This is a genomic window from Fulverythrobacter fulvus (assembly GCF_037154085.1).
GTDB lineage: Bacteria > Pseudomonadota > Alphaproteobacteria > Sphingomonadales > Sphingomonadaceae > Andeanibacterium > Andeanibacterium fulvum.
On record NZ_JBANRM010000004.1, the window covers coordinates 1 to 57,671 of the forward strand.

The following is a 57,671-nucleotide window of genomic DNA, read 5'->3' on the forward strand; positions in this document are numbered from 1 at the left end:
GCCAATGTCCAGGAACAGGCCACCGGCGAACTCCAGCTCTCCGCTGGCTTCTCAAGCCTCGAAAGCTTCATCCTGCAAGCTTCGGTCAAGCAAAGGAATTTTCGCGGCAAGGGGCAGACGGTGGGGCTCAGCGCCAACCTTTCGTCCTATTCGCGCGGTGTGACGCTGAGCTTCAGCGAGCCCTATCTGTTCGACAACAATGTCTCGCTGGGCCTCGACATCTACCGGCGGGATTCCAACAATAATTACTACAACACCGATAATGGCACGACCTTCCGGCAGGTGACCACCGGCTTCCAGTTGCGCGCAGGCGTGCCGCTCTCCGAGAATGCCTCGCTCATCGGGCGCTACACACTGAATTTCGACGATGTGACGCTGGACGAGAGCACCTATTACAGCGACCGCGTCAATCCCGGCACGCTGGAATGCGACCCCCTGCTCGCCAGCCGTTATCTGTGCGAGGCGGTGGGCACCCGCTCCAGTTCGATCCTGGGCGCATCGCTGGTCTATGACACGCTCGACAACCGCATGCGCCCGACACGCGGCGACAGCATCACCGCAAGCCTGGATGTGGCCGGCCTTGGGGGAACGGAACGCTACGCCAAGTTCCGCCTCAATGCGGCCAAATACTGGCAGCTGTCGCCGGGCTGGGTCTTCTCGCTCTCGGGCGAAGGCGGATACATCAAGGGACTGGGACAGGAAGTCCGCCTGACGGACCGTTTCTTCCTGGGCGATCCCCAGATTCGCGGCTTTGACATTCGCGGCGTCGGCCCGCGCATCCTGCGCGAATATTACACGCTGGACGACGATGGTGTTCCGGTCTGCGGCGATGGCACTTCCGCCGAAACCTGCACGAACAATGGCGGCTATACCTATTACAGCGATCCGGACAATCCGGTGGACGATCCGCTGGGCGGCAATGCCTATTACCTCGGCCGTGCCGAACTGCAGATCCCGCTGGGCACCGGCGCGCGCGAAATGGGGCTGCGCCCCTCGGTGTTCCTCGATGTCGGCTCGGTCTTCGATCTCAAATCGCCCACCCTTTCCGACACCGGATCGAGCTATTTCATCGGCACCCGCGACGATGACGGGAACCAGCTCTACACCCAGATCGATTCCGCCTCGATCGTCGACGGCGTCTGCACGGCGGAGAGCACCTCCTATGTGACCAATGCGGTCAATCCCAACCCGCCGACCTGCCTCGACACCGCCAGCAATACGGCGCTGGGCACGACCTATCCCGGCTTCCGCGAGACCTATCTGGGCAATTCGCCCCTGCCGCGCATTTCCGTAGGGTTCGGGGTCAACTGGAACTCGCCTTTCGGCCCGTTCCGGATCGACGTGGCCAAGGTGCTGTGGAAGCAGCCGGGCGACGATACCAAGACCTTCAGCTTCAACGTGGGCACCCAGTTCTAGGCGGCGTGGACAAATTCCAGCGCGAGCTTTCGTAATCGCTTGTCAGAATTTCAACCGAGAAGCCGCCATTCCGGACACGATGACATTGCGGACATCCCCAATCTCCGCTCGTCCTGAGCCTGTCGGAAGCGAAGCTCAGGATGAGCGGTTGTGGCGAGTGGGATTAGGCTTTTAGTCGATTACCATCGTCATTCCCGCGAAGGCGGGAACCCAGCGGCAACCGTTGATCTGGGTTCCCGCCTTCGCGGGAATGACGAACTGGGGACTGGCAGTTCCCCCAACAGATATGCCGAGTGCCGCCAGTCCGGACACGATAACTTTGCGGTCGTTCAGTTGACTGGTAAAAGTGCGAGATGTGCCGCGCCCCCATAGCCTTACTTGCAATAACGTTGGCGAGCTGCGTTTCGACCTCCAGCCCAACCTCAATCTCAAGGTATGACATGCTCGAAGAGCGGGTGAATGAGGATGTCACCCTCTCCGGCTTCTGGTCCAAGCAGCACGAAGCAACCGGCATTTACTTCGGCAACAGGGTTTTTTCTGACGCGCCGGAAAGCTGTGTCGCTGTCGATGCGACTATCGACGCACCTCATGCGAGCAGGGTGAAGCTTACAGGGACCTTAGAGAAGACTGCTTGTGGCACCGAGCAAATCTGCATCACAGTCTGCCAACCTTACATCCTGAGGAACGCGCAGCAGAAAAAATGATCTTGAAAGGCATCTCCCCACAACAAACTTGCCAATTCTGCCCTTCCGGACACGACAACATTGCGGACGTTGAGAACCATCGTCATAGTCGACAAATGGGTTTCACTGAGCGCACTTTGTATGCATCCGCCGGGGCTTGGCTTGCCGCAGGGTATATTGGTCTACAAAACCTTGACTGGCGCATTGTTTACTACGGTGCTTTTGTTGTCGGCGCGGTTGCAGCGGTTACGCTTTCCCTTAAGCGGCTCAAAAATCGCCGCGTAAAACTGGACGACTGCTAACCACCCCATTCCTGTCATTCAGGCCGCAAGTCGTCCTCCCGGGTTTCAGACGCTCATTCAGGTCCGAATTTGTCCAGGCTGCCTGAGTCAGCTGGACGAACCCGACCTTCAGACAGCTTGCCCGCCTTCGCAATTTCCGCAAATGCGCATGGCGAAGGTGGGAGGAAATCACTTTCCTACATACCGGCAAATGACGTTTATCCTGTGTGATGAACTGCCTGGTCTCAGCCCCGCCATGCGCCCCCGCAATCCCGGCTCGCGACCGCCTCCTTTCGAGACGGCTCACAGCAAGCGCGACTGCCCAAAATGAAAAGTCACACCGAAGATCGCGTCCATCGCTGAAAAACGGCTCGAAACCAGGCCTTGCGGGAGAGTCTCGCCGCAAGTTTCGCTGGCTATTTCGTGTCAACATCGGCCCGGGATTCCCACAAGGAAAAGGGCCCTCCTCTCCACGAGAAGGGCCCTTTCCTTGTGCCTGTATCCGGGGCGTCAGAACTTGACGTTGGCCCCCAGGAAGAAGCGGCGGCCATTGGTGTCGTAATAGGTCGACGTATAGGAGCCGCCAGACAGCAGGCCGGTCGTCGCCGCGCTGTTGTTGGCCGGGTTGTAGTTGGTCAGCGGCGGGGCCCGGTTGAACAGGTTTTCCACGCCGAAGCGGATCGTGAAATTGTCCGCCACGGCATAGCTGCCGTTCAGATGGAAGATATCGTAGGCCGGCGCGCCGACGGTGGTCGTCGCGATTGTGGCTTCGGAGGAATCTTCCACGGCAGGCAGGTGCTGCCACTGCAGGCCAAGCTGAACCTTGCCGACGCTGTAGTTCAGGCTGGTCAGCACGCGATACTGATACGCACCGGAATTGAGCCCGTTCTCGGTCGTGCCGAAAGTGCCGACATAATCGACCATCGGCAGAGTGGGCAGCGCCGCGCTCTTGTACTTGAGCAGGTAGCTGAACACGACGTTCGCCGACAGCGTACCCGGCCCGACATCCATGCCCCAGTCGAGCTGGGTATCGATGCCCTGCACCCGGAAGCGGCCATTATTGGTGTAGGTGGTGTACACCGTGCCCTGCTGGCCGGTCTGGTTGCGTTCGATGTTCTGGCAGAAGGCCGTATCGGCCGCCGCAGAGGCATCGGTGAGCACCAGCGGATTGTAGTTCGGGTCAAGACACTGCTGGAGTGCGGCGGCCACGGTCAGCGGCGCGATCGCATCCTTCACATAGATGTCGTACCAGTCCACCGAAAGCCGCAGGCGCGAGAGCGCCGGGGTTTCGAACGGCGAGTTGAACACCACGCCGGCCGTCCAGGTGTCGGACTTTTCCGTCGTCAGATCGGCATTGCCCACCAGCGTCGGCCAGGCATAGCCGAAGGTGGAGTTCGACTGGGTGCCCGCATAATACAGCGTCTTCGCGTTGGTATCGCCGGAACGATCCATCAGCTGTTCGCAGACCGCGCGCACGGCATTGCCATTGGCATTGGCCGGGTTCGCGGACCAGGAGAGCGGGTTGGCGAGCGAGCAGGGATCGCCGGCGTAGTTCACGCCGAAGGTTTCCTGCGAAGCGAGGTAGAGTTCGCCGATATTGGGCGAACGCTCGGCCCGGTTATAGCCGCCGCGCAGACGCATCCAGTCGTTCACTTCCCAGTCGCCCAGCACCTTGTAGGTGTAGCTGGTGCCGGTGGTGCTGTAGTCCGAGATACGGCCGCCGATTTCGAGGCTGAAGGACTTGACGAAGGGCTTGTCGGCCAGGATCGGCACCAGCAATTCGCCGTAGACTTCCTTGGCATCGTAATAGCCGTAGGAATCCGCGCTCGGATAGATGCCCAGCGCCTGATCCTGGAACGAAGTGCCCTGGCTGGTCAGCGTATCGTTGATGAACTCATATTCCTGCTCGCGATAGCTCGCGCCCAGAGCCACCCGCAATTCGCCCGCCGGAAGGTCGATCAGCTTGCCCTGAAGGTTGGCCTCGACAATCGTCTGGCGCATCGAGGAGCGGTTCTTCAGATCGGCCTTGATCGCATCGAGGCAGTCCTGCGAGAAGCCGCCTTCGGGCTGGATGAAGAAGTTCAGGCCGCTGGTGCAGGTCGCGGTCGAAGCTCCGAAACCGCCATCCTTGGAATTGCCGGTGGCCGAGAAGCCCTCACCGAAATTGCCGGAATTGAGCAGGGTGCGCAGGCGCTCCAGCGAATAGATGCCGGTCTGGCGCGAGGAAGTGACCGATACGCCGTGATTGACGAAGGCTTCCCAGGTCCAGTCCGTGCCGGGGATCGAACCTTCAAGGCCCGCCAGCATGTTGTAGGTCATCACATCGGTGAAGCCCTCGCGATCTTCCGGCATCATGGTCCGCAGTTCGAACGGCGCATCCGGATCGGGACGGCTGTTGAGCAGTTCCCACATATCCGCCGGAAGCTGATCCTGGTCGAGCGTGGTCGGATCGATCGCAACGCTCCAGCCCGAGGTAACCGGTCCCGGTTCCTGGCGGGTATAGGTGCTCACATGGCTGAAGAGGCCCTGCGCGAACACGCCGATCCAGTCATTGATCTCGTAATTGCCGCGAGCGAAGAAATTGTAACGGGTCAACGGCAGGATCAGATAGGAACTGGTGTTGTTCTGCCCCATCGTACCGGCTTCGGTGACCTTGTATTCATAGCCATCGACGTCGCCGGTGAAGCCCTCGAAATAGGGCGTATAGACGCCGCCATTATACCAGGAACCGTTGACGAAGGCCGATCCGTCGGTGTTGGCATAGGCCGTGTAGCCCCCGGCCGGCAGCGAGGAATTGGGGAACATCGACGAGACGGCGGTCGGCAGATTGGCGTAGCCGAAATAGATGCCCGGAGATTCGATGAAGAACTGCGTGCCGCTGACGTTCGTATCGGCCCACAGGTCGCGATACCAGGAACGGTCGCGCTGATAGCTGGCTTCGCGCGTGTTCATCGACATGGCGATGCTGACATTGCCGCGCCCGTCATCGAAATCCGCCCCCATGATGCCGGAGAGCTGGTATTCCAGACCGTCGCCTTCCTGCGTCATGCCCACTTGCCCGTCGAGTTCCAGGCCCTGGACATCCTTCTTCAGGATGAAGTTCGTCACACCGGCGATGGCGTCTGCACCGTAAGTGGCGGATGCACCGCCGGAGATGATCTCCACGCGCTCGATTGCCGCGCTCGGGATCGTGGAGATGTCGACCACGCCCGAGGCGTTGCTCGGCGTGGAGCGCCGGCCGTCAAGCAGCACGAGATTGCGGTTCGAGCCGATGCCGCGCAGCGAGATGGTGGCCGCGCCAGGCGTGTTGGTCGCCGTCGGCTGAATGTCGCCGCCTGCGGTCGGCGTCTGGGCCGGCACGAATTGCGGCAGTTTGTTGAGGTTCACTTCAAGCGCCGCCGTGGCAGAATTCTGCAGCAGGCTCTCGTCAACCGTAACGGTCGGGCTGTTGGATTCGAAATCCTTGCGAAGAATGCGCGAACCGGTGACGATGATTGCCTCGCTCGGCGAAACCTCGTCCTGCCCTGCGGCGGCGGAACCCGCCTCCTGGGCCATCACCGGCTGCGCGACCGCGGCTATGAGCGCGCAAGACGCGCACGATGCAAGGAGCCTGCCGCTATTGGCGACAAGCATGCCTGGAGCAATTCGCATAATTTACCTCCCAGATTTGTATTCTTTTGAGAATCGGTCGTCCGGGACGAACCCTCACGCCCCGGAAGGTCCGCCTTTGTGCGGGCAATTTTTCTGGGATTTTTCGGTAGTTTGCGGGTTGTTGTCATTGCGGTCACGCAGAGGCCACACTCGGAAAGCTTCCGGCATGGATGCGCGAAGCCGCCTGTATGCCTCAAAGCGGCCGCCATGCGACATTCAGGCATTTTCTCGACACGTTTAGAACGTTTGTATTTTGCATTTTTGCGTGGATTGAGGGCATTCCCAAATCCCGCAGGATCGTGCATCTTGGTAATTGGGAGACGTAAAAGGGACGGGAAAAATAATGGCACTAAATGCCGAGGATTCATCATTTATTCGACGAGAAACTGCCGCAAACGATACACAAAGCCGCCTGATCCGCACACTCTGCAAGCTCTGGGGGGAGCATAGTCAGGCAGAGATTTCGGTACGGATGGTGGCGCGCGAGGCCGAGGCATCGGTTTCCGCGATCGATTATCATTTCGGCAGTCTGGAACATCTGTTCGCACATGCTCAGAATGTCGCGTTGCAGCGCGCCAGCGACTGGATGGAAGGCGTTTTCAACGAATTGCGGGACTATCCGCTGGCCGATCTGCCACTGACAGCCCGCGCTTCATTGCTGGCCGCGCTGATCGAGCAATGGACCGGCGAACGCAGGCCGCTGGCGCTGGCCTGGCGGGAAGCCCATGCCGCAGCGCTTGCCCAGCCGGATCACTTCGGGCCCCATCTCGAATGGACGGCCTTGTGGCGCCGCTTCTGGACGAGGATGTGCAGCGAGTTCCATTTCGCCAGCAATCCGGAATTTCTGTGGCTGTTCTTCGACGGCGAGGCCAGCCAGCACCTGATCCGCTGGCACAGCCTGCTGGACCGTGCATTGCTGGACGAAACGGCGCTGGCACTATTCCAGTTCGCCGATGCGCCTTGCAAACCATCCTCCACCGTCCGCATCGGCTATCAGGACCTGGCGGAACGCGAGTACCGGCTCGTCTTCGGCGCGAAGGAGGAATTTACCCCAATTGACGATGCCGCCGCTGCGCTACTTTCGGAAAGTGGCCTGGCGTCGCTGACATTTCGCTCGGTCGCTCACAGAGCCGGGACGACTCTGGGTGCGGTCTCCTATCATTTCGGCTCCAAGTCCAAGATGCTGCGCCTTGCCCTTCAGCGGATCTACGAAGGCAGTTCCGGCAAACCAACTCTGGAGCAAATAGAAGCCATGCCCTCAGATCCGAGAGAGGCAAAACTGGGCCTGATCCACGGTGTTATCGGCGGGACGGATCCCTTGCTGAGAGCGCTCGACGAGATCATTCTCAACCTCAGTCGGGGAGAGAGCGACAAGGCACTGGGCGGCGTGATCCGGGGTTTTCGCGACCCGGTCGGCGAAGGTATTCTCGGCAAATTGCTGGGTACGCCGGAACTCGTTTCCCCTGCCCTGGTCGCCGTGTTGTCGTCTGTGATCCGCGGGTTCGGTCATTGCAGCGCGGGAATGGTTCGAGAGGACGCCGTTGCACTTGGCGACAAGGCGCTCGGAATGTTCGCGATCAAGGAACGCAGCCCGGCCTGATCGGACCGCGAAACCCAAATCCCGGAAGGGGCCGAATCCAGCGTGCCACATGCTGGCAGGCGCGGGTCCTTCCGGGAAGGTAATTCACGCCTTTCTGTGCGGAGAAGCGGAATAATCGTTCCGTTTCAAGACTCAGGTTGTCCAAACCCCTTGCACCTTCAATCCAAGTATGAACATGCTTCTTTTCGAAACCGGATCCATCAAGTTCATAAATTTGGCAGAGACTTCGGCGTACGGATGCTTAATCAACCGGTCTATATCGGCGACGCCCAAGGCGAAGGTCATCACATAACGTTGACGCTCTTCGATACAGGGGCGCTCGTAATCGCATCCTTCAATCCGGATACCGGCAATCGCGGACAAATCGTGATGCAGCCCGACCAATGGCGGGCTGCCATGAAGATGCTTGTCGATTCCTACGGCATCGCTGCCTGCCCATATTATGACGGTCATCAGAGCTGTCAGGCATCCTGAAAAGGGCCCTGGGCACAGCCGTTTTGACGGAGCGCCAATTTACGAAAATCCGCGCAGGACTAGGCGGCGCCCGTAAGACCGGCAGCGCCGGGAAAAACACCTGAACTCTTTGACTGATGAAATTTCAGTCACGAACCAGCCGCCTAATCAATCGAACTTTTCGGAATTTGTATTAATCTATTCATACGAAGGATGGAGCAGGAAACCCATAAACTCCGTTTCGATTTGAATTATCCCATGTTTCACAGGGTGATACACGCCCGCAACACGTCTCGATGACCGAATTTGATTGATACGTTATCGTATATAAGAGGCGCTAACCACTTGTTATTCATACGTAGGATGAGTGTTCACTTGTAAATAGAGGGACGCACTCTTAGGCTGACGGGATGGTTGAGAACTGGATAATCCGGAATTTGGTCCCGAACTGCCGGGATTTTCTCGCTGACCGCACCATGGTGAAGCCGATTCACTCTGGCGAAGTGCTTTTTGAAGCCGGGGCCCCGATCCAGAGCGTCATCTTCCCGCTGGACGGGCTGGTTTCCTTGCGCAGTGTCCTCAAGGACGGCCGCATGATCGAAAACGTTGCCCTGGGTCGTGATTCCATGATCGGGGGCCTGTCCGTGCTCGGCCAAAGGCGGGCTGGGGGCACTGCGCTGGCGGCGATTTCGGGCCGGGCCGCATGGCTGTCGCTCGGCGATTTCCAGACCGCGATGGAGATGGATCCGGCATTCCGACCGGCGGTTTTCGGCTGCGTTTCCCAGCTCACACGGCGCCTGATGCAGAATGTGGTCTGCGCGGCGGCCCATTCGGCCACGCAGCGGATCGCCAGTTGGCTGCTCCACGCGGATGACCGGATGACGGAACGCAGCTTCGACATTACTCAGCGCATGCTGGCGGACATCTTCAGCCTGCGGCCCGCTACCGTGAGCGATTCCTGCAACAAACTGCTTTCCGTTGGTGCAATCCACTATTCGCGCGGCAAGCTGTCCGTCATGGACCGGCACCTGCTCGAATCCCTCGCCTGCGAATGCTATGAAGCGGTTCGCACTCAGGAACCGAAAGACTGCGTGCAGCACGCTCACGCGCATAGCGCCTGAACCGCACTCCTCGACTTCCGGCTTACACTGCAGTTGAGAGCAACTTGCGCTCTGCCTGCGTGACTGTCTCAAGGCTTCCTTCGCCTGCGACCGCCTTGCCCACAAGGATCAGCGCCGGGCCATCCCCCAGTCCCGCGCGCGCCGCGAGCGGCAGGAGATCCAGCCGGGTGGACAGGCTTCGTCCATGCGGCAGACTTGCATTTTCGACGAGCGTGACCGGGGTATCGCCGGGCATACCCGCCGCGATCAGCTTGGCAGAAACCTCGCGCGCGGCAGCTTTGCCCATATAGATTACCAGTGTCGCCTGCGGATCGGCAAGGCTGGCCCAATCAAGATCAAGCGCCTCGCCCGCGCGGGCATGGGCAGTCACGAACACCAGCTTGCGCGCCATGCCCCGCAACGTCAGGGAAATGCCCAGATCGGCCGCCGCCGCACTCGCCGCGGTAATGCCGGGACAGATGCGAACCGGAATCCCATGGGTGCGACAGGCGGCCATTTCCTCCGCCGCCCGAGCGAAGATCGCCGGATCGCCCCCTTTGAGCCGCACGACCTTCTCGCCTGCAAGGGCGGCTTCGACGATCAGTGCGTCGATCGTCTTCTGGTCTTTCGAATGGCGTCCAGAACGTTTGCCCACCGCCACGCGGCGGACATGACGCGGGATCAGGTCGAGCACTCCCTGCCCCACCAGGGCATCGTAGAAGACGATGCTCGCTTCGCCGAGCAGACGCTCGGCCTTTTTCGTCAGCAGTTCCGGATCGCCCGGCCCCGCACCGACAAGCCAGACACTGCCCTGTTCAAACCCGGTCATTGCGCAGCCTCCTTCAGCGCCGAGCGCGCTTCTTCCAACAGGCGGGCGATGGCCGGCCTGCATGATCCGCAATTTGTGCCCGCGCCGGTACAGCTTCCGACCTGCGCGACGCTTGCGGCACCGCCTGCAATCGCCGCAAGCACGGCCTGTTCGCCCACATCGTGACAGATGCAGACCAACGGCCCCTTGTCCGCCATCGGCGCGGCAGGTCGTCCGGCGAGGAGTTCAGCCACACTGGCGTCGGCCTGGCCCAGCTGCCGCTCCAGCCAGTCGCGTCGGGGCAGTTCGCCGCTGCGGGTGACGAACAGAGCGGCGATCAACGCGCCCTCCTCATCCAGGACCGCGATGCGCTGCATGCCGCGTGTCCGGTCTATGGCCTCGCAGCACTTTCCTGCGGGCAGGAGCGCCGCGAGATCGGCCTCGCCCTGCCCTGCCAGTTCGGTCAGCCAGCCATGCTTCACCCGCGCACGGACCCAATATGGCACCTGCGGCATCACCGGTTCCCGGGTGAACAGGAAGGCGCGCCAGTCCGGCTCGACGGCCGCTACCCGCGCAGGCGTATCCTTGAAGCCGGGCTGGCCCGAGACAGGGTCGACAAGGCTCTGCGCGAGCCTGCCAGTGCGTCCGGCACCGGCCATCGCATCCGTCCAGTGCATCGGTACGAAAATCTGCCCCCGCTCCTGCCCGTCGCTGATCGCGACCCGATAGGTCGCTTCTCCATAGGCGGTGTCGACGCACGCCAAGCCACCTTCTCTTAGGCCATGTTGCATCGCGTCAGTCGGATGGATTTCCAGCAGCGGTTCGCGCCGATGGAGCGATAGCTTCGCGCTCAGCCCCGTGCGGGTCATGGTGTGCCACTGATCGCGATAGCGCCCAGTGTTGAGGCGCAATGGCCAATCCGCGCTAACCACGCGCTGCCCCACAGGGGCAGTCTCGATCAGGCGTGCCTTGCCATCAGGCGTGGGAAACCGGTTCTCGAACGGATGGTGCCCACCCCATTGGAACGGCTCCATCGTGTCATACTGCAGGCGCGTCACGTCGGACCAACGGGTCAGGTCCAGCAGCTTGCCGTGTTTACGCGAAAGCGCCGTCATGGCGGCATATTCTCGGAAGATGGCCGCTGGATGTGGAAACGCGAAAGCATCGCCATGGCCGAGCCGAACCGCAACATCGCAAACGATCCGCCAGTCCGCCCGCGCTTCTCCGGGTGGAGCGAAAAGCGGGCGCTGACGGCTGATGCGCCGTTCCGAATTGGTGACGGTGCCGTCCTTCTCCCCCCAGGCCAGTGCGGGCAAACGGATATGGGCAAAGCGGCCTGTGTCAGTATCGGCAATCGCGTCGGATACGACGACAGTCGGACAGCGTGCCAGCGCTTCGCGCACGAAGCCGGCATCGGGCATAGAGACCGCCGGATTGGTGGCCATCACCCAGAGGAACTTGATCCGGCCCTCATGCACAGCGCGAAACAGATCGACTGCTTTCAGTCCCGGTTCCGAGCACAAGGCAGGCGCCTGCCAGAACCACTCGACATCGCGGCGCTCGGCTTCAGAAAAACCCAGATGGCAAGCCAACATATTGGCAAGCCCGCCAACCTCGCGCCCGCCCATTGCATTGGGCTGGCCGGTGATGCTGAATGGCCCAGCGCCCGAACGATTGATCCGCCCGGTGGCGAGGTGGAGATTGACGATCGCATTGCCCTTGTCCGTGCCGGCAACGGACTGGTTCACCCCCTGGCTGAACAAAGTGACCATGCGCGGATGCGCCGCAACGAGATCGGCCAGCGCCTCGAACTGCTCCGAGGCTATGCCGCCCGCAGGATCGCCTGACGCCAGCCTTTCCCAGAAACCCTCGGGCACTACGCAGCGATCAGTCAGGAAGCCACGATCGAGACTGCCTCTCTTGTCCATCTCGGCCAGCAGCGCGTTGAAAAGCGCTGTATCTCCGTCAGGCGTAACGGCGATGTGAAGGTCCGCCCGTTCTGCTGTCTCAGTGCGGCGGGGATCGATCACGACCAGCCGCGTCCCCCGCTGCTGACGGGCCTTCTCGATCCGCTGCCAGACCACCGGATGGCACCAAGCCGTATTCGATCCGACCAGCAGGATCAGATCGGCCTCATCCAGATCGGCATAGGAACAGGGCACCACATCCTCGCCAAAGGCGCGATTATGCGCGGCGACCGCGCTCGCCATGCAAAGGCGGGAATTGGTGTCGATATTGGCGCTGCCGATGAAGCCCTTCATCAGCTTGTTGGCGACGTAATAATCCTCGCTCAGCAACTGGCCCGAGACGTAGAACGCGACACTATCCGGCCCGTGCTCGTCAATCGTGGCCTTCAGCCGACCGGCGACCTCGTCCAGCGCCGTGTCCCAGGAGACCTGGCTGTCCCCGATCATCGGATGGAGCAGGCGCCCCTCCAGCCCAGTTGTTTCGGCCAGATGCGTCCCCTTGGAACAGAGCGCGCCGCGATTGGCGGGATGTTCGGCATCCCCCTTGATCTCGACGGTACGCCCCTCGCCGGGCCGGGCAGCTATGCCGCAACCCACGCCGCAATAGGGGCAGGTGGTGCGGATCGCGCCCATCCCGCTCAGGCCGCCTTTGTCTCGACAGCGCGCCCCATCACGGCCTCCCGCAACAGGAACATCCGCCCGGCATCCACCTTGAGCGGAATGGTGGGCACACAGCCCTTGTCATCGCCCAAGGCCTCCCCGGTCTTGAGCGAGATGTTCCAATTGTGGAGAGGGCAGGTCACTACCGCGCCGTGAACGATCCCCTGGCTGAGCGGGCCCTGCTTGTGCGGGCATTTGTTGACCAGCGCATAGCAATCGCCCGTCATGGTGCGGAACACGGCGATTTCTTCACCGCCTTCAACCGGCAAGGTACGGGCGGTGCCGGGTTCGATCTGCGTAACCGGGCCGATATCCAGCCATTTTCCGATCATTGGGCGGGCTCCATCTGCAAGGGGCGGACCTGGGCGATGTGGGCGTGGAGATCGGCGCGCTTGCCGCCTGCCCGCTCCGCCCAGGGATCGCGCTGGGAGTATTTCTGGGAAATGCGGAACCGCGCGGCGAGCTTGCGGACTTCCTCCGGATCGCCGAGCCGCTGGCGCACACTTTCAATGCCCACGCGCTCGATCCAGGGTGCGGTGCGTTCAAGGTAGTGCGCTTCTTCGCGGTAGAGCTGGATGAAGGCGCCGCACATCTCCATCGCCTGCTCCTCGGTCTCCACCTTGGTCAGCAGGTCAGTGCCGCGCAGGTGTATGCCCCCATTGCCGCCGACATGGAGTTCGTAACCGCTATCGACGCAGATCACGCCGAAGTCCTTGATCGTCGCCTCCGCGCAATTGCGCGGGCAGCCGCTCACGGCGATCTTGAACTTGTGCGGCATCCAGCTGCCCCAGGTCGCCTGCTCGATCCTGACGCCCAGCCCGGTGGAATCCTGCGTACCGAAGCGGCACCATTCACTGCCTACGCAGGTCTTCACCGTGCGCAAGGCCTTGCCATAGGCGTGGCCCGAAACCATCCCCGCCGCATTGAGATCGGCCCAGATCGCGGGCAGGTCTTCCTTGCGGATGCCGAACAGGTCGATCCGCTGTCCGCCCGTCACCTTCACCGTGCGTGCGCCGAATTTCTCGGCCGCATCGGCAATGGCGCGCAGCTCCTTCGGGTTGGTCAACCCGCCCCACATGCGCGGAACGACCGAATAGGTGCCGTCTTTCTGGATGTTCGCGTGGAGCCGTTCATTGACGAAGCGGCTCTTCTGATCGTCCTCATATTCACCGGGCCAGGCACAGAGGAGGTAGTAATTGAGTGCCGGGCGGCAGGAGGCGCAGCCATCGGGCGTGGTCCAGTGCAGTTCCTGCATCACTTGCGGGATCGCCCGCAGTTCCTTCTCCAGGATCAGGCGGCGCACATCGTCGTGAGTGAAGCTGGTGCATTTGCACATCGTCTTCGGGCCGGACTTCACATCATCCCCAAGCGTCAGTGCGAGCAGGCTCTCCACCAACCCCGTACAGCTGCCGCAGCTTGCCGACGCCTTGCAGGTGGAGCGGACCGCGTCGAGGCTGTGCGCCCCGCCCGCGATACAGGCGACGACCTGTCCCTTGGAAACGCCGTTGCAGCCGCAGATCTCTGCATCGTCCGAAAGGGCGGCAACGGCGGCATTAGGGTCCGCAAGGGCACCCCCCAATGCAAAGGCCTGGCCGAAGACCAGCGCCTCGCGGATGTCGGCAATGTCCTCGCCCTTCTTCAGCAGGTCGAAATACCAGCTGCCATCGGCCGTATCTCCGTAGAGCACGGCGCCGATTACACGGTTATCGCGCACCACCACCCGCTTGTAGACCCCGCGCGCGGCATCGCGCATGACGATGTCCTCGCTCCCGTCGCTGCCGGAGAAGTCTCCGGTCGAAAACAGGTCGATTCCGGATACCTTAAGTTTAGTTGAGGTTATCGATCCAGCATAGCCAGTCGGTTGATTTACAAGGAAATCTGCCAGAGAGCGGCACATCTCCCACAGGGGTGCGACGAGACCATAGCAGGTGCCGCGATGCTGCACGCATTCGCCCACCGCAAGGATCGCCGGGTCGGAAGTGACCATGTGATCGTCCACCACGATGCCGCGCTCGACCTCGATCCCCGACGATCTGGCGAGCATTGTGCTCGGCCGGATGCCTACTGCCATCACCACCAGATCGGCCGGGATTTCACGCCCGTCCTTCAAGCGGATACCGGCGACATGTCCGTCATTTTCGAGGATCGATTCCGTATCCGCGCCGGTCAGGATCACTTGCCCGCGCCGTTCCAACTCATCTTTCAGAAGCCACCCGGCCGCCTCATCGAGTTGGCGCTCCATCAGCGTGGGCATCAGGTGAACAACGGTGACCCTCATGCCCCGGAGCGAAAGGCCATGCGCAGCCTCCAGCCCCAGGAGGCCACCGCCAATCACAACGGCACGCCCTGCTTCTCCATCCGCCCCGCCGGCATCGGCAGCGGCCAGCATCTTCTCCACATCGTCGAGATCGCGGAAGGTGACGACACCCGGCAAATCCTTGCCCGGCACCGGAATGATGAAGGGATCGGAGCCGGTAGCGATTATCAGCCGGTCATAGGGCTCACTGCGCCCCGAAGCGGCAATCACCGTCTGCGTCTCGCGGTCGATCCGCTCCACCGGATCGCCGGACACCAGCATGATCCCGTTATCCGCGTACCATTCGGCGGGATTGATCACGATATCCTCAAACTGCTTTTCGCCCGCCAGAACCGGCGAAAGCATGATCCGGTTGTAATTGACCCGAGGCTCCGCGCCGAAGATCGTGATCTCGAAACGCGCGGGATCGCGGGCGAGCAGTTCCTCGACTGCCCGGCACCCGGCCATGCCGTTGCCGATGACGACCAGCCTCTCGCGCCCTCCCCTGTCGAAATTCTGCGGTGCGTTCACTCTTCCGATCCTCCAGCCCGCCCGGGGCCAAAAGCGCACGCAAAAAAGCCGCCAAGTCTCGCCCCGAGGGACATGACTGGCGGCACCGTTGCCACGCTATGTTGAGTTCAAAACGGCTACGTTGGTTCGCCCTTCCTTGGGCGGCGCGATTCCGTCTCAAACAATGTCTAACTCACAAAAACGGCACCCGGCAAGAGACTTTTTGCAGTGCAGCATCCCGCCGGGTGCATTTGCTCACATGGCAAACGAAGCCTGGAGCCACAGCTTGTCCGTATCGGCGCCGAAACCGTCGGCATGATAGCTGGCATATTTCGCCAGCAACCCGACCTTGCCGAGCTTGAAGCCCAGCGAAGCATCCCATTCGCTGCCATAGTCGGCACCGCCGAAATCGCTTTCGAAGCTGTGCCATGTCACGGCAGCATTGAGGCCGGGCAGCGCCTTCACCTTGGCGAATTTGTAACTCGCGCCGATGGAGTAATCCCGCAGGCCAGCCGCCGGAGTGGTCAGGAACAGGTCCGCCCAGCCATTGAAGGCGTGGAGCGTCGCCAAGGGCGTCTGGAACGATGCCACTCCGCCGTCGCTGCCCAGTTCCTCATATCCCGCCTTGAGCGCGAAGCCCTTCAAGCCCAGCCCGGCCTCGAAATTATAGTACTCGGCGCTGTAAGCTGTGGGATTGCCGCCAAGATCGGACTGAGTGGCGAAGCTGGCCGAAAGGTCCAGTGCCAGTCCGCCGCCCAGCTTGAAACTGCCCGCAGCGCGCAGACCATAGGTCTGGCTGCTGAAGGCCAGGCGGGTGTCGTAGTCGATCAGATAAGCAAAGGCGCCCAGTTTCACCGGCTTGATGTCCGCCGCCGCATTGAGCAACACCAGATCGCCGTCGAAATGCTCGTTCGGGCTGTCAGTGCCGAAAACGGTACGCTGCGAGATGGCATAGGCAGCATCGAGCTTCACCGGCCCTAACGCGGCCTGCGCACGTACGGCATCGAAAGTCTGCTCGTTCTGTCGCCAGCCGACATTGCCGACGAAACGGGCGTTGTCCTGCACGATGCGCTGGCGGCCCACGGTGATACCAAAACCTTTGCCGGCATAGGCAACCTGCAGGCGGTTAAGTTCGATGTTCTCCGGGTCCGCCACGGTTGGGTAAGGCTCAACCCCATTGCCCGGCAGAGTATCGTTATAGTGGTCGGCAATGGCACCCGTTCCTTCCCCCTCAGCGAGCAGGGAGAAGCCCGAAATCTTCAGTTCCGCACCCAGTCGAAGCCGGAGGGTTACCGCCTCGGCATCCTTGGCAATCCCGTCCTGGGCTACATGTTCGTAACGCAGATTGGCATCGAGGATCGGATCGAGCGTGACACCTTCATCCAGCGCGATCGGGTCACCCGGTGCGGCCCAGGCGGGCGTGGCGATCGCGGCAGTCGAAATGGCGGCGAGCGAAAGGAACTTGAAGCGCATCTATACCTCCCTGTGCGGCCCTTGAGGCCGGTTTGAGAGGCGAGCGCCATTGCCCGCCGGTATTCGGACGGCGCCTGCATGGCCGCCCCGATTTCTCTACGCCAGGGCACCGGCGCCCTTGCCGGTCCCTTCTCTCCCGATGGCGTGTCAGGCCGCCTTGGCGGCTGGCCCGTGATCGTATTCGGCGAGGAAATGCAGCACTTCCTGCCGGTATTGATAGAACTTCGGATCTTCCAGCAGCGCCTTGCGGTCGCGCGGGCGCGGCAGATCGACCTTCAGCACCTTACCGATCGTGGCGTTCGGGCCATTGGTCATCATCACCACCCGGTCGGCCAGCAGGATCGCCTCGTCCACATCGTGCGTCACCATGATCGCCGTCACCTTGGTGCGGTTCCACACTTCCACCAGCACGTCCTGCAAATCCCATCGGGTGAGGCTGTCGAGCATGCCGAAAGGCTCGTCGAGCAACAGCAGACGCGGGCTGAGCGCAAAGGCGCGTGCGATGCCGACCCGCTGACGCATGCCGTTCGACATCTCTGCCGCCAGCTTCTCCTTCGCATCGCCCAGACCCACCCGGTCGAGGTAATAGTCGACGATATCCCGCCGCTCGGCCTTGGCCGCGTGGGGATAGACACGCTCCACCCCCAGCGCGACGTTCTGGCGCGCGGTGAGCCAAGGCATCAGGCTGGGCGCCTGGAACACCACGGCCTTGTCCGGCCCGGCAATATCGATCTCGCGATTGTCGAGCACGATGCCGCCACTGCTGATCGCATTCAGCCCTGCCGCCATGGTCAGCACTGTGGACTTGCCGCAGCCCGAATGGCCGATCAGCGAGACGAACTCGCCCTTGTCCATCAGCAGGTCGAAATCCTCAACCACGGTCAGCGGACCGCTGGGAGTGGGATAGACCTTCCGCAGCTTGAAGAATTCGAGATAGCGGCTCTCGACCGCACTGCGCGCCGCCTCGCGATAGGCTTGCGGCGGCGGGGTGAGATCGAGCGGAGTGACATTGGGCAGCGGCACGCTGCTGTCCCCACCGTTCAGCGGGCCGGAATTCAGTGCGCCGAGATAATCGACGATCTGCTTGCGCAGGTGCTGGAAGGCGGCATCCTCGTTCATGGCCTCCCGGTCGCGCGGGCGGGGAATGGCGACAGTGAAGGTCTGGCCGATCCGCGCCGCAGGTGCGGGGGTTAGCACCGCGACACGGTCGGCCAGTAGCAGGGCCTCGTCGACATCGTTGGTGACGAGGATGATGGTGCGTTTTTCCTCCTTGCGGATGCGTTCGATCTCGTCCTGCAATTTAGCGCGTGTGAGCGCGTCTAAAGCCGAGAGCGGCTCGTCCAGGAGGAGGATTTCGGGCTCCATCGCCAGGGCCCGGGCCACGGCCACGCGCTGGCGCATCCCGCCGGAAAGCTGGGCTGGCTTGCGCTGCATGGCGTGGGCGAGGCCGACCAATTCGACCTTCTGCTTCACCAGATCGGCGCGCTCAGCTTTACTCCTATCTTTATGGACCGCGTCCACTGCCAGGCCGACATTGGCCTCCACGGTGAGCCAGGGGAACAGGGAATAGGACTGGAACACAAGGCCCCTGTCCTTGTCCGGCCCCTTGATCGGCTTCCCGCGCAGCAGGATCTCGCCCGCATCGGGCTCCACCAGCCCGGCGATGGCGGAGATCAGCGTGGTCTTGCCCGCCCCGGAGAAGCCCAGGATCGCGACGAATTCCCCTTCGGCAACGTCGAGGTCGACACCCGCCAGCACTTCGGTGACGGCGCCGGACTTGCCGGTGTAGCTCTTGGCGAGGCCCCTGAGCGAGAGGATCGGCTGCATGGTCATCTGCCCTTCCCCCTCAGGCCGCGTGGTTGCGATTGGCGAGCGACTGGAGCCCCATCATCGCCCGGTCGAGCGCGAAGCCGATGAAGCCGATCACGATCACCGCGAACATGATGCGAGCCAGGCTCTGCGAGCTGCCGTTCTGGAACTCGTCCCACACGAACTTGCCGAGGCCGGGGTTCTGCGCGAGCATTTCCGCCGCGATCAGCACCATCCAGCCCACCCCCAGCGACAGGCGCATGCCGGTGAAGATATAGGGCAGCGCGCTGGGCAGGACGAGCCGGGTCAGCTTGGCGAACCAGCCGAGCCGCAGCACGCGCCCGACATTCAGCAAATCCTTGTCGATGCTGGCCGTGCCGATGGCGGTGTTGATGAGCGTGGGCCAGAGCGAGCACAGCATCACGACCAGAGCCGAGATGACGAAGGCCTTGGGCAAGGCGGGATCGGGGCTGGTGATCATGGCCGAGATCACCATGGTGACGATCGGCAGCCAGGCGAGCGGGCTGACCGGCTTCATGATCTGGACCAGCGGATTGATCGCCGCATTGACCCGCTTCGACAAGCCGCAGACGAGGCCGATGGGCACTGCGATCAGGCTTGCCAGCACGAAGCCCAGCGCCACGGTTTCCAGCGAGGTCAGCACCTGATCGGGAAAGGTCGGCGGCCCGGCATAGTCGAATTCCTGCACTGCCGCCGGATTGCCCGCCGCAATGGCCGCTTCATTGGCGGCATCCTGCTGGGCGTAGAAATCCGCCTCGGCCGCCCGCGCCGCGCTCCATTCCTCATAGAGCGCCACGCCCTGCCCCGCGACTTCCACTGGCCCCGGCAACGAGCCGAGCGAGGTCTGGACCTGCGGCGCCAGTGCGGCCCACAGGCCGATAAAGGCCAGAATGCCGATCAGCGGCCAGACCAGTTCCCTGGCGAAGCTCTTCGCCTTGGCCATCAGCGGGCCGAGCTTGCCGGCAGGGGCCTGCTTCACGGCAGGCGGAACGGAAGGTTGCGCAGGCTCGGTGCTTGCCGGTTCCACGGGTTCGACCTCGTCCAGTTCGGCATAAAGGGTAGCCATATCGTACTCCTGAATCCTGTATCGCCCGGCCGCCTCAGCGGACACCGGCGGCGGTCACCTTCTGGCCCTGCTTCAGGCCGATGCTGAACTTGGCGAGGTATGCGTTGGGCTGACGGCCATCATAAGTGATGCCGTCGATGAAGCCGCTCTGCGGATCGCGGAAACCGTCGGTCTTCGGCACGCTGGCCGCCGGGATGGCTCCCTTTTCGACCAGCGAGTTGGCCGCCGCGAGATAGAGGTCCGGGCGATAGACGGCCTTGGCAGTGTCGAAATACCACTGATCGGTCTTGTCCTGATCGATCTGGCCCCAGCGGCGCATCTGGGTGAGATACCAGACGGCGTCCGAATAGAAGGGATAGCCAGCGAATTTGTCGAAGAAGATGTTGAAGCCGGCTGCCGGGCGGGTGTCGCCGGGTTCGAAAGTGAACTGGCCGGTCATGCTGGCGGCAATCACCTTGGCATCCGCTCCGACATAATTGGGCTGGGACAGGATCTTGACCGCTTCCGCCCGGTTCGCCCCGCCATCGGCGTCCAGCCATTGCTGCGCCTTGATGATCGCCCGCAGCATGGCGGCAGTAGTGCCGGGATATTTCTCGGCGAAATCCTTGCGCAGGCCGAAGACCTTTTCCGGATTGTCATGCCAGATCTGGTCATCGGTGATCACCGGCACGCCGATCTTCTTCTGCACCGCGGCCTGGTTCCACGGCTCGCCCACGCAATAGCCTTCGATGGTTCCGGCCTCCAGCGTGGCGGGCATCTGCGGCGGCGGCGTGACCGACAGCTTCACATCTGCCCCCACCGTGCCGCCGACATCGCCCGGCGTATAGAAGCCGGGATTGAGCCCGCCGGCCGCCAGCCAGTAACGCAGTTCGTAATTATGAGTGCTGACCGGGAAGACCATGCCCATGGTGAAGGGCTTGCCCTGCTTCTTGAACCCATCGACCACCGGCTTGAGCGCGGCGGCGGAAATCGGATGGGCCACCTTGCCGTCCGGTCCCTTGGGCAGGCTGGGCTTGATCTGGTTCCACACCTTGTTGGACAGGGTGATGGCGTTGCCGTTCAAATCCATGCTCAGCGGCGCGATCAGATCGGCCTTGGTGCCATAGCCGATGGTTGCGGCAATCGGCTGGCCCGCCAGCATGTGGGCGCCGTCCAGCTGCCCGCCGATCACCCCGTCCAGCAGCACTTTCCAGTTCGCCTGCGGCTCCAGCGTGACGTTCAGCCCTTCTTCCGCGAAGAAGCCCTTTTCCTTGGCGATGGCCAGCGGCGCCATGTCGGTCAGCTTGATGAAGCCCAGTTTCAGGACAGGCTTTTCCACCGCGCCAGCGGCGCCCGGTGCGGCGGCGACATCGGCCCCGCTCTTGCTGCCCCCGCCCGATCCGCAACCGGCCAGGGCCGCACTGGCCAGCAGGGCCACGATCACGCTGCGGCGATTGAACTTGCTTCCCTCGAACCCGGCCATTCGCACCACCCGTCGCTATGCGAACAACGCGAAAAAGCCGCCACGATTCAACTCCGGTTGAGGGAGCGGATCGGGCGGCGACGTTGCCACGCAATGTTGAATTTCGTCCGGCCTGTGTTGGACCATCCCCCATCGGATGACCGTCCGGACAAGGCGATGACTAACCGATTCGCCGGAGCGGCGTAAAGCGTTTTTTGCGATGCAGCATGAGATTCCCGTTCAAGGCAGCTGCGCGAGGTAGCCGGGAATGTCGTCGGGATCGAAGATGCCGCCATCGAAAAAACTGTTTTGCGACAATACCATGGCCCCCTGCTGGGCAGTCACGGAAGTGAGCCCGCGCAGGCTTCCTTCGACCTTGGAACTGGCCCCCGGAAGCACATCCCCCGTGCCCATCAGCGCACTGCGGTAGACATCGGGGCGGAACACGCGAGCGGCCGCCTGCGCATCCTGCGCCGAATAGGCCAGCCCATCCCAGCGGAGCATCTGGGAATAGAGCCATTCCGCCTGGCTGACCCAGGGGAAGTTCGCCGCCTCGCGATACTGGAACATGAAATCGGAATAATGGACCGGCTCCCCGCCGCGCCGCAAAACCAGCCGGTCGGAGATCGAGCGCATGATGAGCCCGGCATCGCCATCGAGATATTCGGGCCGCGCCAGAATCGCGGCATTGGCCTGCCAGTTCTCCGGCTCCACGAAATGCCTGCCAGCCTTGCGCATCGCGCGGATCAGTGCCTCGATGGCCGGGCGGCGGTCTTCCAGCAGTGGCTCGCGCAGGGCCAGGACCTTTTCCACCCCGCGCCGCCAGATCTGCGCCGTGGCCAGCACGATGACGCCCACGCCGCGTTCCACGCAAACGCTGTTCCACGGCTCGCCCACACAGGCGCCATGGACTTCCCCGCTGGCCAGTGCATCGGCCACGAAAGGCGGCGGGACAGTGACGATCTCGATATCTTGGTCAGGCCGGATTCCGCAGGCCGCCAGCCAGTAGCGCAGCATGTAGCTGTGGCTGGAATAGCGGTGGACCACCCCGAAACGGAGCTTCTCGCCCCGCGCCGCAAGCTCGCGCACTTCCTGCGCCAGCGCCGCGCCGACAAGCCGCGGATCGCCAAGGGAATCGGCCGGAGCGACCTTTGCCGCAAGCGCGTTCGACAAGGTGACGGCATTGCCGTTCAAACCCAGCACAAAGGGTGCCGAAAGCGGCTGAGGGGGGCGATTGCGGCCCAGAGTGGTGGCAATGGCGAGCGGCGCCAGCATATGCGCGGCATCGCTATGGCCATAGAGCAGCCGGTCGAGCACCGTCGCCCAGGACACATCGCGCACGAAATCGAGCGTCAGCCCTTCCTCTTCGGCAAAACCATGTTCCCGCGCAAGGATCGGGAGGCAGGCATCGACGAGCGGCAGGAAGCCGATGGTCAGCTTTTCGCTCATTGGGCGTCCTCCATCCCGGTCATTTCTCCAACAGCTCATGCGCAGTGACGACCGCTTCGGCGATGTCCACGATGCGCCGGCTCGACTGCATGGCCTTGCGGCGCAATTCGCCATAGGCCTCCGGCTCGGTAATGCCCTTGCCGTCCATCAGGATGCGCTTGGCCCGGTCGATCGTCTCGCGCTCGGCCAGCTTGCCCTTGGCCTCGGCCAGGTCGGATTGCAGGCGGGCGAAGGCGGCAAAGCGCATCACCGCCAGATCGACCACGGCGCGGATGCGGCTGGCATGCAGCCCGTCCACCACATAGGCGGATACGCCCGCATCGATGGAGGCGCCGATGGCGTGATCGTCCGCCTCGTCCACGAACATCGCGATGGGCCGGGCCAGTGCCCGGCTGACGGCGAAATATTCCTCCAGCACGTCGCGCGAGGGGTTGCCGAGGTCAATCAGGACGATGTCGGGCGCGATGTCCTCGATCCGCGCGAGCAGGCCCTTGCGTTCGCCCAGCACGAAGATCTCGCAGCCGTCGAGCTGCGACAGGCCTTCTTCGATGACCGAAGCACGCGCCGTGCGCTCATCGACGATGGCGATCCTCATGGCCGCGATATTGCAGCGCACAAATGCGCTGGCAAGATAGGCGCGGCGAAAAAGCAGGCATTGCTCTCCGCTGCCCGGTCATCCCGGGATTCACCAACCCATCCACACCCGCATATTCACACTGGCCCATGACGCGATCCGATTCCGCCGCTAGGTAGGCGCGACAGGTCACCCGGGGAACGGCATGAATCTCGAGCAGTTGGCAATCGTCGGCATCCTGCTGGTGATGCTGGCCGCCTATGCCACGGAACGGTTCCGGATCGAGCTGGTCGCCATGGCCGGCCTCGCAGCGGGCTTCGCCTTCGGCATTGTCCCGGCGCAGGAAGTGTTCGGCGGTTTCGCGACGCCTGCGGTGGTCACGGTGATCGAAGTGCTGCTGATCGTCTCGGCGCTGTCCTCCAGCCGGGCCGTGGACGATTTCGCGCGGCGGATACTCGCCCGCACCCAGAACCCCACCGCCGTGCTGGCGATCCTGTGCGGGGTGGGCGCGTTCGTTTCGATTTTCATGAACAATATCGGCGCGCTGGCGCTGATGTTCCCGGTGACGCTGTCGGTCTGCGCGCGGCTGAACATCGCGCCGGGGCGGATGCTGATGCCGCTGTCCTTCGCCACTTTGCTGACCGGCACCTGCTCGCTCACCGGCACGCCCGCCAACCTCATCGTGAATGAGTGGGTGGTGCAGGAAACCGGCCGGGGCATGGGCTATTTCGAGCTTGCGCTGCTGGGCGGCCCGGTCGCGCTGGCGGGCCTGGCCTGGCTGCTGATCGCCGCCCCGCGCTATTTCCGGAACATGGAGCCTGCCGCAGCACCCTTCGATTCCGGGCCGGCCGACTTCCTCGGCGAGTTCGAAATCCCCGCCGGGTCGGGCCTTGCCGGCCTGTCCCTGCCCGATGCCGAGGCACTGCACGACATCGTGTTCCACGGCGTCTTCCGCAACGGCACTCACGTCTTCGCCCGCCGCGCGGACATTGTCCTTGCCGCAGGCGACATCGCGCTGATCGAAGGCAGCATGGCCCTGTTCGACCGGCTGGGCGAGGAAGGCGCGCTGCTTCCCGCCGGAGAGAATGCGATCCCCGAGCAGGAAGAACGGGTCGAGGCCCTGGTCATGCCCGAGAGCCTCACCATCGGCTCGCGCCTGGGCGAGGTGCTGGCCTTTGCCGAACACGGCGTGCGCGTGACTGCCCTCGCCAGCCGCCGCCATCGGGTGGAAGGGCGCTTCGCGGACCTCCAGATCGGCATGGGCGATGTAGTGGTGCTGAACGGCAGGCGCGACGCGATCCGCGAGGCACTGGCCGATTGCGCGCTGCTGCCGCTGTCGGGCCGCCGCCCCGTCGCCCCCCGCCACAGCGCGGCGACCAGCGTGGCGATCTTCGCCATCGGCGTGCTGGCCACCGCGTTCAATTTCGTCCCGGCAGAGATTTCCTTCGGCGCGGTGGTGCTGGCACTCGCCCTGCTGGGCAGCCTGAACCTGCGCGCCGCGCTGCAGGACATCAACTGGTCCAGCGTGATCCTGCTGGCCTGCATGATCCCGCTGGGTCTGGCCGTGGAGGATACCGGCGCCGCCGCCGTGATCGCCAACGCCATTGCCGAACACCTGCCCGCCTCCTCCCCGCTGATCGTGGCGGCAACGATCCTGCTGCTCTCGGTCGTCATCACCCCGTTCATCGACAACGTCTCCACCGCCATCGTCCTCAGCCCGATCGCGGCAGGCCTGGCGTTGCGCACGGGCGTTCCGGTGGAGCCGCTGCTGATGGCCGTCGCCATCGGCGCCTCGCTCGACTTCCTCACCCCCTTCGGCCACCACAACAATACGGTGGTGATGGGCGCTGCCGGATATCGGTTCCGCGATTTCCCGCGATTCGGCGCGCCGCTGCTCGCCGTATGCCTGCTCACCGCGATTCCGGTGCTCGGCTGGCTGCTGCAGGGCTGAGGGGTTGATAGAATTCGTATTGCGGCCTAAATACCGACTAATCCGCTAGGGAAAGCAGCAAGGGCAATTTCGATGATCTCCAACAAGGCCAAATATGCCTTTCGCGCCCTGCTCGCCATCGCTTCCGAGCCGGAAGGTTCGGCCCTGACCAGTGCGGAGATCGCCCGCACTCATTCTATCCCGCACAAGTTCCTCGAACAGATCCTGCTGGACCTGAAGAAGGCAGGCATTCTGGACAGCCGGCGCGGCAAAACCGGCGGATATGTCATGCTTCGGCCCGCCGATACCGTCAGCTTCGGGGAGGTCCTGCGCCTGTTCGAAGGGCCGCTGGCCCCCCTGCCCTGCCTGTCGCGCAATGCCTATCGCCGCTGCGAGGATTGCGTGAGCGAGGCAGCCTGCGAAATCCGCCGCGAGTTCGGCCGCGCCTACGATGCCAGCCGCCAGGTACTGGATGCGCGCACCATCGCCGATGCCCTGCGCAACAGCCCCTATGGCGTCGAGCCGGGCCATGAAGTGCGGCGCGCAGGGTGAGGCGAAAAATTCGCTCTTGCCAATCCCTACTAAATAGATAGACATTATAGGGCATCCAGGGATGAGGGTGGCGGCACGCCTCCTTCACCCAACCGAACGGAGCCCTGACAATGACGTCCAGCACCAGCATCCATCCCAGCGCACGGAACGCCGCGGAGGCCCCGCGCCTGATGGAAGAAGGCCTCGCCAGTGTCCGGGAGGCGCTGAGCGGCCTTCGCTTCGGCAGCGTTTCGATCACCGTCCATGAAGGGCGCGTGGTCCAGATCGACGTGACCGAGAAGCGCCGCCTCGTCCCGAGCTGACGGACAGATCCCTCACCCGCCGGCCGCCGCATCTGCAGTCTGCGCCGGGCCGGCGGGCCCTGAACAACGACACGACCAGATAAACCAGAACACACGGCCCACCGGACCGCCGGAGGCATAGTGCATCCAACAGGAGGAAACACATGATCTCTCGCGCAGTCTCCCGCGCCGGCCTGCTTGCAGGCGCTGCCGCCGGTGCGCTTGCCGCCCTTCCCGCCCATGCGGAAACGGCCGACCTTCCCGCCGCTGCATCCACCGCTGCCGACAGCGTCGAGCAGGATGGCGGCTATCCCGAAAACGTGATCATCATCACTGCCCGCCGCCGCGAGGAAGCCGCGCAGGACGTGCCGCTGGCCATCGCCACGCTGGACGGGCGCACGATCAACGAGACGGGCGCCTTCAACATCCAGAAGCTGCAGCAGCTGGCCCCGACCCTGCAGGTCTACTCGTCCAACCCGCGCAACACCTCGGTGAACATCCGCGGCATCGGCGTGCCCTTCGGCCTGACCAATGACGGGTTCGAGCAGGGCGTGGGCATCTATGTGGACGACGTCTACTATTCCCGCCCCGCCTCGGCCGTGTTCGATTTCCTCGACGTGGCGCAGGTGGAAGTGCTGCGCGGCCCCCAGGGCACGCTTTACGGCAAGAACACCACCGCCGGCGCGATCAACATCCGCACCAATCAGCCGACCTTCGATTTCGAAGGCAATGCCGAAGTGACCCTGGGCGACCTGAACCTGAAGCAGGCCAAGGTCGCGGTTTCCGGCCCGCTGTCGGAAAATATCGCGGCGCGTATCGCGGTTTCGTCCACCAGCCGTCGCGGCACGATCTACAATGTCACCTCCGGCGACTGGATCAATTCGCAGGACAATCTGGGCGTGCGCGGCCAGTTGCTTTTCCGCCCCACGGACTCGCTGGACATCACTCTGTCGGGTGATTTCAGCTCGCAGGACCCCGATTGCTGCGGCACTGTCTATGTGGGTTACGGCCCCACCCAGCGCGCGACCGGCCGCCAGTTCCCGGCGCTGGCCCAGGCGCTCGGCTATGCGCCCGCCAGCACCAATCCGTTCGATCGGGTCACCGATATCGATGCCAGCCTGAATGCCGGCAACAAGACCGGCGGCGCCTCGCTGCGCCTCAACTGGGACATCGACGACAAGAACAGCTTCACCTCGATCACGGGCTGGCGCTTCTGGGACTGGAAGCCCGAGAACGACCGCGACTACACTGGCCTGGCGATCGTCAGCAAATCGCAGAATCCCTCGCAGCAGAACCAGTATTCGCAGGAATTCCGCTTCAACCATTCCGGCGACAGCGTGAACGTGGTGCTGGGCGCCTTCGCCTTCCACCAGCGGATCGACACGCAGGGCACCGAACAGCAGGGTGCCGATGCCAGCTACTGGAACCTCAAGGGCGGCCAGTACGACGCGCTGGCAACCGATCCCACCGTGCTCGACGGGCTGACCGCCTACAACACCCAGTGGCTCAAGGCGACCAGCCTTGCCCTGTTCGGCCAGCTCGACTGGAAGGTGACCGATCGCCTGACGGTCCAGCCCGGTCTGCGCCTGAATTACGACAAGAAGGAAGGCCATTACGAACGCGAAGTGTACGATGGCGACGGTGTTCTGCTGCCGGCATCGGGCGGCACGACGAAACAGCGGGCCCAGCGCAGCATCTATTCCCCGCTGTTCTACGAACCGAGCTTCAGCGACTGGAACTTCAGCTACGACCTGACGCTCAGCTACAAGCTGGCGGACGACGTGCTGGCCTATGCCACCTATGCGAAGACCTTCAAGACGGGCGGCATCAACCAGAACGGCGTGCCCGTGGATGCGAACAACAACCCGATCGAAGCTGCCTATACGATCAAACCGGAATCGGTGAATCACTGGGAAGCTGGCATCAAGTCGCAGTTCTGGGATCGCAAGATCACGCTGAACCTCGCGGCCTTCCGCACCTCGATCGACGATTTCCAGGCTAACGTCAGCAATGGCCAGTTCGGCGTGCTGCGCGGCTATCTGGCCAATGCGGAAAAGGTCCGCACCCAGGGCGTCGAACTCGATTTCAACGTTCGCCCGAGCGAGCGCTTCAATGCCTATTTCAACGGTGCCTATACCGATGCGAAATATGTGAAGTTCACCGACGCGCCCTGTCCGCCCGAACTGGCGGGCGCAGGCAGCGGCGGCGCGCCCTATAATACCACGCCCGGCGTCCCCGGCGGGAACAGCCAGCCCAATTGCGACGTTTCCGGTCAGGTGCTTCCGGGTGTTTCCAAATGGGCGTTCTCCTATGGTGCCGAAGCCAATCTCCCGGCAAAGCTGCTGGGCAACGAGGGTGAGGTCTATGTCGGCGTCGATGGAAGCTACCGTTCGGAATTCTCTTCCAACCCCTCGCCTTCGATCTACACCTGGATCGACGGCTATGCGCTTACGAACTTCCGTCTGGGCTTCCGCACGGATAATGGCTTCAATATCTATGGCTGGGTACGCAACGCGTTCGACGTGAACTATTTCGAACAGCTCAATTTCGGGCCGAGCAACACCGGCCTGATCGCCGGCAACCTCGGCGACCCGCGTACCTGGGGCGGCACGATCAGAGTCGAGTTCTGATCGGGCCGGTCTGAAACAGAGAGGACAACCTCATGTTCGATATTTCGTCGATCGGCCTTGCCGACATATTGCCCTTCATCGCGGTAGGCTTCGTGGCCCAGCTGGTGGATGGTGCGCTCGGCATGGCCTTCGGCGTATTGACGCAGACGATGCTGGTCGCGGTGCTGGGCGTTCCGCCCGCCACCGCATCGGCCAGCGTCCATCTGGTGGAAGTCTTCACTACCGGGGCATCGGGCGCCAGCCACATCCTGCATCGCAATGTCGACTGGAAGCTGTTCTGGCGGCTGGTGCCCGCGGGCATCATCGGCGGCGTATCCGGCGCCTATCTGCTCTCCAGCATCGATGCCAGCGCCGCCAAGCCCTTCGTGATGGCCTATCTCACCGTGATCGGCTTCTACCTGCTCTACAAGGCCGTACGCCACGATCCCGATCCGCACTTCAAGGACCCGAAAGCCACTGCGCCTCTCGCCCTGACCGGGGGCTTCCTCGATGCGGCGGGCGGCGGCGGCTGGGGGCCGGTGGTCACGTCCAACCTGCTGGTACAGGGCAGCGATCCGCGCAAGACGGTGGGCACGGTCAATTCGGCCGAATTCCTGATCACTCTCACTATCTCGATCACTTTCCTCGGCACGCTGGGGCTTTCGGCCTTTACTCATGCCGTGATCGGCCTGATTATCGGCGGCGTCGCGGCGGCTCCCTTCGGGGCGATCTTCGCCAAGCGGCTCAATCCCCGGTTCCTGCTTGCAGCAGTCTCGCTCGTGCTGATCGCCACCAGCCTGTTCAGCATCATCAAGGCCTGGCCGATCTTCTAGAGCCGTTTTTTAGGGTCAGTCCTTTAGAGTAGCGCAGAGGCACGGGGGTAAGCGGGAATGGACGTCCAGCTGATTGCGATCTGCGTCCTGACCGGCGTGATCAACCTGATCGGCGCGTTGGCCTATGCCGCGCGCATTGCCGGGGTACGCACGCGGCGGATCGCGATGAGCTTCGCGCTGTTCAATATCCTCATCCTCGTCTCGCGCCTGTCCAACGGCTTGCTGGGCCCGCTGGTGGCCAAGCGCATCGAAACCGCCATCGCGGGCGGCGGGGACGGGGGGCTGACGACCGATTTTCACCTGATGCTCGCCTCGGCCAGCCTCGCGGTGTTGCTGGGCATCCTGCTGGTCCCCACGGCGCAGCGCATATTCTCCGCCGCCATCGTCCAGTTGCAGCAATCCCGCTCGGTCGGGCGGCTGCTGCTGAACAGTGCCTCGCCTTCGGGCATCAGGGTGATGTGGCAATCGCTCGCCCTGCCCCGCTCGGGCAATGCCCGCCTGCTGTCCAAGCCGCATGAACTGGGCTGGGGCATCGTGATCGCCAATTGCCTCGCGCAGGCGATTCTCGCGGTAGGCGTCTTCGCCTCGATCTATGCCGGTTATCTCAATCCCGAATATAGGGTAACGGCGTCGCAGCTGTCCTCCGTGATCAACGGCTTTGCCACGATCCTGCTGTTCGCCTTCATCGACCCGCATCTGTCCGTGATTACCGACGATGCGGCGGAAGGCCGGGTGAGCGAGGCGGCATTCCGCCGCGTGATCGTATGGATTTCCGCCAGTCGCCTTGCCGGCACCGTGCTGGCGCAGGCGCTGTTCCTGCCTGCCGCCCATGCCGTGGCGTGGATTTCCAATTACGTGTGAGTGCGCGCAGGCCGCGCGCGCATGTAACGCAGTGTTACGCCGCGCGATTACGGTAATTAACTTGGATTCACGGCGGCGGCGATCAATCTGGCCGGGTGATGCCGAGGCCCTCGGTCCTGCCCCCATTTAGCAGCCGCCCAGGTTCCTTTGCGTCGCTTTTACTCTCCCGGCCCTACACCCAGCGGGGCCGCACTTAAGGGGGACGCGGCTATGGTCACTCTTGTTGCGTCCCCTATTTTTCCCTTTTTGTCCAGTGCAACAAGGCAATCGCCGACAGATCGAACGGGCCTGTTGCCCTAGCGCTCCAGCTTGGTGGCCAGGATCACTGATGTGGTCGTCCGCTCCACGCCCTCGAACAGGCCGATCTCGTCGATCAGGTCGTTGAGATGAGCGGTGTCTTCCGCCTCCAGCATGGCGATCACGTCATATTCGCCGCTGATTGCGAAGACGGCCTGCACCATGGGAATTCCCGCCAGTGCCTGCTCAACCTCGCGGTGGCAGCGCGGCAGGGTCTTGATCATCATGTGGGCCCGCACCCGGCTGCCCGAAAAGGCGGGGCCCAGCCGCACGGTGTAACCGTCCACGACCCCCGCTTCCTCCAGCCGGGCGAGGCGCGAATAGAGCAGCCCGCGCGATATATCGAGGTCCTTGGCCAGTTGGGCGATTGGCCGCCGCGCATCGACCCGCAGCAGGGCGAGCAGGCGCTCGTCCGTCTCGTCGAGGCGCGGCGGCGGCGGCGTGCCGTTCACTTGTCCCAGCTCTCATCGGCATAGATGGCAGTCTGTGCGGGCTCAGCGGAGGACGCCTTGCCGCGATACATGCCCAGATCGTTGATCGCGAAGGCCGCCGTGCCGTCCGCGCCCATCGCGATCAGCCCGCCATCGCCGCCGATGGCGCCGACCGCCATGATCGTGGCCTGGGCGGCCTGGCTGACGCTTTCGCTGTGCCACGCCACACGGTCGCACACTTGCCGGGCAGCGCTTTCACGAATGAAATACTCGCCCGTGCCCGTGGCGGAAACGGCGCATTGCCCGTTCTTGGCATAGGTGCCTGCCCCGATGATCGGCGAATCGCCAACCCGGCCCCAGCGCTTGCCGGTCGTGCCGCCGGTAGAAGTGGCGGCGGCCAGATTACCCTCAAGATCCAGCGCCACCGCGCCCACCGTGCCATACATATGGGTGGGATCGATCCCGGCCTGCTGCTTCTTGCGCCAGGCTTCCAATTGCTGCCAGCGCTCCTCGGTGCGGAACCAGGAAGGGTCGACCTGTTCCAGCCCCTGTTCCTGCGAGAATATGTCCGCCCCCGCCCCGGAGAGCATCACATGGCGGCTCTTGTCCATCACCGCGCGGGCCAGCGCGATCGGATGGCGCGTGCGGGTGATCCCGGCCACGGAACCGGCCTTCTGCGTCTTGCCGTCCATGATCGCGGCGTCCAGCTCGTTCTTGCCCTCGGCCGTGAACACCGCCCCGCGCCCGGCATTGAACAAGGGATCGTCTTCCAGCACCTGCACGGCAGCCTGCACCGCATCGAGCGAGCTTCCGCCCTTTTCCAGCACTGCACTGCCTGCCGCCAGCGCGGCATTCAGCCCGGCGCGATAGGCCGCGTCTTTCTCGGGCGTCAGGTCGCCGCGCTCAAGCACCCCTGCCCCGCCATGAATTGCCAGCGACCACATCGGCACGATCCCGAACTTGCCCTTGCTGGCAAAATAATCGCGCACGAAAAGCGGATTGTCGACCGTCCGTTCAGGCAGGTGAAGCACGGAATTCGGCCCGATACCGAGCACGCGGATGCGCGGTGCCTCCAGCGGCCCGCCCGGTGAAAGTCCTTTGAGCGAGGAACCGTCAACCAGCCAGGCAATGCCCTGCGGATCGGTGGCATAGATTCGCGCCGAACCATCGGCATCGAGCGCAAGGGCCGCGCTTTCATCCACGCCGAGGCCGAACATCGGCGCCTTGTCCGCCCCCTCGCCTGCCTGCGCCTTGGCGAGGAAAGCGAACAGGCGACCCAGCCGGTCCCGCTCCTTGAAGTGAGTATCCGTCACTACCCGGTCGAGCAGCTTGAGGTGGAGGAAATCGCTTTCCATCGTTACCGCCGGGCCAAACGGATCGGCCAGCGCGGGAGGGCTGGCGATGCTGCCCCCGTCCATCGCCCCGTAGAGCTTCTCCCCCAGCATGGCGAGACCCGCGCTGGTGCCGGCGATCGGCTTGCCCGCCGCCACATGGGCATCGAGCAGCTTCGCGATTTCGGTCCCCTTCCAGAAGCGGACATAGTTCGACTGGTCCCCGCCGGCGATGAAGATGCCGTCCGCATTGCGGATCGCATCCAGCACCTTGCGGTCGGAAGCGGCCTTGCGGCTGGAGAAGACGAATGTTTCGGCCGAGGTCACTCCGCCGATATCCTCGTAGAATTCGTCGCCGATCTCGCCCGCGTAGGAGGCGCGCAGGATCACGATGTGCCCACCGCCTGCCTTGGCGACGAACCAGCGCATCGCATCATTGTTACGATCGCCGCCGCCCATCAGCAGCAGGCCACCGGAAATCTTGCCCGGCGTTGGCGCGGCAAGATCGCCAATCGCGTAGCGTTCGTAGCCCTTGCCCTTTGCCATGGCCGGCGAGGCCGCCAGCAGGGGAACGAGCAGCACCGAGACAAACAGCGCCATCAATTTGCGCAACCGCATACAGCCTCCGCCAGAACGCCCGAAACCCCGCAGGATGTGGGCAATATGTTACAGTCTGACGGACATTATGCGCAATTTGTATGCAAAGATCGACATATTGATTGAAATTTCACCGACCCTCTGGTGAATCCACTCTGTCAGGGGCGGAATGGAGGGGCCGGCCCGGGCGACCCGATGGGGCAAGAAATGGGGTATCCAATGTCCGACCTTCACAGAATTTCCCTCAAGTCCGCGCTTTTCCTCGGCAGTTGCCTGGCTTTCGCCGCAACGCCTGCCTGGGCGCAGGACGAAGAATCAGCCGATAGCAGCGAAATCATGGTCATCGGCTCGCGCATTCCGCGCGCCGTGCAGGAAGGCCCGGCGCCGGTCACCACGATCAATGCCGACGCGATCCGCGACAATGGCTATACCAGCGTGCCGGACATCCTGCGTGCGGTGACCCAGAATGGCGGCGAGACGCAGAGCCAGCAGAGCTTCAGCGGCGCCAGCTTCACTCCGGGTGCCCAGCAGGTGGATTTGCGCGGCCTCGGCCCCAATCACACGCTGGTGCTGGTGAACGGTCGCCGCATCGCGGACTTCCCGCTGCCCTATCAGGGCCGCAGCAACTTCACCGATATTTCCAACCTTCCGGTCGGCCTGATCGACCAGGTGGAAGTGCTCAGCGGCAGCGCATCGGCCATCTATGGCTCCGACGCGATCGCGGGCGTCATCAACTTCAAGCTCAAGAAGGAAGTTGACGGCACCACGCTGGATTACCGCATCGGCATGACCGAGCATGGCGGCGGCGAATCCCATCGGGCAACCATCACCACCGGCTGGTCGAACGACCGGTTCCACATCATCGCAGGCGGCGAATATCTGCTGCAACTGCCCCTCTGGGCATATGATCGCGCAATCCAGGACAGCACGGCGGATAACCCCACCCTGTCCTACGACCTCTCCCGCCGTGTCTTCCTGCGTTATGACCCGGACAATGACGAATATGTCGATCCCGGCAAGGCGACCTGCGATTCTCTGTCCTACCTGAACGGCGGCACCACCTATTACGCCCAGCGCGCCCGCTATGGCGCCTACGATCCCGATCTCGACGATTACGGCCCCGGCTATTTCTGCGGCAGTTCGGCCTCGATCGGCTATGGCACGATCCTCTCGCGGCGCGAGGGCTTTAACGGCTTCGCCTCGATGGGCGTCGAATTCTCCGACAATGAGGAACTGTTCCTCGACGCGCAGTTCGGCATCAGCAATGTCTCGCTGATGCCCGACGTGCTCAGCTGGGCTTACCAGCCGTCATCCGGCAGCAGCGACACGACCTTCTACAACAGCTTCGACGATCGGCTTGACGATTGGTCGCGCCAGTTCACGCCCGAGGAATCCGGCGGGTTCGGCAATGTGATGACCCGCAACCGGCAGGAAACCTTCTCGGTTACCCCCGGCATTCGCGGCCAGTTCGGCAAGAGTTGGAATTACGAACTGTCGTTCAATCACAGCCAGTATCGTTCGCGCGTGAAGTTCCCGCAGATCATCGCCGCCAAGGCGAATGCGCTGTTCCTGGGCGAGCAGCAGGGCGTCGATCCCGATTACGGCTATCCGGTGTTCAACGCCGATCCGGAGCGGCTTTACACCCCGCTGACCGAGGCTGAGTACAATTCCATCGCGGTCTACAGCGTCTACAATCCGCGCAGCTGGACGGACAATCTGCAGGCTACGATCAGCAATGGCGAATTGTTCGATCTGCCCGCAGGCCCGGTGGGCTTCGCGGCAGTGGCCGAATATGGCGGCCAGGGTTACGAGCTGAACCCCGATCCGCTGGCCCTGACCGACTATTATTACGGCCTCAAGGACAGCGACGGTTACGGCACTCGCACGCACTGGGCCGTGGGCGGCGAATTGCGCGTTCCGGTCACCAGCTTCATCGAACTGTCGGGCGCGGGCCGCTACGATTCCTTCAGCTTCGCCGACAACACGATCGACAAGTTCACTTACAATGCGGGCCTCGAAGTGCGTCCGCATTCCTCGCTGTTGCTACGTGCTGCCTATGGCACGGGCTTCCGCGCGCCCGACCTGCATTACGTCTTCACCGGGCCGGGCAACACCCACCCTTCGGCCACCGACTACTACCTGTGCCGCACCGAAGAGCCGGACGAGGATCTGGGCGATTGCAGCTATTCGGATGAAGGCATCGTTGCGCAGCGCAACGGCAACAAGGACCTGAAGCCGGAAAAGAGCCGTTCGTTCAACGCCGGCTTCGTCTTCGCCCCGTCCCGCAACTTCGACGTGTCGGTCGATTATTTCTGGGTCTCGCTGGCCGATCAGGTGCAGGACCTCAGCATCGACACCCTGCTGCGCGACGAGGCGGATTGCCGCATCGGCCAGACCATGGGCGGCAGCGCGGTGGATATCAATTCGCCCACTTGCCAGGACGCCATTGCCCGCGTGCAGCGCTTTGGCGGCGGGGTGAACCAGGGACGGCTCGATGCCGTGGCGGTCAACCCGGTGAATATCGCGCGCGAGAAGACAGACGGCTTCGACGTCACCGTGCGCGGCAGCCTGCCGACCAGCTTCGGCACGTTCAGCCTCACCCTGTCGCACACCCATGTGCTGAACCACACTTTCCAGCAATATCCGGGCGATACGCCCATCGACAAGCTGGCCTATGACAGCGGCTATTACATGCCGCGCGACAAGAGCACGGCGAGCATCAGCTGGGCGCTGGAAGGCTTCAAGGCTACGGTGGAAGGCAAGCGGCTGGGCAAGCTGCCCAACTATGACGAGGACGCCTATATCCCGGCGAGCTACCTATACAACGCCACCATCCAGTATGACGTCACCGATCATCTGCGGGCATCGTTCACGGTCAAGAACCTGCTCGACAGCAATCCGGTGAAAGACCCGACCTATGCCAGCTATCCCTATTACGACATCAGCTGGTTCGACAGCGTGGGCCGCAGTGCCTTCCTGCAACTGACCTACAAGATCGGGGGCGACCCGCTCTAGGTCCTGCCTTCACTATCACCCGTCCGCCCGCTTCGCGCGGTGCGGACGGGTGATGCGGTGCATCTGGATGAAACCAGGCACCAGCGGCAGCCACAGGGTTAGGAAACGCAGCAACAGCGTGGCCGATAGCGCCGCCTCGATCGGTACCCCCAGCAGATGAAGCGTGCTGGTGGATGTCGCTTCAAAGGTGCCCAGCCCCAACGGGATCGGCCCCAGCGTCACCACGATGGAAGCCAGCGTGAAGGCGATGAAGGCCGTGGACAGGCCCGCCTCTTCCCCCAGTCCGCGCAGGCAGGCGTAGAGCGTCGCTATATCCGCGGCGAAGACCAGCGCGTTGTACGCCGTCACGCGCAGCAACAGAGCCCTGTCTGCCACCAGGGAAGCCGGGGCCTCGGCCATGGTTTCCAGCAATTGTGCGATTGGCCTGATGCGTTCCACCCCAGCGGGAAGCGGCTTGCTGCCCCTGCGGCGGAGCCATAGCGCCAGTGCCGGTATGGCAAGCGCCACGAGGATGAAGGTCGTCACCACTCCCGCCATCAGCGCTGTGGCCTGCCCATGCAGCCACAGCAGGAACAGGCAGGCGAGCGCCAGCTGCAGATAGGCCGCGTAATAGGCGCGGATCGAGATCAGCAGCACCGCCATCGCTGCGCCGCGCGTGGCGCCTGCTGCGGTCAACTGGTCCATCAGCAACACATTGCCCCCCATTCCCGCCGTGGGCAGAGCCTGATCGGCAAACAGCTTGGAAAAGGCGATCCGGACCAGCGATCTCAATGCGAATGGCCGCCCATCGCCGACACGCAGCACTTCACGCCAGCCCAATGCGAGGCTGACATAGGTCGAAAGCTGGAGCAGCACTGCCGCCAGCAGCCAGCCGGGCTGCGAGCGGCGCAGGAGAGCGAGGTAATTATCGAGTTCCCCCATATGCAGGACAATGCCCAGCAGGGCTGCGGCGACGATCGCGCCCACTACCCAGCGCCGCCAGCCTTTCATGCTCAGTTGCCCTGCAAATGATGACGCCGCTTGGCGAGTTCGGTCACCAGCGCATAGAGCAGCACCAGCAGCAGCATCGTGGCGAGCAATGCGGGCGGCAGGGGTACGAAGGAGAACAGCGCGGCAATCGGCCCGCTATAGGGCAGCACCAGAGCGAGCGCCGCGACGAAGATGCTGCTCCACAGCAACAGCCGCGCCGGGGTGCTCTGCCAGAAGGGCCGCTTCGTGCGCAGGACGAACAGGGCCATCAGTTCGGTGAGCAGCGACACGACGAACCAGCTTGTCCGGAAATGCGCTTCGTCCGCATGGAAGACCAGCCTCAGCAGGGCAAAGGTCGCGAGGTCGAACGCCGTGCTGATCAGGCCGAACAGGATCATGAAATTGCGGATGCGGCCGATGTCCCAGCGCTGGGCGGAGGCGAGCCGTTCCTTGTCCACCGCATCCCCGGCGATGGCGATGGCGGGCAGGTCGGACAGGAAATTGTTGAGCAGGATCTGCACCGGCAACAGCGGCAGGAACGGCAGCAGCACGGTGGCGAGGGCCATGCTGACCATATTACCGAAATTAGCGCTTGTGGTGATTGCTATATATTTCAGCGTGTTGGCGAAGGTCCGCCGGCCGTCCTCCACGCCGCGCCTTATGGCGTTGAGATCGGGGCGCAGCAGCACGATGTCCGCGCTTTCCCGCGCCACATCCACCGCACTGTCGACCGAGATGCCGACATCGGCCGCGCGCAGGGCGGGCGCGTCGTTGATCCCGTCGCCCATATAGCCAACAGCATGGCCCGCGCGCTGGAAAGCGCGCACGATGCGCTCCTTCTGCTGCGGCTCGACCTCGGCGAAGACCGAGATCCCGCCGATCCGGGCGGCCAGAGCCTCGTCGTCCAGCCGAGCGATCTCGTCCCCCGTCAGCACCGCGCCCTCGGAGAGGCCGATAGTGCGGGCCATATGAGCGCTGACATAGCGATTATCCCCGCTGACGATGCGCACCGCGATCCCGCGCCGCTGCAAATTCGCCACGGTCCGCTCGATCCCGCGCTTGGGAGGATCGTAGAACAGCAGGAAGCCTTCGAGACAGGCCGTGCCTTCCTTGCCCGTGGACAGGGCCAGGGTGCGAAAGCCATCCTCCCCCTTGGCGCGCAGGAAGGCCTCCACCCTGTCCCGCGCGGCGGCGTCGAGCGGCACGGCCGCACCGCCCGCGCGCAGAGTGACGCACCCTTCCAGCACTTCCTTTACCGCGCCCTTGCATATCCATAGCGGCTCCGTCCCGCCGGACCGGGCGAGCACGCTGAAGCGCCTGCGAGTGAAATCGTAGGGGCGCTCCTCCAGCTTCTCATAGCCGGAGAGGTCCAGGCTGGCGGCGGAGGCCGCGCCGAGGATCGCCTCGTCCAAAGCGCTGGCCATGGCCGTCTGCAACCGCGCATTGACGCCCGCGAGGCGCAGCACCTCCCCGGAAGGATCGCCCTGCGGATCGACGGCCGCGCTCAGTGCAATGGCGCCCTTGGTCAGCGTGCCGGTCTTGTCCGTGCAGAGCACATCCATCCCGCCAAGGTTCTCGATCGATTCCAGCCGCCGCACCAGCACGCCATGCCGGGTCATCCGCCGCGCGCCTGCCGAAAGAGTCACGCTGACGATCGCGGGCAGGAGCTGGGGCGAAATCGCCACCGCCAGTGCCACGGCAAAGAGCAGCGATGTGACGATATCGCGCCCGAGCAACAGGCTGGCGACAAGGACAAGGCTGACCACAACCAGCATCACCCGCATCAGCATGGCGCCGAAACCGGCAAGCCCGCGCGCGAATTCGGTCTTCTCCTCGGCCTCTTCCAGCGTGTGCTCGATGGCGCCGAACTGCGTTTCCCGCCCGGTCTTCACCACCAGCATGCGCGCGGTACCGCTGCGCACGGAAGTGCCCTGAAACAGCGCGCCCAGCCGCTGGGAAACCGGCGCATCGGCGGCGGAAGTACCGGACGCCTTCTCTACCGGGAAAGCCTCCCCGGTCAGCACCGCCTCGTCCACCAGCAGCGCGTCGCTCGCCATGATCGTGCCGTCACCCGGCACCAGATCGCCCGCTTTCAGCAGCACGACATCGCCGGGGACGATCTCGTCCAGCGGCACGGCAAGCTCTGTTCCCCCGCGCACCACGCGCACCTGCCGCACCAGACGGGATTGCAACTCGGCAATCGCGCGCGATGCGCCATATTCCTGCGTGAAGCCCAGCACCCCGCTGCCCGCCACGATGACGAGGATGATCACCGCATCCACCCATTCGCGCAGCACCAGCGACAGCAGCGCGCCCACGATCAGGATCAGGCCGAGCGGCGTGGTGAACTGGCTGACGAACAGGCGCAGGGCCGGATGGCGCGGCCCCGGCAAGGCCCGATGTTCTGCCCGGCGAAGCGCCTCTTCGGGTGGAAGCCCGCCCTGCCCGCTGCCCAGCCGGGCCGCCAGCACGGCGACATCGTCCGCCCACCAGGTTTCCGCATTCGGCATAGTGGAACACCTCCGCCGCAAGCACGGACATGCCGCCCGCATGCAATAGCCCGCTTTCCCCGCGGAGAATAGCGGCGCGGCCAACTGCCTGTCGGAATGGACATTTCAGGCTGGACGCGCGCCCGATTTGAACTGCATACAGAATGCAAATTCAATCACAGACGGAACACCCATGACGCCTGACAGCTTCGATTTCCTCGTCGTGGGCGCGGGCATTGGCGGGCTGTCGGCCGCTGCGGAACTCAGCAGGCACGGCCGCGTCATACTGATCGAGAAGGAAAGCACGCCCTGCTATCACAGCAGCGGCCGATCTGCGGCGATGTTCGCGCGCCATTATGGCAGCGCGGCGATCCGGATGCTGACCGACGCGAGCGAGGCCTTGCTGCACAAGGCGGCGCAGGACGGGTTCTATGACGCGCTCGCGCCGGAAGCGCGCGGCATATTGTTCGTGGCCCCGGCAAGCTATGACGGGCCGGGCGAGGTCAATGAAGGGCAGGTGCGCATCAGTGCCGCACAGGTAGCCGAACTGGTGCCGCTGCTACCTGCCGACAAAGTGGATCACGGCCTGTGGGATGCCACCTCCTGCGACATGGATGTCCACGCGATGCATATGGGCCTTGCCCGCATCCTGCGCAGCAAGGGCGGCGAAATCCGCACCGGGGCGGAACTGGAGCAGGCCAGCCGGGGCGCCGATGGCTGGCATGTGGTGGCCGGAGGGGAAAGCCTGCGCGCCGCCGCCATCGTCAATGCGGCAGGCGGCTGGGCCGACGAGGTCGCCACCCTGTGCGGCGCGGCGCCTTTGGGTATCGAGCCCCGCCGCAGGAGCGCGGCACTGATCGACCCGCCCGCCGCAGCCGATGCGCTCCGCCCGCTCCAGTCCTGGCCGATGGTCTTCGACATGGACCAGACGCTCTATTTCAAGCCCGAGAGCGGCAAGCTGATGCTTTCCCCCATGGATGCGACGCCGGTTGCGCCGCATGATTGCTGGGCCGAAGAACTGGATATCGCGATTGCCGTGGATCGGTTCGAGCGGATGACCGGCCACACCGTCCAGCGCGTGAGCCATAGCTGGGCAGGCTTGCGCACCTTCCTGCCGGACAATGAACCGGCAATCGGACCCGATCCCGTCATACCCGGCTTCTACTGGCTGGCCGGACAGGGCGGTTCCGGCGTCAAGATCGCGGCTGCGGCAGGTGCCCTGCTGGCATCGCATGCCGTGGCAAGCGCCCTGCCCGATGGCGTGAGCGCAGAACTGGCCCGCTTCCTGTCCCCCGCGCGGATCGGCGCAAAAGCGGCGGATTGAAAGGGCAAAGCGCAAGCAGGCGGTCTTGCGGCCTTGACACAGCATACTGATGTATACAGTATGCTGATGTTTCGTTCAGTGCCCTTTCAACAGGATAATCCAGTGATCACAAAGAACGTGTTGAGCTTGGCGGAAGCTGAGTTGCTGCTCGATGCCGCGCAGAAGAAATCCGAGGAATTCGGCGGCATTCACGTCATCTGCATTGCCGACGATGCCGGCTATCCCATTGCCCTGCGCCGGCTCGATCGCGGCAAGGTGACCAGCGTGCAGATCGCGGAAAACAAGGCCTTCACCGCCGCCGCCCATCGCCGCGTGACGCATACTTTCACCAACACCTTCCCCGGCGAGGAAGCCTGGGGCATCTTCACTCAGCATGGCGGCCGGATCACTGTGTTCGTGGGCGGCTATCCCATCTTCGTCGACGGCAAGGTAGTGGGCGGCATCGGCGTTTCGGGCGGCAATGGCGAACAGGACATCGCCGTGTGCGAAGCGGGCATCGAAGCCTTCAAGCTGCATATGGAACAGACCGGCGGCGGCGTGGTGACCATCCCCGAGGCGGCCAAGAAAGCATGAGTGCCTACAAGAACTTCATCGGCGGCGCATGGCGCGACGCCGCCAGCGGCCAGACCTTCGAACGGCGCAATCCCGCCGATGGCAGCCTTGTCGGCACTTTCCCGCTTTCCGGCGCGGCCGATGCGGCCGATGCCCTGAGCGGGCTGGAAGTCGGCTGGAAAAGCTGGGCCAAGACGCCGATGGAACGGCGCGTGGAAGTGCTGATCAAGGCGGCAGAGATCATCAGTGCCAAGGCAGACGTGCTGGGCGCGGACCTCACCCGAGAAGAGGGCAAGACCCTCTCCGCATCGGTGATGGAATGGAAGCGTGCGGCCGCCAATCTGCGGCTCTATGCGGGCGAGGCCCTGCGCCAGACCGGCCAGACCTTCCCCGCCGATGGTGCGCTGGTCTATTCCGTGCGCGAGCCGGTGGGCATCGTGCTGGCGATCACGCCATGGAACTTCCCCATCTCCCTGCCCTCCCGCAAGATCGGCCCCGCGCTGGCGGTGGGCAATGGCGTGCTGTTCAAGCCTTCGGAAGTCACTCCGCTGACCGGGCAGAATTTCGTGGAAGTGCTGCTCGAAGCAGGCGTGCCTGAAGGGGCCATCGCGCTCGTCCAGGGGCGCGGGCCGGACCTCGGCTCGGCGCTGGTGGAAGCGGATGCCGTCAAGGCGATCACCTTCACCGGCTCTTACGCCACCGGCAGCGCGATCCATCGCATGGCTGGCCCCGGCAAGCGGCTGCAGCTCGAAATGGGGGGCAAGAACCCCACTATCGTGATGCCCGATGCCGATCCGGCCAAGGCGGCTTCCATCCTGATGCAGGGCGCCTTCAACCTTACCGGACAGGCCTGTACCGCCACCAGCCGCGCGATCATCGTGGGCGACATCTACGATGCGGTGGTCGAAAAGCTGCTGGAACTGGTGGCCAAGGCCGTGCCCGGCAATGGCATGGACCCGGCGACCACCATGGGCCCTTCGGGCTGCAAGGCGCAGTATGACCGGGTGCGCGAGATGATCGGCGTGGGCGTGGCGGAAGGCCTGCAGATGCTGGCCGGCACGGCGGACCTGCCGGAACTGGACGAGCAGACCGGCGGCTTCTTCGTGGCGCCGACCATCTTCGGCGACGTTCCGGCCACTTCGCGGCTGGCGAAAGAGGAAATCTTCGGCCCCGTGCTCGCCCTGCATCGCGCGGCGAATTACGAGGAAGCGATCGAACTGGCCAATGCGGTGGAATACGGCCTTGCCGCCGCCATCGTCACCAGGGACACCGGCACGATCCTGTCCTTCGCGAAGGACATCGAAGCCGGGATCGTCAAGGTGAACAGCGCCACCGGCGGTGTCGCCAGCACGGCGCCCTTCGGCGGCATCAAGCATTCGAGCAACCAGACCTACAAGGAACAGGCCGGCCACGGCGTCATGGATTTCTACACCATGACCCGCACCATCTATCTCAGCAGCTGAGCCGAACCATCGCGCGATCCGCCATTCCGGCGGGTCGCGCTTCCTTCCAGCAGGCAAAGGAGACGGCATGGCCGCCACGATCATTCAATGGGCCGACCTTTCGCTGCCGATGTTCGTGCTGGCCGGCCTCGCCATTCTGGCGGGTTCTTTCATTCAGGGATTGAGCGGCCTCGGGCTGGGACTGGTGGCCGCGCCGGTGCTGATCATCATCGATCCCCGGATCGGGCCCGGCCCGCTTCTGGCCATTGCCGTGCTGCTTTCCGCCGTGATGATGAAGCGCGAATTCGGCGCCATCGACCGCGAGGGACTGGCCATCTCGCTGATCGGCCGCGTGGCGGGATCGATCATCGCGGGCTTCATCTTCGCCTGGCTTACCGTCGAAGCCTATGAGCTGCTGTTCGGCCTGTTCATCCTGACGGCAGTGGTCCTGTCCATCCTCGGCCTGCGGGTGGAGCGCACGCCCTGGCACCTGCTTTCGGCCGGGTTCACGTCCGGCATCATGGGCACGCTGACCGGATCGGGATCGCCCACCATTGCCCTGATCTACCAGCGCGCCGACGGACCGACCGTGCGCGCCACGCTCTCTGCCTTCTTCCTCGCCAGTTCGATCATCTCGCTCGCCGTGCTGATGTTCGCGGGCAAGATGGGCACTCAGCAATGGACGCTGACCGTGCTGTTCCTGCCGGTGATGTTCGTGGGCTTCGCGCTGTCGAACCTGATGGTGAAGCGGCTTTCCAACGACAAGGTGCGCTGGTTCGTGCTGGGGCTCGCGGGATCGTCCTCCGTCCTGCTGATCGCGCGCGGCGTGCTCGGCATTGTCGGCTGAGCGGGAGCAAGAGGCATGAGTGAACAACGCACCCTGCTCGTCACCGGCGCATCCAGCGGCATCGGGGCAGCCTGCGCAAGGCGGCTGGCCGGGCCGGGCGTCAATCTGATGCTCCACGCCAGCGGCAGGGACGAACACAAGCGAGCCGCGCTCGAAGCCCTGGCCGCCGAACTGGCCGAAGGCGGCGCTCAGACCGCCACCTGCTTCCTCGACCTTGCCGAGCCCGGCGCGGGCACCGCCCTCGCCTCCACCACTCTCTCCCATTTCGGCGAGTTGGACGGCATCGTCAGCAATGCAGGCTTTGCCGACCGCACGCCCTTCCTCGACGTCCCGCGCGAAAGGCTGGACAGTTCCTTCTCGGTGATGACCGGCCTGTTCTTCGACCTCGCTCGCGCGGCTGCCCCCGCCCTTGCCGCATCGGGCAGCGGGCGCATCGTAGCAATCAGTTCCTTCGTCGCCCACCGCTTCGCGCCCGACGGGCTGTTCGCCGTAACCGCCGCGGCCAAGGCGGGGCTGGAGGCACTGGCTCGCTCGCTCGCCGTGGAACTCGGGCCGCGCGGGGTCACCGTCAATTGCGTGGCGCCGGGATATACGCGCAAGGAAGCGAGCGGCCACCGCGCGATCCCGGAAGCGATGCTGGCCGAAATGGCCTCCCGCGCGCCAACCGGCCGGATCGCGGAACCTGACGACATCGCGGCGGCGGTTGCCTTCCTGATGAGCCCGGATGCCCGGCAGATCACGGGGCAGACCCTGTTCGTCGATGGCGGGCTCTGCCTGACCTGAGTACCGGACCTACGCCCCTCCCCCCGTTCGTCCTGAGCCTGTCGAAGGACTCGCGATAGGTGCGCTCTTGGGGAATCTACCCAGATCGGATGTCGGCGCGTGTCCTTCGACAGGCTCAGGACGAACGGGTGTGGTGATGGGGTGCGGAGGGTGGGAGGAAAAGGGATTACCTTCCCCAACCCGGCCCTATAGCGCCAGCGCCATCCCCACCGTGCGCGGGTCTGCCGCAAGCAGGCCGGCCCCGTCCGCCGCCACGCAGGCGATCTGCATGGCCGGGCGAGTAGCCCAGCGCGGGACTTCGTAGACCGAAGGAGCCGCCTCGCGGAAGGCGAACACGGTTTCCGCGTCGAAGCCTTCCTCGATCACCACGCCATCGTCGGAAGGGCGCCATTCCCAGCGCGGGGCGACGATCAGCTTGCCCGGATCGGTTTCCCCGGCAGCGATCCGCGCCAGCGTCTGTGCGTTCCACGGCATCTGGTTCGCCCCGCCCGGCGTCGCGCCCATCAGCCGGGTGCCGTCGCCCGTCTCCACCGCCCAGGCATGCAGTGTCGTAACCGGGCGCTTGCCCGCTTCGGGGAAGTTCGCATGGCCGACCGTGCTGCTGAAACCGCGCCCGGCGCGATTGGCCAGGATCAGGTCGAATTCCGGCACGATCAGCCCGCTGCCGAAGCGCGGATAGCTGTTGGAATGGATCAGCGTGACCATAGTCCCTGCGTCATCCACCGCAGTGACCATGGACGTGCCGGAAATCCCCGAAAGGTCCCGCCTGCGGCGATTGATCGCCTCCACCACCTCGCGATAGACATGCGGCTGGCTGGCGGCGGCGACCGGATCGAGCCCGGCGACGGCATCGGCCAGCGAGCCGCCATGCGTAGGCAAGGGCGTGACATGCAGCGCCATGCCCGCCAGCGATGCGGCCGTGGCCGGGAGCCATTCCGCCTGCGCCGTCAGCAGGTCCGCCTTGGTCAGCACCCCGCCGGCACGCGCAACGCGGGCAGCCACGGCGTCCCCCACCGGCCCGGCGAAGAAATCCGGCCCCCGCGCCACCAGTTCTTCCAGCATGGCCGCCATGCCGGGCAGACGCACCGGCGTGCCGGGGGTGAGGACATCGCCATCGTAGCCATAGGGATAATAGACCGTGCCTTCGGGATTCATCGCCGCGACCAAGGCGCGGGATTCATCGCACAGGACGGAACAGATGCGCGACCAGGCAAAACCCCGCGCGGCCAGCCCGATGGCCGGTTCCGCCAGCCGGGCAAGCGGCAGTCTGCCCTTGGCGGCCAGTGCCAGATAGCCCATGGGCGCGGCCGGAACGCCGATGGAGGTCGGCCCCGTTTCCGTCATGCCGCCTGCTGCGGCGACTTCACCCAACCCGGCAGGTGCGCCGCCAATGGCCAGCAGAGCCTCAGGCGCGGGCGCGCCCTTGTCCCATGCCAGCGCGATCAGATCGCCGCCCAGCCCGCATTTGGGGGGCAGCAGCACGGTTTCGGCAAGACCCATGGCCGCCGCCGCGTCATAGGCATTGCCGCCCGCGCGCAGGATTTCCGCCCCGATCAGCGCAGCGGTGGGTGCGGCAGCAGCAACCATGCCCCAGTGTCCACGGGCGGTCATCTGTTCGGCCATCACCGGTTCGGCCCCGATGGCCCGCCACCGCGCCGCGCCGGACAAGGCGCTCGATCCGTCCCCTCCCTGACTCATCGCAATCGTTCCTTTCCGCCGCTCAGGCGCCGTGCCGCAGCAGGAGCACCATCGCCGCCACCGCGCCTGCCGCCAGCCCGGCGATCACCGGCCAGCGATTGGCATTGGCCAGTTCCTCGCGATCCAGCCAGACCTCGTTCGCCACGGTCCGCACGCCCGACCAGGAGAGCAGCACGCCCGCACCCACCCAGATCGTGGCCACCTGCGCCAGGCTGGCCAGAACGGCGCCCTGATAGACATTCCCGTCCGACAGCATGACCGCGATGGTCCCCGCCAGCGGCAGGCCCTGAAAGGCGATCCCGTCACGCCCGGAAATAGCGCCGACGATCACCATCGCCACCGGCAGCAGCACGCACCAGAGCGGGCCGGACAAAGCGAAATGTTCGCCCAGCGCATAGACGAAACCGGGCGTGCCCGGGCCGAGGATTGCCTCTGCCGAAGTGCCCTCTCCGATCATGAAGAAGCCCAGCACCGGCACCACCGGCGCAAAGATGCGGATCACCAGGAAGAAGCCTTCGGACATCATGTCGACGATGCTGTCCAGCGCATGGGTGCCATGCTGCACCACGCAGGTGATGATCAGCAGCACCACCGCCATGCCGCCCATCAGGGCGACCGCCATGCCATTATCCGCCGTCTGCGACGGTCGCATGATCGAGAGCACCGCCGTGGCGCCCAGCAATGCGGGCACCACGATCGCAAGGGCGATCTGGCGGCGCGTGGGCGGGGCGACATCGGCCGCTTGCCCGGCACCTTCCGGCACTGCCGCCAGATCCGCCTCGCGCGGGCGCAGCTTGGCCCATGCAAGGCTGACCCCAAGCGCGACGAGGCCGATGACGATGGAAAACAGCAGCGACATGGGCAGGATCGCGCTCGGTGCCAGCCCGCCCGGCGCACCGGTGATGCGCGCGGCGGCCTGAATCAGCGGATCGGCGGAAAGCGCCATGCCATGCCCCGCCATGCTCATCGCCATGCCGGTCGCCAGCGGAGAAAGCCCGGCGCGCACGGCCAGCGGCGCCAGCAGCGCGCCGATCATCAGCACAGTGGGCGTGGGCCAGAAGAACAGCGAGAAGAGATAGGTCGCCAGCGCAATCATGATGAAGGCGGTGCGCGGCCCGCGCATGAAGCCGGCGAAGGGCATCAGCATCACCCGGTCGATGCCTTCCTCGCGCAGGACGTGCAGCAGCGCGCCCATGAAGCCGACCAGCAGGATCGTATCGAACAGCCGGGTGCCGCCGACGATGGCCGCACGGAACATCGCCTGCGCAGCGAAGATCGCCTGATCGACCGGTTCCTGCCCGGCATTGGGCGAAAGCAGTGCCAGCGCGATAATGCCCAGCATGGCAAGGATGATGACCCCGCGCCGCACCGCCATGGCGAACAGCATCGATATGGTGACTGCGAAAAATACCCAGTGTGCCGCCGTAAGGCCCATGCCCGATCTTCCCATTTGCGAACGGCGCACCTGGCTTCTTTACCCGAGCCATTGGCGAGCCGCCGCTCCTCCCGTTGAAAATCCCTGCCTGCCGGTCTCTCCTTGACGGTCCTGGCCTCACTTCCACGGACCGCCCGCTGTGAAGCGGTGCGGCCCGGCGGTGAGGCTCAATCCATCTTGATATATATCTGCCCGCCTTCTTCCTTGACTGGAAAAGTGCGCACGGGGCGCGTTGCGGGCGGATTGATCGGCACGCCGGTTTCCAGATCGAAGATCGAGCCGTGGCACAGGCAGGTGATGCCCTTGCCCTCCACCTTGCCGGAAGCGAGATGGCAGGCCAGATGCGTGCACAGATTGTGGATCGCATAGATCTGCCCGCCCGAACGGGCGATGGCCACTTCGATGCCGTCCAGCGCGAAACGCCGGGCCATGCCCTCGGTCACCTGACCGCTGCGAGCGACGCGCTTGAAGGACTCGTCTTCGGACGAAGCCTCAGCGACATCGCCTGCCTCTTCCTCGTCTTCCTCCTCCGGCGCCCCCATCACGAGTTCGGCCAGATCGAGATCGTCATCGGCCAGCAGGGCCGGATCGACCACGCGCTTTTCCGCGATCAGCGTCTTGGAATGCATGACATCGCCGCCACGGTCGAGGCCGAACACGCCCACAACCACACCATCTTTCAGATAGAAGGCGCTGAAATCATTATCCTCCACATCGCCACGCAGGACGATGGTGTCGTAATCGGCGGAAGAACCGGCGAATTGCAGGTTGAAATCATACTGGTCCGACCAGAACCAGGGCACGTCGTTGAACTCGGCGCGGCCGCCCAGCATATTGGTGGCGATCACCAGCGCTTGCCGGGTGGCATTGTCGAAATGTTCGATCCGCATGCGGCGTCCGAACAGCATGTGCTGGTGATTGGCCACGTCACCTGCGGCAAAGACGTTATGTGCCGATGTGCGGCCATATTCGTCCACGCGGATGCCGTTGCCGACTGTGATTTCGGAAGCACGGGCGATCTGGTCGTTCGGCGTCGTGCCGATGCCGACCACCACCAGCGATCCTTCGATTTCCTCGCCGCCCTGCGTGCGCACGACCACGCCTTCGCCGCGATCCTCGATCCCTTCCACGGCCACGCCGCAGCGGATCGTCACGCCTTCCTTCTCATGCAGGGCAGAGACATAACCGCCGACCTCGTCGCCCAGCACGCGGGCAAGCGGCATGGAACCGGCCTCCAGCACCGTGACGTCCACCCCGGCCTTGCGCGCGGTCGCAGCGATTTCCAGCCCGATAAAGCCGCCGCCGACCACGATCAGGTGAGCGCCGGGCTTGAGCGCGGCCTTGATCGCCTGCGCGTCGGCTGCGGTCTTGAGATAGAACACGCGGTCGGACGTGACGCCTTCCAGCCTGCGCGGCGAGACGCCCGTGGCGATCAGCACAGCCTCTGCATCCAGCTTGGTGCCGTCGGACAGAGTGACCTGGCGCGTTTCCACATCGATATGGGCCGCGGCCTTGCCAAGCTTCAGCTCTACGCCGTTCTCATCGTACCAGTCCGGCTCGACAGACCAGATGTCCTCGATCTCCGCCTCTCCGGCGAGGAAATCCTTGGAAAGCGGCGGGCGCTGATAGGGGGCGAGTTCCTCGTCTCCCACAATCACGATATTGCCGTCGAAGCCCTGGCGCCGCAGCGCACGCGCAACCGATGCCGAGGCATGACCGCCGCCGATAAGTACAAATTGCCGCATTGGGCCTGTTCACCCCTTACCTTGCGCCAGTGGCGCAATTACCCGACCTGAACGGCACAGCCTTCAGGGTTACTGTCGATGATGCGCGGAACCGGGAATATCTCCACCGTCCCATCGACCACGCGCGTGTCGTAAACCGGCTGGCAGCGGCTCCATTGCTGCTCCCACCCGGTCTTGAGATCGAAGGCCCATTGATGTCCCGGGCAAATCATCTTGCCCTGGAAGATGAGGCCTTTGGACAGCCGCTTGTGCTTGTGAACGCACAGATCAGCCATGGCGTAGACTTCGCCTTCGAACAGATAGACGAGCACATCCTCGCCATTCACCTGCACGACCAGCTTCTTCTTGCGCTGCAATTGATCCAGCGGCGCGGCGGCCACCCAGTCAGACATGGAATTTCCGCTTCCTGTGGGGAGGCAGGATGGAGGGGAATTCCCCTCCATCGCGACCTTCCGGGCCTCGATCAGGCGGCAATCGCCTCGGGCGCCGCATTGGCGGCTTCGAGGTCGGGCTTCACGTAATAGTCGTAGAGCGACTTGGTGTAGGACACGCGCATGTCGGCAGCGTCGCGGATGGCTTCGAGGCATTCCTGCTGCAGTTCCGGCGTGTTGGCGTATTTCAGCACGATCTCGTAACCGCGCGCGCCATGCACCTCGTCAGAGGAAATGTGCAGTTCGAAGAACTCGGCCTCGTCTTCGGTGAAGCCATACTTCTCGATCAGCACCGGATATTGGCGGCGGTAGATTTCGGGAACCTGGGATTCGAGGCCCACGATCAGCGCGGCCGATGCAACCACCCAGTTCTTGCGCATGGCAACGGCATAGCACCAGCCCTGGAAGCCGCGGGTCACCGGGTTCATGTTGGCCGGATCGGTCATGCGCTCTTCGGTGGTGCCGCAGGCGAGCGCAAAGCGCAGCAGCAGGTCGGTATGGCGGATATCGGCCAGTTCTTCCTCATACATGTTCTGCAGCAGGAAGTCCTTGGCATCCATCGCCGTTTCCGGGGCGTTGGCATAGATATAGCCCAGATAGTCCGCGAAGGGGCCGACATACTGATAGTGGTTTTCGGCCCAGCGGCAGAAATGCTCGCGCTTCAGCTCGCCATTGGTCCAGGCAAGGCTGAACGAGGCGTCCTTCGCCGCGCGGCCTTCCATCGCCTTTTTGATCGCAACCTTGAACTCTTCCGGGGACATCAATTCGGCCATTTCTCAATCCTCCAATTTCGCATGAGAGAAGTTGTATACAGTATGCATATGAGAGTCAATGCCGCCTAGCTGCCAATCCGGTTCCGGCTGGCAAGCGAGGCCAGCATGGAAATGGCGCTGAGCGGAGTGAGCGAACCGGTGCGCGGATTGTCCGGCATCTTCTGGCTTTCGACCTTGATCTGCAGCTTCGCCGCCGGCGAGTTCACGTGAATTTCCTGATAAAGGCTGGCCACATGCGGATCGGCCCACATCTGCACCTGCGTCCCCTCCGGGCCGAGAGTCGCAAGGCTGAGCGTGGCCGCGACATTGGCATTGGCGGGAAAGGCACGGGCGGCCTCTGCCGCATTGCCTTCGAAGATCAGCATGGCCTCCGTCAGGCTCGACAGATCATACCCCTTGGCCACCACATGCGGGGCGTCGGCCAGGCTTTCGGGCGGCTTGCGCGAGATCAGCGTCACGGAATCGAACCCGGCGCGCGCCAGTGCCCGCAAACCGTCGAAGCCGACGATCCCGCCCGAGGGAACCATAATCCGCGCGCCGGTCTCTTCCGCGCGGCGGAACAGTTCGGGCCTGGCAAGCAGCGCGCCCGAATTCATCGTGACGAAGATCTTGCCCGCCTCGATCGCGGGCGGCGCAATCTCGTCCATGGCGGCGGCCACGGCCGCATCAAATACGACGTCCGCCGAGGCCACCAATTCGCCGACCGGCAGGATCGGCACCGGGCGAGACAGGCGGGCAAGCGCGGGAGCAGCCTTGGCCGGATCGCGAATGGTCAGACCGGCAAGCTCCAGCCCTTCAAGCGCATCGGCGCCGTCAAGCGCCCCGGCGACCATCTGGCCGATCACGCCAAAGCCCACGATTCCCACTTTCAGGGGGCCTGCCTGCATCACCACTTCACCTTGTATACAATCGACATTACACAAGCTCGCATAGTGCGATTTGCAGCGAATGCAAATGGCGAGATTGCTCCGCCTGACGTTACGGCGCGGCGGGCGCGCGAGGAGGGATTGCGATGGAGTTTCTCGACACCGGAACGGCACGACTCGCCTATCGGGTCGACGGCCCGGAAGATGCCCCCGCCCTGCTGTGCATCCATGGATCGTGGGACGATCATCACAGCTGGGACGGCATGGCCCATCGCCTGCCCACGCTGCGCACGATCCGCTACGACCGGCGCGGCCACAGCCTCAGTTCCGCCCCGCCGGGCCAAGGCCGGTTGAGCGAGGATGTGGACGATGCGCTCGCCCTGCTCGATGCGCTGGGCATCGAGAGTGCAAATGTGATCGGCCATTCCTATGGTGCAAACGTCGCCATCGTGCTCGCCGCCCGCGCGCCGGAGCGAGTGACGGCCTTGTTCCTGCACGAACCGCCCGTCTTCGGACTGCTGGGCGGTGGCAATGATTCCGACCTTGCCCTGCGCTCCGACGCGATGGCCACGATGAAACGTGCGGCCGAATTGCTGGAGGCGGGGGATACATTTGCGGGCGCTCATCTCTTCATCGAAGAGGTCGCCTTCGGACCGGGAAGCTGGGAGAGCTTGTTCGACGAGCATGCCCGCGCAACGATCCTCGCCAATGCGCATACCTGGCTGGATCAGTCCCGCGATCCCGAAAGGCTGGCCGTCGATGTGGGCGCGCTCGCCTCTTTCACTGGTCCCATCGCGATGACGACGGGTCGCGAGAGCCTGCCCGCCTATCCGGCGACCGTTCGCCATATCGCCGCCGCGCTTCTCGCGATGAAGGTGCACCACGTGAGTGGCGGGCATGGGGCACATATCTCTCATCCCGCCGACATCGCCGCAGTGATCCGGGCGTCGCTGGGTGGATAGAACCACTCTTCAGGCCGCCCCTTCAGCGGTGGCTCCTTGCGGAGCGGCATTCTGCTGCGCGTAGGAACGCGCGATAAAGGCACACAGGATCAACTGGATCTGGTGGAAGATCATCAGCGGCAGGATCAGGAAGCCAACCTGTGCCGCCGGAAACAGGGCCGCCGCCATCGGGACGCCGCTGGCAAGGCTCTTCTTCGACCCGCAGAACACCAGCACGATCTCGTCCTCGCGCGCGAACCACAGCCGCCCGGCCCAGCGCGTGACGCCCAGAACGACGAGCAACAGCAGCGATCCGGTGAGGAAGATTGCAACAAGGTCAGCAATCGAGATGCGCGACCACAGCCCCTCCACTACGGCGGCGCTGAAGGCGGTGTAGACCACGAGCAGGATGGAGCCCCGATCAAGCCTGCCCAGCAGGCTCTTGTGCCGGTCGACAAATTTGCCGGTCAGCGGGCGCGAGAAATGGCCTACCGCAAAGGGCAGCAGCAGCGTGGTCGCCACCGACCCGATCGCCTCCAGCGTGCCGCCATGCGCTTCCCCCGCGCCGGGGATCAGCAGGCCCGCCAGCAGCGGCGTCAGGAACACGCCGGCAATATTGGAAAGCGAAGCGCTGCACACCGCCGCAGCGATATTGCCGCCCGCGATGCTGGTGAAGGCGATGGAGGACTGCACCGTGGACGGCAGGACGGACAGGAACAGGAACCCGCCCTTCAAATCATCGTCCAGCAGCCGGTCGGGCAAGGCGGCAATGGCCATGCCCAGCAGGGGAAATAGAATGAAAGTGCTCGCGCCTACCGCGAGATGCAGGCGCCATGCGCCCAGGCCGCCCAGCACTGCTTCGCGCGTCAGCTTGGCGCCGTGCATGAAGAACAGCAGCGTGATCGCTGCCTTGGTCGCCCAGGAAAAGCCGGTCGCGACCGTGCCCTGGCAGGGCAGAAATGTGGCCAGCCCCACGCAGGCGAGCAGGAGCAGAGTGAATGTGTCTGGCCGGATTTTCTTGAGCATTACGCGGCTTCCGTTCGCATCCGGAGTGGCAGTGTCTCAGACACAACCAGGCGCGAAAAAGGGGCTGGCCCGCGCAAGACGCGGACCAGCCACAGTTGGGTGGATCAGAAGCTCTGCTTGAGCTGGACGTAGTAGGTTCCGCCATTCACGCCCATCGGCGAGGTGGTGGGGTACTTGGAACCCAGGATGTAACGCCAGGGATTGAGATCCGGACGGTTGTCCAGAATATCCGTGGCGCCGATCGCCAGCTCGGTATTCTCGAAGATATTGTAGGCGAACTCGGCGTCGAAAGTGATCTCCGACCCGGCGTCGATCCGCAGGCCGCCCGAGTTCACGTGCATTTCCGTATATTCGCCATAGTAATTGGCCCGCACGAATGCTCGCCAGTCGCCCGCATCGTGGCTGAAGGTGGCATTGCCGCGCCAGCGGGGCAGGTTCTTTTCAAGCTGGATCACGCGCGTTGCGCTCAGCAGCTCGCCCGGATCGTTCGGATCGTAGGAAGTCACATCCGTCTGGGTGTAGTTGGCAGCCAGGCTGAAGCTGGTGGTCGCCCCGTCATACAGGTCGATCGGCATCGTCGCCACGACGTCCACACCCTGCGTGGTGGAGGAGAAGTCGTTGGTGAAGAAGCGGAACGTGCCCAGGTTCTGCGCGAAGGCATAGCCTGCGTCGGCAAGGATATCGCGCTGCTCGTCGGTCAGGCTGTAGCTGGCCGAGGTCGTCAGGCGGTTCTTCATCTTGATGTTGAAGTAGTCGATAGTGAGGTTCAGCCAGGGCTGCTCGAACACGATGCCCGCGCTGAAGCTCTTCGACGTCTCCGGCTTCAGGGCCACGCCGCCCACTGCCGCTGCCACCGGGCTGCCGGCGGGAATGATGCCGGTCAGCAGCAAGTCGCCATCGGTGGTCAGTTCGGTAGTGAGGCCGCTGTAGTTCTGCTGACCCGGGCTCGGGGCGTGGAAGCCCGTCGCATAGGTCGAGCGGATGCCGAGCGACGGGGTTATGTGATACAGGCCCGAAACCTTGTAGGTCACCTTGTCGCCGAAGTCGGAGAAGTGCTCGAACCGGCCCGCAGCGCCCAGAACCAGTTCGTCAGTGACGTTGGTTTCCAGGTCGAGATAAGCCGAGATATTGCTGCGGCTGAAAGTGCCCGCAATGTCCGGCGTATAGCCCGGATAGGCGTCTTCACCGATCAGGAAGCCCTGGGTAGCGAGGATGCCCGCCTCGTAGCTTTCCGGATCGCCGGCCACCACGGTGAAGGATTCACGGTGGAACTGGCCGCCGAAGGCAACGTTCAGCGGCGAAGCCAGGCCGATCTCCCACGGATAGGAGAAATCGGCATTGACGATGAACTCTTCCTGGATGCGCTTGCCGTTATTGTCGAACGACTTGGGCGAGAGCGAACCGAGGCTGGGGTTGATCGAGTTCTGCACGAAGATGTGCATCTGGTGCCGCCCGGCGCCGACACTGAGATCGTAGCTCAGATTGTCAACGATCTCGCCGCGCATGCCCAGCGTGCCGTAGAGATCCTTCACCTTGTTGCCGAAATAGGGCGAATAGCCGCCGGGGTAATATTCCAGCGCGGAGAAGCAGTTGGGATCGGCAAAGACGTCGACCAGGCGATCTTCCGCGTCGGCATCGCCTACCCCAATCGGATCGGGGATCAGGCCGGTGTCGAAATCGATGCCGCCAGGGCAGGTGATGCCGTCGTCCGGCGTCATGTCACCGATCAGGTAATTGCTGCCGCTGGTGAACACCGCCTCGCGGTCGGTCGGGTTGCGATAGAAGAAGTCCACGAAGACGGTCTTCTCGGCATAGCCGCCGAAGCCGTAGAATTCGCCGCCCAGGCCATTCTCGGCGCCGAAATTGACGAAGGCCTTGATGTTGTCCTGCACCTTGGGCGTGCCGAAGCGCGTGGCGGGATCGGGCACGTTAGGGAAGCCTGCTTCCTGCAGGGCCGCCGCATCACCGCGCTGCACGGCGCGGGTCGTCATCGCCGCATCGCTATATTCGCCGCTGAAACGGACGAAGCCGGTGTCGCCAAGCTTGGTGCCATAGGTGGCGGCGGCGACATAGGTATCGCCATCGCCTTCATAGGTGCTGGAGAAGCGCAGATCGACCCGGCCGCCTTCATCGGAATCATCCATGATGAAGTTGATGACGCCGGCCACCGCGTCGGCACCGTACTGGGCCGCAGCGCCGTCACGCAGCACCTGGACCTGCTTGAGCGCGATCGAGGGGATGGAGGACATGTCCGGCCCCTGCGAACCGTCGGAAATGCCGCCGGAGAAGGTCGGAATGTCCGAAGCGCGGTGATGGCGCTTGCCATTGACCAGCACCAGCGTGTGGTCCGGCGCAAGGCCTCGCAGCGAGACCGGGCGGATACCCGCCGAGGTGCCGCTGATCGCGTTGTCGTTCACATTGAGCGACGGGACCGCAACGCGCAGCATATTGCTCATGTCCGGACTGCTTTCGCGCTGCAGATCCTCGGAGGAAACGATATCGACCGGGGCCGGCACGTCGAGCGCCGACCGCGCCTCGCGGCGCGAACCGGTCACGACGATAGCGGTTCCCTGATCTGCTTCGGCAGCTGACTCAGCAGCCTCTTCCGCATGGGCGATTTCGGCCTGAGCACCGGCAAGCAGCATGCTGAGCATTAGGGCGCGAGTGGACACAGCCTGGAGTTTCACACGGCGACCCGAAAGGAAACCGCAATTATTGAAGGACCTCATTATTCCCCCCATCGCGAGAGCACGCGCCTGTGCGGCGCGTCAGTTGACACACTTTGCTTCGACGAACCGTTTTTGAACGGCCTTACGACTGCCGTTCCTCCCTGCACTGCTACGAGTGTTTTGTATGTCGTATACAGTGTGCAAAGCACAGTATACCTTGCAATCAGGGTGTCAATAGCGATTTCGCAAGCGCGAAATGAGGTTCTGCGCCGGGTTGCCCGATTGGAAATTATCCCATTTGTTTCATGTGTTTGCTGCGCATTTTGAAACCCGCCAGCACAAGGATCAGAGCGTGTCGCAACGCGATCACTAACCCGCCAGATCGGACCAGAGAATCGCTCGTCCTGTCGATTGTGCGCAGAAGACAGTGGAGTTTCGGCCGATCTTGATCTAACGCAATGAAACCATTGGCTGGGGCCTTCACCCAGCATCAGACCGAAGAACTGTAGATGGACGATCAAGCCTTGGGACAGGAACAGCACAGCGAATGGGGCCAGATCGGCCGGAGCAGGCAGTCGCTCAACAACGTGGTTGCCGATGCCCTGCGCGAAGCGATCCTGACCGGACAGTTCAAGCCGGGCGACCGGCTGCCCGAGCCGCAGCTTGCGGAAATGTTCGGCGTGTCGCGCAACCCGATCCGGGAAGCGCTTCAGGTCCTGTCCAATGAAGGATTGGTCGAAATCAGCCCCCGCAAGGGTGCGCGCGTCCCGCTGATGTCCTATAATGAACTGGCCGAGACGATCGACCTGCGTGCCGAGCTGGAAGGCATCAGCGCCCGCTATGCCGCGCGCCACTGCCACGACAAGGCTCGCGAAACGCTGACCAAGCTGCTGGATGACGGCAACGCCGCTGCCGAGCGCGACGATCTGGCGGAACTGCAGATCGTGAACGACCGCTTCCATGCGGAACTCGGGCAGGCCGCAGGCAACCGCTATCTGGCGGAATTCATGCGCTCGCTGCGCGATCGGACCTATTGGCTGTTTTCCACCCAGTCGGCTGTCCGCGCCAAGCATTCCTGGCAGGAACATGCCAGCATCCTGTCCGCCGTGATCGATGGCGATCAGAACAAGGCCTCGCGCCTGGCCATGGGCCATGTGCGCGAAGTGGGCGCGGCGCTGCTCGCCAACCTGCCCGAAGGCACATATCGCGAGGAAGACAAGGCGGCCTGATCCGGCCGCCCTGCCATCGAATAAACAACCTGCCTGCATCGGGCCGCTGCCCGCTCCTGCTCGCGCTCGCCTTTAGAATGCGACGATCAGCGCGATGCCCACCAGGGCAGAGGCGATCAGCCCTGCCATGACCGGCACGAAATTGCGCCGCGCCAGTTCGTCCGGGCGGACATTGGCCAGCGCCGCCACGATGCACACGCCCGACCAAGGCGCCAGTGTGCCGCCACCCACCCAGATGCTGCCGATCTGGCCCAGGCTGGCCAGCAGCGCCGTGCTGTCGGTCGATGCCGATCCGGTGAGCGCCGCCGCAACGCTGCCCGTCAGCGGGAGGCCCGAAAAGCCGAAGCCGTCGATGCCCGAAAGGATGCCCACCACCATCACGCCCACCGGCAGCAGCGGATTGTCCGGGCCGAGATAGTGGCCGACAGACTGGCCGAAATCGAGCATGTAGCCCGGA

44 protein-coding genes (1 of these 44 running past the window's edge) are annotated in these 57,671 nt (G+C 63.8%); 19 read left to right on the top strand and 25 right to left on the bottom strand.

All coding sequences use genetic code 11. From position 1 onward, the window contains the following. From WFP36_RS12245 to WFP36_RS12255, 3 genes are all read left to right on the top strand, one after another. Positions 1-1,416 (top strand): BamA/TamA family outer membrane protein (locus tag WFP36_RS12245; protein WP_336980796.1); only part of this gene is annotated, 1,416 nt, incomplete at its 5' end. 440 nt (positions 1,417-1,856) lie between these two features. Then, complete coding sequence (locus WFP36_RS12250) at positions 1,857-2,120, top strand: hypothetical protein (RefSeq protein ID WP_336980797.1); 264 nt, start codon at positions 1,857-1,859, stop codon at positions 2,118-2,120. 95 nt (positions 2,121-2,215) lie between these two features. Continuing rightward, the gene (locus tag WFP36_RS12255; protein ID WP_336980798.1) at positions 2,216-2,401 is read left to right on the top strand and encodes a hypothetical protein; all 186 of its coding nucleotides are present in this window, start codon (positions 2,216-2,218) and stop codon (positions 2,399-2,401) included. Between the two features lie 489 nt (positions 2,402-2,890). Here WFP36_RS12255 and WFP36_RS12260 read toward each other — a convergent pair whose 3' ends face one another. Continuing rightward, the gene (locus WFP36_RS12260) at positions 2,891-5,935 is read right to left on the bottom strand and encodes a TonB-dependent receptor plug domain-containing protein (protein WP_336980799.1); all 3,045 of its coding nucleotides are present in this window, start codon (positions 5,933-5,935) and stop codon (positions 2,891-2,893) included. A gap of 571 nt (positions 5,936-6,506) precedes the next feature. Here WFP36_RS12260 and WFP36_RS12265 point away from each other — a divergent pair. Continuing rightward, complete coding sequence (locus WFP36_RS12265; protein WP_336980800.1) at positions 6,507-7,631, top strand: TetR/AcrR family transcriptional regulator; 1,125 nt, start codon at positions 6,507-6,509, stop codon at positions 7,629-7,631. Between the two features lie 132 nt (positions 7,632-7,763). Here WFP36_RS12265 and WFP36_RS12270 read toward each other — a convergent pair whose 3' ends face one another. Then, a complete protein-coding gene (locus WFP36_RS12270) occupies positions 7,764-8,084 on the bottom strand; it encodes a hypothetical protein (protein WP_336980801.1) in 321 nt (106 codons plus the stop codon). A gap of 476 nt (positions 8,085-8,560) precedes the next feature. Between WFP36_RS12270 and WFP36_RS12275 the strand changes: the two genes are divergently transcribed. Beyond that, on the top strand, positions 8,561-9,205 hold the full coding sequence (locus WFP36_RS12275) for a Crp/Fnr family transcriptional regulator (protein WP_336980802.1): 645 nt from the start codon (positions 8,561-8,563) through the stop codon (positions 9,203-9,205). A 22-nt stretch (positions 9,206-9,227) separates the two neighbouring features. Here WFP36_RS12275 and cobA read toward each other — a convergent pair whose 3' ends face one another. The 10 genes from cobA to WFP36_RS12325 all read right to left on the bottom strand — a co-directional run bounded on the left by cobA (position 9,228) and on the right by WFP36_RS12325 (position 23,279). After that, positions 9,228-10,013: a uroporphyrinogen-III C-methyltransferase gene (gene cobA / locus WFP36_RS12280; protein WP_336980803.1), complete on the bottom strand. Its 786-nt coding sequence runs from the start codon at positions 10,011-10,013 to the stop codon at positions 9,228-9,230. Next, entirely contained in the window at positions 10,010-12,592 is a 2,583-nt protein-coding gene (locus WFP36_RS12285) for a nitrate reductase (RefSeq protein WP_336980804.1), read from the bottom strand. The genes cobA and WFP36_RS12285 overlap by 4 nt, the downstream gene beginning before the upstream one ends. 5 nt (positions 12,593-12,597) lie before the next feature. After that, positions 12,598-12,951 (bottom strand): nitrite reductase small subunit NirD, encoded by a 354-nt coding sequence (nirD, locus tag WFP36_RS12290; protein ID WP_336980805.1) that lies wholly within the window; start codon positions 12,949-12,951, stop codon positions 12,598-12,600. After that, positions 12,948-15,446 (bottom strand): nitrite reductase large subunit NirB, encoded by a 2,499-nt coding sequence (nirB, locus tag WFP36_RS12295; protein ID WP_336980806.1) that lies wholly within the window; start codon positions 15,444-15,446, stop codon positions 12,948-12,950. Before nirB ends, nirD begins: the two co-directional genes overlap by 4 nt. A 234-nt stretch (positions 15,447-15,680) precedes the next feature. Next, entirely contained in the window at positions 15,681-16,898 is a 1,218-nt protein-coding gene (locus WFP36_RS12300; protein ID WP_336980807.1) for an alginate export family protein, read from the bottom strand. Between the two features lie 147 nt (positions 16,899-17,045). Next, positions 17,046-18,731, bottom strand: coding sequence for an ABC transporter ATP-binding protein (locus tag WFP36_RS12305; RefSeq protein ID WP_336980808.1), 1,686 nt, complete (start codon positions 18,729-18,731; stop codon positions 17,046-17,048). Positions 18,732-18,744: 13 nt separating this feature from the next. Beyond that, positions 18,745-19,794 (bottom strand): ABC transporter permease, encoded by a 1,050-nt coding sequence (locus WFP36_RS12310; protein ID WP_336980809.1) that lies wholly within the window; start codon positions 19,792-19,794, stop codon positions 18,745-18,747. Positions 19,795-19,828: 34 nt separating this feature from the next. Continuing rightward, complete coding sequence (locus WFP36_RS12315; protein WP_336980810.1) at positions 19,829-21,256, bottom strand: CmpA/NrtA family ABC transporter substrate-binding protein; 1,428 nt, start codon at positions 21,254-21,256, stop codon at positions 19,829-19,831. Between the two features lie 219 nt (positions 21,257-21,475). Continuing rightward, positions 21,476-22,684 (bottom strand): ABC transporter substrate-binding protein, encoded by a 1,209-nt coding sequence (locus WFP36_RS12320; protein WP_336980811.1) that lies wholly within the window; start codon positions 22,682-22,684, stop codon positions 21,476-21,478. A 19-nt stretch (positions 22,685-22,703) separates the two neighbouring features. Then, positions 22,704-23,279: an ANTAR domain-containing response regulator gene (locus WFP36_RS12325; RefSeq protein WP_336980812.1), complete on the bottom strand. Its 576-nt coding sequence runs from the start codon at positions 23,277-23,279 to the stop codon at positions 22,704-22,706. A 184-nt stretch (positions 23,280-23,463) separates the two neighbouring features. On the opposite strand from WFP36_RS12325, the gene WFP36_RS12330 reads away from it, so the two are divergent. The 6 genes from WFP36_RS12330 to WFP36_RS12355 all read left to right on the top strand — a co-directional run bounded on the left by WFP36_RS12330 (position 23,464) and on the right by WFP36_RS12355 (position 30,324). Continuing rightward, positions 23,464-25,209 (top strand): SLC13 family permease, encoded by a 1,746-nt coding sequence (locus WFP36_RS12330; protein WP_336980813.1) that lies wholly within the window; start codon positions 23,464-23,466, stop codon positions 25,207-25,209. A gap of 72 nt (positions 25,210-25,281) precedes the next feature. Continuing rightward, positions 25,282-25,740 (top strand): RrF2 family transcriptional regulator, encoded by a 459-nt coding sequence (locus WFP36_RS12335; RefSeq protein ID WP_336980814.1) that lies wholly within the window; start codon positions 25,282-25,284, stop codon positions 25,738-25,740. A 170-nt stretch (positions 25,741-25,910) separates the two neighbouring features. Beyond that, positions 25,911-26,042: a YezD family protein gene (locus WFP36_RS12340; protein ID WP_336981209.1), complete on the top strand. Its 132-nt coding sequence runs from the start codon at positions 25,911-25,913 to the stop codon at positions 26,040-26,042. A 143-nt stretch (positions 26,043-26,185) separates the two neighbouring features. After that, the gene (locus WFP36_RS12345; protein WP_336980815.1) at positions 26,186-28,651 is read left to right on the top strand and encodes a TonB-dependent receptor; all 2,466 of its coding nucleotides are present in this window, start codon (positions 26,186-26,188) and stop codon (positions 28,649-28,651) included. A gap of 32 nt (positions 28,652-28,683) precedes the next feature. After that, complete coding sequence (locus tag WFP36_RS12350) at positions 28,684-29,463, top strand: sulfite exporter TauE/SafE family protein (RefSeq protein ID WP_336980816.1); 780 nt, start codon at positions 28,684-28,686, stop codon at positions 29,461-29,463. A 57-nt stretch (positions 29,464-29,520) separates the two neighbouring features. Beyond that, positions 29,521-30,324: a lipid II flippase Amj family protein gene (locus WFP36_RS12355; RefSeq protein WP_336980817.1), complete on the top strand. Its 804-nt coding sequence runs from the start codon at positions 29,521-29,523 to the stop codon at positions 30,322-30,324. A 296-nt stretch (positions 30,325-30,620) separates the two neighbouring features. Here the strand turns inward: WFP36_RS12355 and WFP36_RS12360 are convergent, their stop codons facing one another. Beyond that, entirely contained in the window at positions 30,621-31,073 is a 453-nt protein-coding gene (locus tag WFP36_RS12360; protein ID WP_336980818.1) for an Lrp/AsnC family transcriptional regulator, read from the bottom strand. After that, complete coding sequence (locus WFP36_RS12365) at positions 31,070-33,001, bottom strand: isoaspartyl peptidase/L-asparaginase (protein ID WP_336980819.1); 1,932 nt, start codon at positions 32,999-33,001, stop codon at positions 31,070-31,072. Before WFP36_RS12365 ends, WFP36_RS12360 begins: the two co-directional genes overlap by 4 nt. Before the next feature lie 198 nt (positions 33,002-33,199). Here WFP36_RS12365 and WFP36_RS12370 point away from each other — a divergent pair, with 198 nt between their 5' ends. Beyond that, on the top strand, positions 33,200-35,995 hold the full coding sequence (locus WFP36_RS12370; RefSeq protein WP_336980820.1) for a TonB-dependent receptor plug domain-containing protein: 2,796 nt from the start codon (positions 33,200-33,202) through the stop codon (positions 35,993-35,995). Between the two features lie 15 nt (positions 35,996-36,010). Here the strand turns inward: WFP36_RS12370 and WFP36_RS12375 are convergent, their stop codons facing one another. Then, the gene (locus WFP36_RS12375; RefSeq protein ID WP_336980821.1) at positions 36,011-36,985 is read right to left on the bottom strand and encodes a lysylphosphatidylglycerol synthase transmembrane domain-containing protein; all 975 of its coding nucleotides are present in this window, start codon (positions 36,983-36,985) and stop codon (positions 36,011-36,013) included. 2 nt (positions 36,986-36,987) lie between these two features. Continuing rightward, positions 36,988-39,474 (bottom strand): magnesium-translocating P-type ATPase, encoded by a 2,487-nt coding sequence (mgtA, locus tag WFP36_RS12380; protein WP_336980822.1) that lies wholly within the window; start codon positions 39,472-39,474, stop codon positions 36,988-36,990. A 172-nt stretch (positions 39,475-39,646) separates the two neighbouring features. Between mgtA and WFP36_RS12385 the strand changes: the two genes are divergently transcribed. From WFP36_RS12385 to WFP36_RS12405, 5 genes are all read left to right on the top strand, one after another. Further along, a complete protein-coding gene (locus WFP36_RS12385) occupies positions 39,647-40,777 on the top strand; it encodes an NAD(P)/FAD-dependent oxidoreductase (protein WP_336980823.1) in 1,131 nt (376 codons plus the stop codon). A 102-nt stretch (positions 40,778-40,879) separates the two neighbouring features. Beyond that, positions 40,880-41,350, top strand: coding sequence for a GlcG/HbpS family heme-binding protein (locus WFP36_RS12390; protein WP_336980824.1), 471 nt, complete (start codon positions 40,880-40,882; stop codon positions 41,348-41,350). Then, on the top strand, positions 41,347-42,792 hold the full coding sequence (locus WFP36_RS12395; RefSeq protein WP_336980825.1) for an aldehyde dehydrogenase family protein: 1,446 nt from the start codon (positions 41,347-41,349) through the stop codon (positions 42,790-42,792). The genes WFP36_RS12390 and WFP36_RS12395 overlap by 4 nt, the downstream gene beginning before the upstream one ends. Positions 42,793-42,859: 67 nt before the next feature. After that, positions 42,860-43,618, top strand: coding sequence for a sulfite exporter TauE/SafE family protein (locus WFP36_RS12400; protein WP_336980826.1), 759 nt, complete (start codon positions 42,860-42,862; stop codon positions 43,616-43,618). Positions 43,619-43,633: 15 nt separating this feature from the next. Continuing rightward, positions 43,634-44,401: an SDR family NAD(P)-dependent oxidoreductase gene (locus WFP36_RS12405; protein ID WP_336980827.1), complete on the top strand. Its 768-nt coding sequence runs from the start codon at positions 43,634-43,636 to the stop codon at positions 44,399-44,401. Positions 44,402-44,587: 186 nt separating this feature from the next. Here WFP36_RS12405 and WFP36_RS12410 read toward each other — a convergent pair whose 3' ends face one another. The 6 genes from WFP36_RS12410 to WFP36_RS12435 form a co-directional block, all read right to left on the bottom strand. Continuing rightward, the gene (locus WFP36_RS12410; protein WP_336980828.1) at positions 44,588-46,099 is read right to left on the bottom strand and encodes a gamma-glutamyltransferase; all 1,512 of its coding nucleotides are present in this window, start codon (positions 46,097-46,099) and stop codon (positions 44,588-44,590) included. A 22-nt stretch (positions 46,100-46,121) separates the two neighbouring features. Beyond that, a complete protein-coding gene (locus WFP36_RS12415; RefSeq protein ID WP_336980829.1) occupies positions 46,122-47,534 on the bottom strand; it encodes a hypothetical protein in 1,413 nt (470 codons plus the stop codon). A gap of 167 nt (positions 47,535-47,701) precedes the next feature. After that, the gene (locus WFP36_RS12420) at positions 47,702-49,279 is read right to left on the bottom strand and encodes an FAD-dependent oxidoreductase (RefSeq protein ID WP_336980830.1); all 1,578 of its coding nucleotides are present in this window, start codon (positions 49,277-49,279) and stop codon (positions 47,702-47,704) included. A gap of 38 nt (positions 49,280-49,317) precedes the next feature. After that, a complete protein-coding gene (locus tag WFP36_RS12425; protein WP_336980831.1) occupies positions 49,318-49,671 on the bottom strand; it encodes a Rieske (2Fe-2S) protein in 354 nt (117 codons plus the stop codon). Between the two features lie 71 nt (positions 49,672-49,742). Then, positions 49,743-50,483 carry a TenA family transcriptional regulator gene (locus WFP36_RS12430; RefSeq protein WP_054530658.1) on the bottom strand — a complete coding sequence of 247 codons (741 nt, stop codon included), beginning with the start codon at positions 50,481-50,483 and terminating at the stop codon, positions 49,743-49,745. Between the two features lie 65 nt (positions 50,484-50,548). Further along, a complete protein-coding gene (locus tag WFP36_RS12435) occupies positions 50,549-51,370 on the bottom strand; it encodes an aspartate dehydrogenase domain-containing protein (RefSeq protein WP_336980832.1) in 822 nt (273 codons plus the stop codon). Positions 51,371-51,495: 125 nt separating this feature from the next. Between WFP36_RS12435 and WFP36_RS12440 the strand changes: the two genes are divergently transcribed. Beyond that, complete coding sequence (locus WFP36_RS12440; protein WP_336980833.1) at positions 51,496-52,311, top strand: alpha/beta fold hydrolase; 816 nt, start codon at positions 51,496-51,498, stop codon at positions 52,309-52,311. Between the two features lie 9 nt (positions 52,312-52,320). On the opposite strand, the gene WFP36_RS12445 is transcribed toward WFP36_RS12440, so the two are convergent. Together WFP36_RS12445 and WFP36_RS12450 are read right to left on the bottom strand one after the other, a co-directional pair. Next, a complete protein-coding gene (locus tag WFP36_RS12445) occupies positions 52,321-53,316 on the bottom strand; it encodes a bile acid:sodium symporter family protein (RefSeq protein ID WP_336980834.1) in 996 nt (331 codons plus the stop codon). A gap of 104 nt (positions 53,317-53,420) precedes the next feature. Further along, positions 53,421-55,970 carry a TonB-dependent receptor plug domain-containing protein gene (locus WFP36_RS12450; RefSeq protein WP_336980835.1) on the bottom strand — a complete coding sequence of 850 codons (2,550 nt, stop codon included), beginning with the start codon at positions 55,968-55,970 and terminating at the stop codon, positions 53,421-53,423. Positions 55,971-56,494: 524 nt separating this feature from the next. Here WFP36_RS12450 and WFP36_RS12455 point away from each other — a divergent pair. Further along, positions 56,495-57,214 carry a GntR family transcriptional regulator gene (locus tag WFP36_RS12455; protein WP_336980836.1) on the top strand — a complete coding sequence of 240 codons (720 nt, stop codon included), beginning with the start codon at positions 56,495-56,497 and terminating at the stop codon, positions 57,212-57,214. A 72-nt stretch (positions 57,215-57,286) separates the two neighbouring features. Here the strand turns inward: WFP36_RS12455 and WFP36_RS12460 are convergent, their stop codons facing one another. Beyond that, a protein-coding gene (locus WFP36_RS12460) for a hypothetical protein (protein ID WP_336980837.1) crosses the window boundary here: on the bottom strand, positions 57,287-57,671 show its 3' portion. 1,058 nt of this gene lie beyond the right edge of the window; the window shows 385 of its 1,443 coding nt (coding positions 1,059-1,443); the start codon falls outside the window, past its right edge; it ends in the stop codon at positions 57,287-57,289.

Coding starts and splice junctions, on each gene's coding strand:
- WFP36_RS12315 (WP_336980810.1), bottom strand. CDS start 21,256: ATGGCCGGGTTCGAGGGAAGCAAGTTCAATCGCCGCAGCGTGATCGTG.
- WFP36_RS12410 (WP_336980828.1), bottom strand. CDS start 46,099: ATGAGTCAGGGAGGGGACGGATCGAGCGCCTTGTCCGGCGCGGCGCGG.
- WFP36_RS12355 (WP_336980817.1), top strand. CDS start 29,521: ATGGACGTCCAGCTGATTGCGATCTGCGTCCTGACCGGCGTGATCAAC.
- WFP36_RS12395 (WP_336980825.1), top strand. CDS start 41,347: ATGAGTGCCTACAAGAACTTCATCGGCGGCGCATGGCGCGACGCCGCC.
- WFP36_RS12325 (WP_336980812.1), bottom strand. CDS start 23,279: ATGAGGATCGCCATCGTCGATGAGCGCACGGCGCGTGCTTCGGTCATC.
- WFP36_RS12270 (WP_336980801.1), bottom strand. CDS start 8,084: ATGACCGTCATAATATGGGCAGGCAGCGATGCCGTAGGAATCGACAAG.
- WFP36_RS12450 (WP_336980835.1), bottom strand. CDS start 55,970: ATGCTCAGCATGCTGCTTGCCGGTGCTCAGGCCGAAATCGCCCATGCG.
- WFP36_RS12375 (WP_336980821.1), bottom strand. CDS start 36,985: ATGAAAGGCTGGCGGCGCTGGGTAGTGGGCGCGATCGTCGCCGCAGCC.
- cobA (WP_336980803.1), bottom strand. CDS start 10,013: ATGACCGGGTTTGAACAGGGCAGTGTCTGGCTTGTCGGTGCGGGGCCG.
- WFP36_RS12260 (WP_336980799.1), bottom strand. CDS start 5,935: ATGGCCCAGGAGGCGGGTTCCGCCGCCGCAGGGCAGGACGAGGTTTCG.
- WFP36_RS12400 (WP_336980826.1), top strand. CDS start 42,860: ATGGCCGCCACGATCATTCAATGGGCCGACCTTTCGCTGCCGATGTTC.
- mgtA (WP_336980822.1), bottom strand. CDS start 39,474: ATGCCGAATGCGGAAACCTGGTGGGCGGACGATGTCGCCGTGCTGGCG.
- WFP36_RS12425 (WP_336980831.1), bottom strand. CDS start 49,671: ATGTCTGACTGGGTGGCCGCCGCGCCGCTGGATCAATTGCAGCGCAAG.
- WFP36_RS12445 (WP_336980834.1), bottom strand. CDS start 53,316: ATGCTCAAGAAAATCCGGCCAGACACATTCACTCTGCTCCTGCTCGCC.
- WFP36_RS12340 (WP_336981209.1), top strand. CDS start 25,911: ATGGAAGAAGGCCTCGCCAGTGTCCGGGAGGCGCTGAGCGGCCTTCGC.
- WFP36_RS12285 (WP_336980804.1), bottom strand. CDS start 12,592: ATGGGCGCGATCCGCACCACCTGCCCCTATTGCGGCGTGGGTTGCGGC.
- WFP36_RS12250 (WP_336980797.1), top strand. CDS start 1,857: ATGCTCGAAGAGCGGGTGAATGAGGATGTCACCCTCTCCGGCTTCTGG.
- WFP36_RS12420 (WP_336980830.1), bottom strand. CDS start 49,279: ATGCGGCAATTTGTACTTATCGGCGGCGGTCATGCCTCGGCATCGGTT.
- WFP36_RS12275 (WP_336980802.1), top strand. CDS start 8,561: ATGGTGAAGCCGATTCACTCTGGCGAAGTGCTTTTTGAAGCCGGGGCC.
- WFP36_RS12310 (WP_336980809.1), bottom strand. CDS start 19,794: ATGGCTACCCTTTATGCCGAACTGGACGAGGTCGAACCCGTGGAACCG.
- WFP36_RS12435 (WP_336980832.1), bottom strand. CDS start 51,370: ATGCAGGCAGGCCCCCTGAAAGTGGGAATCGTGGGCTTTGGCGTGATC.
- WFP36_RS12370 (WP_336980820.1), top strand. CDS start 33,200: ATGTCCGACCTTCACAGAATTTCCCTCAAGTCCGCGCTTTTCCTCGGC.
- WFP36_RS12345 (WP_336980815.1), top strand. CDS start 26,186: ATGATCTCTCGCGCAGTCTCCCGCGCCGGCCTGCTTGCAGGCGCTGCC.
- WFP36_RS12300 (WP_336980807.1), bottom strand. CDS start 16,898: ATGCGCTTCAAGTTCCTTTCGCTCGCCGCCATTTCGACTGCCGCGATC.
- WFP36_RS12440 (WP_336980833.1), top strand. CDS start 51,496: ATGGAGTTTCTCGACACCGGAACGGCACGACTCGCCTATCGGGTCGAC.
- WFP36_RS12365 (WP_336980819.1), bottom strand. CDS start 33,001: ATGCGGTTGCGCAAATTGATGGCGCTGTTTGTCTCGGTGCTGCTCGTT.
- WFP36_RS12305 (WP_336980808.1), bottom strand. CDS start 18,731: ATGACCATGCAGCCGATCCTCTCGCTCAGGGGCCTCGCCAAGAGCTAC.
- WFP36_RS12405 (WP_336980827.1), top strand. CDS start 43,634: ATGAGTGAACAACGCACCCTGCTCGTCACCGGCGCATCCAGCGGCATC.
- WFP36_RS12385 (WP_336980823.1), top strand. CDS start 39,647: ATGACGCCTGACAGCTTCGATTTCCTCGTCGTGGGCGCGGGCATTGGC.
- WFP36_RS12350 (WP_336980816.1), top strand. CDS start 28,684: ATGTTCGATATTTCGTCGATCGGCCTTGCCGACATATTGCCCTTCATC.
- nirD (WP_336980805.1), bottom strand. CDS start 12,951: ATGATCGGAAAATGGCTGGATATCGGCCCGGTTACGCAGATCGAACCC.
- WFP36_RS12335 (WP_336980814.1), top strand. CDS start 25,282: ATGATCTCCAACAAGGCCAAATATGCCTTTCGCGCCCTGCTCGCCATC.
- WFP36_RS12430 (WP_054530658.1), bottom strand. CDS start 50,483: ATGGCCGAATTGATGTCCCCGGAAGAGTTCAAGGTTGCGATCAAAAAG.
- WFP36_RS12330 (WP_336980813.1), top strand. CDS start 23,464: ATGAATCTCGAGCAGTTGGCAATCGTCGGCATCCTGCTGGTGATGCTG.
- WFP36_RS12415 (WP_336980829.1), bottom strand. CDS start 47,534: ATGGGCCTTACGGCGGCACACTGGGTATTTTTCGCAGTCACCATATCG.
- WFP36_RS12255 (WP_336980798.1), top strand. CDS start 2,216: ATGGGTTTCACTGAGCGCACTTTGTATGCATCCGCCGGGGCTTGGCTT.
- WFP36_RS12455 (WP_336980836.1), top strand. CDS start 56,495: ATGGACGATCAAGCCTTGGGACAGGAACAGCACAGCGAATGGGGCCAG.
- WFP36_RS12320 (WP_336980811.1), bottom strand. CDS start 22,684: ATGAGCGAAAAGCTGACCATCGGCTTCCTGCCGCTCGTCGATGCCTGC.